Source organism: Yersinia artesiana (assembly GCF_902726545.1).
GTDB classification, from domain to species: Bacteria; Pseudomonadota; Gammaproteobacteria; order Enterobacterales; family Enterobacteriaceae; genus Yersinia; species Yersinia artesiana.
The window spans coordinates 57,672-108,386 of sequence record NZ_CACVAD010000007.1; the positions used below are offsets into that span (position 1 = coordinate 57,672).

A 50,715-nucleotide genomic window follows, 5' to 3' on the forward strand; every position below is an offset into this window, starting at 1 on the left:
GAAGTTTTTTGATATCTGGCGTGGTTTGCCGGAAGGCGCAGAAATTACCGTCGCACTCGATGGTGACCGTCTGCTGGTGCGTTCTGGCCGCAGTCGCTTCTCGCTGTCTACGCTACCCGCAGCAGATTTCCCGAATTTGGATGATTGGCAAAGTGAAGTCGAATTCACCTTACCGCAAGCCACATTGAAGCGTCTGATTGAGTCCACTCAGTTCTCGATGGCTCATCAGGATGTGCGCTACTACTTGAACGGTATGCTGTTTGAAACTGAAGGCGAAGAGTTGCGCACTGTCGCAACTGACGGCCATCGTCTGGCCGTTTGTGCTATGCCCATCGGTCAGACATTACCGTCACATTCGGTGATCGTGCCGCGTAAAGGCGTGATGGAGTTGGTCAGGCTACTGGATGGCGGTGATACGCCGTTGCGCCTGCAAATTGGTAGCAACAATATCCGTGCACATGTGGGTGATTTTATTTTCACCTCCAAGCTGGTTGATGGGCGCTTCCCGGATTATCGTCGCGTATTACCGAAGAATCCGGACAAAACATTGGAAGCGAGTTGTGATTTGTTGAAACAGGCTTTTGCTCGTGCGGCAATCCTATCTAATGAGAAGTTTCGTGGCGTGCGGCTCTATGTAAGTCACAATCAGCTTAAAATTACCGCTAACAACCCTGAACAAGAAGAAGCAGAAGAGATCCTCGATGTTAGCTACGAGGGAGCGGAAATGGAGATCGGTTTCAACGTCAGCTATGTGCTTGATGTGCTGAATGCGCTCAAGTGCGAAGAGGTGAAATTATTACTCACCGACTCGGTTTCCAGTGTGCAGATTGAAGATGGTGCCAGCCAGGCTGCGGCTTATGTTGTCATGCCTATGCGTCTGTAAGCATGGCTCTAACGCGTTTATTAATTAAAGATTTTCGCAATATCGAATCGGCAGACTTGGCACTGGCGTCGGGGTTTAATTTTTTAGTCGGCCCCAACGGTAGTGGCAAAACCAGTGTGTTGGAGGCGATTTATACCCTGGGTCATGGCCGCGCTTTTCGTAGTTTGCAGGCAGGCCGCGTGATTCGTCACGAATGTGCCGAATTTGTGTTGCATGGTCGAGTTGATGCGAATGAGCGTGAATCATCTGTAGGGCTGAGTAAAAGCCGGCAAGGTGATACCAAAGTGCGCATTGATGGCACTGATGGTCATAAAGTGGCTGAATTGGCGCAACTGCTGCCGATGCAACTGATTACCCCTGAAGGGTTTACTTTATTGAATGGCGGGCCAAAATTTCGGCGTGCCTTTTTAGACTGGGGTTGCTTTCATAATGAACCCGGTTTTTTTATGGCCTGGAGCAATCTGAAAAGATTACTTAAGCAGCGCAACGCCGCGCTGCGCCAGGTGAGTCGCTATGCGCAAATCCGGGCCTGGGATCAGGAAATTATCCCGCTGGCTGAGCGCATTAGTGAGTGGCGGGCGGCATACAGTGACGCAATTGCGGCAGATATTTCAGCCACATGTGCCCTGTTCCTGCCAGAGTTCGCCCTGAGTTTCTCTTTCCAGCGCGGCTGGGATAAAGAGAGTGACTATGGTGAGTTGCTGGAACGCCAGTTTGAGCGTGACAGAGCGCTAACTTATACCGCTGTCGGGCCACATAAAGCGGATTTTCGCATTCGGGCCGATGGTACGCCGGTAGAAGATTTGCTATCGCGTGGTCAGCTAAAGTTGCTGATGTGTGCACTGCGGTTAGCGCAGGGTGAGTTTCTCACCCGACAGAGCGGGCGGCGTTGCCTGTATCTGCTTGACGATTTTGCTTCCGAATTAGACACCGGCCGTCGTCGTTTATTGGCCGAGCGTTTAAAAGCTACCCAGGCACAGGTTTTTGTCAGCGCAGTGAGTGCTGAACAAGTGGCTGACATGGTAGGCGAAAAGGGCAAGATGTTCCGCGTGGAACATGGCAAAATAGAGGTTCAACCACAGGATTAAAAATGAGCGAGAAACGTTGATGTCGAATACTTATGACTCCTCAAGTATCAAGGTATTAAAAGGGCTGGATGCGGTTCGTAAGCGTCCGGGCATGTATATCGGTGATACTGATGACGGTACCGGTCTGCACCACATGGTATTCGAGGTTGTGGACAACGCTATCGACGAAGCCCTCGCTGGCCACTGTAAAGAGATTATCGTCACCATCCATTCGGATAACTCTGTTTCCGTACAGGATGATGGCCGTGGTATCCCAACCGGTATGCATGACGAGGAAGGGGTATCAGCCGCAGAGGTCATCATGACTGTGTTGCATGCTGGCGGTAAATTTGACGATAACTCGTACAAAGTTTCCGGTGGCTTGCACGGCGTAGGTGTATCCGTTGTTAACGCCCTGTCTGAAAAACTGGAGCTGGTGATTCGCCGTGAAGGTAAAGTTCACGAGCAAACTTACAAGATGGGTGTGCCACAGGCACCATTGAAAGTGGTGGGCGAAACCGATCAAACCGGGACAACCGTGCGTTTCTGGCCGAGCTTCCAGACGTTCACCAATAACACCGAATTCCAATATGAAATCCTGGCAAAACGTCTGCGTGAGCTGTCGTTCCTGAACTCCGGGGTTTCCATCAAACTGAGAGACAAACGTAACGACAAAGAAGACCACTTCCATTATGAAGGCGGTATCAAAGCGTTCGTTGAGTATCTGAACAAAAATAAAAACCCGATCCACCCGAAAGTGTTCTATTTCTCCACCGTGAAAGATGATATCGGCGTGGAAGTGGCATTGCAGTGGAACGACGGTTTCCAGGAAAATATTTATTGTTTTACCAACAACATTCCACAGCGCGATGGGGGGACTCACTTAGTCGGGTTCCGTACGGCGATGACTCGCACCCTGAACAGCTATATGGATAAAGAAGGTTACAGTAAAAAAGCGAAAATCAGTGCGACCGGTGATGATGCCCGTGAAGGCTTGATTGCTGTGGTTTCCGTGAAAGTGCCAGACCCTAAATTCTCCTCACAGACCAAAGATAAACTGGTTTCTTCTGAGGTAAAAACTGCGGTCGAAACGCTGATGAACGAGAAGCTGGTTGAGTATTTGCTGGAAAACCCAACCGACGCCAAAATCGTGGTTGGCAAGATTATTGATGCGGCCCGTGCTCGTGAAGCTGCACGTAAAGCTCGTGAAATGACACGCCGTAAAGGTGCGCTGGATTTGGCTGGCTTACCAGGCAAACTGGCTGACTGTCAGGAACGTGACCCAGCATTGTCCGAACTCTACTTAGTGGAAGGGGACTCTGCGGGCGGCTCTGCTAAACAAGGCCGTAACCGTAAAAATCAGGCCATTTTGCCGCTGAAAGGTAAAATTCTGAACGTCGAGAAAGCGCGCTTTGACAAAATGCTTTCTTCTCAGGAAGTGGCAACACTGATTACCGCATTGGGTTGTGGTATTGGACGGGATGAATATAACCCGGACAAATTGCGTTACCACAATATCATTATCATGACCGATGCCGACGTGGATGGTTCTCACATCCGTACGTTATTGTTGACCTTCTTCTATCGTCAGATGCCGGAAATTATTGAGCGTGGTCATGTGTTTATCGCTCAGCCGCCACTGTATAAAGTGAAAAAAGGTAAACAAGAACAATACATCAAAGATGATGACGCGATGGAGCAGTATCAGATGACTCTGGCACTGGATGGCGCGGCTCTGCATATCAATCCAGATGCTCCACCACTGGTGGGTGAGCATCTGGAGAAACTGGTTGCCGAGCACTATAGCGTCCAGAAAACTATCGCTCGTATGGAACGTCGTTATCCGCGTGCTTTACTGAATAACCTGATTTATCAGCCAACCTTGAAAGAAGAGGATTTGAGCGATAAAGAGGTGGTAACGCAATGGATTGATTCGCTGGTGGTCATGCTAAATGAGAAAGAACAGCATGGCAGCAGCTACAGTTCAGTGGTGCGCGAAAACCGTGAACGTCAGCTGTTCGAACCGGTATTGCGTATTCGTACTCACGGGGTTGATACCGATTATGATCTGGACTTCGATTTCATCCACGGTGGTGAGTATCGCAAGATCTGTCTGTTGGGCGACAAGTTGCGCGGCTTAATCGAAGAAGGTGCTTTTGTTGAACGTGGCGAGCGTCGAGTGCCGGTTTCCAGCTTCGAAGAAGCACTGGATTGGTTAGTTAAAGAGTCACGTCGTGGCCTGGCTATCCAGCGCTATAAAGGTTTGGGTGAAATGAACCCAGAGCAACTGTGGGAAACCACTATGGACCCAACCAGCCGCCGTATGCTGCGGGTGATGGTGAAAGATGCCATTGCAGCAGACCAGCTATTTACCACTCTGATGGGTGATGCGGTTGAACCTCGTCGTGCCTTTATCGAAGAGAATGCGTTGCGAGCAGCAAATATCGATATCTAATTGATCAGATAACTTATTGATTAGATTGAAAAGCCCAGTGCGGGAAACTGCTACTGGGCTTTTTTTTGTCTGATAACGGCGGATAGCATTTGTGCAGTAAACGGACTTACTAGCATTTGAGCGCTGAATCGCGTTAGCATTAGCTATTCGCTATAAAAATGTGAGGACCTATGGCTATTGAATTAATTGCTATCGATATGGACGGCACGTTGCTGAATACGCAACATGAAATCACCCCACGGGTAAAACAGGCTATTGATGCTGCCCGGGAGAAAGGGGTCTGCGTGGTATTGGCTACGGGGCGGCCTTATATCGGGGTCCAGCGTTATTTACGCGAACTGAATATGGAAAATAGTGGCGATTATTGCATCAGCAATAACGGCGCGTTAGTACAAAAAGCGGCTACGGGTGAGTGTATTTTGCAGGAAACCCTCAGTTTCGAGGATTATCTTTATTTCGAAGCTTTGGCGCGAGAAATGGGGGTCAGTTTCCAGGCTTTTGATTTTGATACTTTATATACCGCTAACAAAGACATTAGCAAATACACCCTGCATGAGGTGATGCTGACTGGTATTCCATTGAAATACCGTGCGGTAGAAGAGATGGATCCCACCTTGCGTTTCCCGAAAGTAATGATGATTGATGAGCCAGAAAAGCTGGATCGCGCCTTAGCGATGATGCCAGCGGAAGCTTTTGAGCGTTTCACTATCATGAAAAGCGCCCCGTTTTACCTGGAAATTTTGAGTAAACGGGTCGATAAGGGGACTGGAGTGAAAATGTTGGCTGAGCATTTAGGTATCCCACAGGAAAATATTATGGCTCTGGGCGATCAGGGTAATGATATCGCAATGGTTAATTACGCCGGTGTCGGTGTTGCGATGGGCAATGCTATCCCTGAACTGAAAGAGATAGCGCAGTTTGTGACCGGTACCAATAGTGAAGATGGTGTGGCAATGGCTATTGAGAAGTATGTGCTCTGAGTTTTGACGGTGGCCAGTTTCGCTGTAACAGCCAATTTAAGGCCCATATTGTGGGCCTTTTATGATGGTTATTCCGATCTGTAAACCAATATTCTTAATGGTGACTAGTCAATATTATGGGACTTGGTGAGTTTGATGAAAATGATACACAGCGCCTAATATTCCTGAGTTATTCTTATGAGTTGTCGTATCAATAACAGTATCTTTGATATCAAACCAATTCAGCTGGCTATTTAATTCATCGAGGAATGTCTCTCTTTCGGTAATTCCGCCGCCAATAAAAATGTTTGTCGGATCAAAAAGATAAACCAGGTTATATATACCGGCACAAATGTCATTATAAAAAGCATCTACCAGACGTCGGCAAATGGGGCAGCCATTATCATAGCCACTGAATATCTCTTCGCCAGTGACTGATTCAACCGGGCGATTTATTTTTTCGGCATAACGTTTACGTAATACCAGTAAGGTAGAGGTTTCGTTCATTGTATAGCTGCCAGGGCGTTCCGCTCCAGGCCGTGAGCTAAACATATAACCAAATTCACCAGCGCGGAAATGTCCGCCACGAACCAGGTTGCCATTAGAGAAAATTCCACCGCCAATACCGGTGCCGATGGTCAAACAGAGAAAGTCATTTAGCTGACGCGCTTTACCCAGCCATTTTTCTGCCAGTAATGCACAATTAGCATCATTTTCGATGCTTACAGGTAAGTTACACTGCTGTTCTAGCCAAATCTTCAGATTAAAGTGATCAAATCTGCGAATTGACCCGCCATTGGTAATCAAACCAGTGAATGGATTGACGTACCCAGGGACGCTGATGGCAATGCCTTCGTAACCGTGTTGCAGGTCGAGCCAGCGTAGTATTTCGGCCAGTATTTGGTCACCATCACTATTCTGTATCGCCGCTTTATCCTGTACCAGAATTTTTCCTTCGGATGAAACAATGCCCATTTTCAGCGAAGTTCCGCCAATATCGAATGCAGCTATTTTCATTGTGCTTTCTCCTGATATTTTCGCGATCATGCATGCTCTACGTTTTTTCATCAGCCCTGGCGTAATATCAATCAGGTTATTCCAGAATTCCTTTCACTATTTGCACATCCTGAATCCCTAATCCGGTTAAATCCGCTAAGGTAATCTGCTGATCATTATCTCTGAAAGGCACGCCCTGAGCTAAAACTGTACCCATCTCGATTATAGTGTGATGTGCTAATAGCCGCTGTTGAAATGCGGATGAAATTTCACCAAATTCAGTGCATTGCGCCCATGAATCTACCAAAATTTTGTCAGCTTTTGCCACCAGCTCCGGGGCCAGTTCATGTTTACCTGCGCCATCAGCTCCGACGGCGGTAATGTGTGTCCCAGGCTGGATATCAGCAGCGTGCAAAATAGCCTCTCGGCTAGGGGTGGTGGTGACAATAAACTGGCAGTGACGGCCTAACTCCGCAGCATCCAAGGTGGTATTGACTTCAAAACCCTCTGTCTGTGCGTATTGGCGGTACTCTTCTAATGCGGTTTCACTGCGGCCCCATACCCATAGCTGGCGACACGAAATCACGCTTTTCAGGTACATCAGTTGCAACCGCGCTTGCATACCTGTGCCGACGATGCCGATGGCGCGGATATGTTGTGGCGCACACAGTTCGGCCACAATGCGCCCGGCCAATGCGGTGCGCAGGGCGGTTAGCCAGCCCTCATCGAGTAATAGCGCCTGAGGTTCACCGGTCTGGGCAGAAAACGCCATCATTAACCCCTGATTACTGGCCAGTCCTTGAGCTGGGTTATGATAAAAACCGCTTGAGACCTTCACTACAAATTGGCTATCGCCCTGCAAATAGCCACTTTTAATACAACAATCCCCCTCAGCTTGTTCAAACAGCAAATGCTGCACCGGTGGCATTTGTACCTGTTTTTGGCTAAACGCGATAAACCCTGCTTTAAGCAGTAACGTGACGGTATCAGCATCGAACTTGTCGAGAATCTGTTGCTTATTCAGAATAATCATGCGCTGACCGCTCCCAGGTATTTTTCCAGCACAATATTCTTGCCGCACAGCACTACGGCTACCTTTTTGCCTTGCCAGCGCGGTGCCAGCTTTAGTGCTGCCGCCAGGGCTACACCGGCGGCACCTTCAATCATCCAGCGGTCAGTGCGGGCAATGAGCCGCATGGCATCTTTGATTTCCTGTTCACTCACCAGCACTTTCTGGTCAATTAATTGCTGGCAAAGTGCGAAGGTTATTGCTCCCGGTTCTACGCCACCGGCGGTACCATCAGATAGTGTTTCTTGCTCCGCCACTTCTTGAATTTGGCCGTTTTCCAGGCTGGTATACATACTGGTGGCGTTGGCTGGCCAACACCCAATAATCTGAGTTTTATCTGAGAGTTTCTTCAGCACCGTGGCAATACCGGAAATCAATCCACCGCCGCCGACTGCCACAAATACCGCATCCAGATCGGGCTGTTGTTCAACCATTTCCATACCACAAGTCCCTTGTCCGGCAATAATCTGCCTGTCGTTATAAGGGGAGATATAGATTTTACCCTGTTGCTGTGCGGCACTATCCGCCGCCAGTTCTGCATTTAATGCATCACCAGGAATCAGAACCACATCCCCGCCCAGTGCGCGAATGGCTTCTAATTTGATTGCTGCTGCCTGCTCTGGTGCGTAAATGGTGGCCTTCACCCCGGCCAATTTTCCTGCCAGCGCCATGGCTTGCCCGTGATTACCGGTAGACGCGGTGATCACGCCGCGTTGGCGTTGCTGGTCAGTTAATAAACGCAGCTTGTTACTGGCTCCGCGAAATTTAAAAGAACCGGTGTGCTGTAGATGCTCACATTTGAGATAGATGTCACAACCACTGTGTTGGGACAGCAATGGACTATATTCCAGTGGTGTCACCCTCACCTGTGGGCGTAATGTCTGGTGGGCCTCTTTGATAGCATCGAATAAGGTGTTCATATCGGTTCCTTTATATTTTTATTTTTCAATAGATTGCTTGCAACAAACTGCGGGCAGCCCTCAGACAATCTGTATGCCATAATGACATACAGATTTAGCAAAAAAACGTTATTTGCAACCTAACATAAAAGAGTTGATAGCATGAACATGCAAAAATGCGATTCCACACCGGAACAGCAACTCACCTTTGATCCTCGAGGTCATCAGCTCACCAATATCAACGTTTGGACGCCGGATAGCCAATGGCTGGCATATGATGTACGCCCTAATGGCAGTACGTTTAGTGGCTTAACCATTGAGCGGGTTAATTGCATAACCGGTGAGATTGAGGTTATTTATCGCGCTCAGCATGGCGCGCATGTTGGCGTGGTGACCGTTAGCCCTGATATGCCAGCGCGCTATGTGTTTATTCATGGCCCGGAACATCCGGATAGTCACTGGCATTATGATTTCCATCACCGGCGAGGGGTAATTGTCACTGAGCCGGACAGAGAACTGGCGGTCACATTGGATGCCATGGATATCACGCCCCCCTTTACTCCTGGCGCGCTGCGCGGAGGCAGCCATGTGCATGTTTTCAGCCCTGACGGCAGCCGCCTGAGTTTTACCTACAACGACCATGTGCTACACGAGCAAGACCCTGCTCTGGATTGCCGCAACGTGGGCGTGGCCTTGCCTTTGCATGGAGTCAATCCACCTAAGCAACACCCGCGTGAATATGATGGCAGCCATTTCTGTGTGTTAGTGACTCGAACTACCCCCACGCCCCTGGCGGGTAGTGACCAAATAAACCGCGCTTATGAAGAGGGTTGGATTGGCTCGCAGGGTTATCTGAAAACGGACGGTACTCGCCAGCGCTGGGCATTGGCATTTATTGGTGACACGCTTTCGGCGCAGGGCGAAAAAATTCCGGAAATCTTTATTGCTGATTTACCAGAGCATGACCGGGATTATGCTCGTGCGGGCGAAGAGCCATTAGAGGGAACTCAAACCACCATGCCAGCTCCACCCGCAGGTGTCAGGCAACGGCGGTTAACCTTTACGGCTGAGCGGCGTTTCCCAGGGCTGGCGATCAGCCCACGGCATTGGCTGCGAACCTCACCCGATGGCAGTGCCATTGCTTGTTTAATGAAAGATGATGAGGGGGGGGTGCAGTTGTGGCTGGTTTCACCCAATGGTGGTGAACCACGACAACTGACATTTACGGAGGGGGGGATTCAGTCGGCATTCAGTTGGCATCCACAAGGGCACAGCCTGGCATTTGTGTGTGATAACAGTGTGATGCAGTGTGATAGTACAACCGGTCAGTTGCGGCGATTGACCGCGCGGAGTGCTGTTGCACCCATGACTGACGCGGTGGTATTTTCGCCCGATGGCACTAAAGTTGCTTTTATGCGGGAAATTGACGGATTGGCGCAAATCTTTACCGTCAATGTAGGCTAAATCATTGTACGGGCGTGCCGGCGGGGTGAGCTGCTGACTGATTCTGCGCTTCGGACTGATGGATGCGCTCGCGTGGGGAGCTGGCCATTTTATCTTCGTTGCCAGATCGCATGTAATCATAGGGCAGAAGCAGAGTGTCCATCACCGCTGAGAACGGCAAATCTACTGCGAGCAGGGGCCGCAGCGCCCAACCGGTATTATCATCTTTGAGCATCGCCACATTGGCTTCAGTACCGGAGTAATAACCCTGACTGCTACTGGTGTGCGTCATAATACTGGAACAGCCGCCGGACAAAAGCAGCGAACAGCCGGTAACAAAAGGGATAACTGTATTTTTCATTGTTTTTTTCAGCTCTCATCATACCGGGGAGTTACAGGTTACAAGGTTCAACCCACTATTAATGCCAGGTTTTGACATGATTTTTACACCACCTTACAGACAGTTCCTATGGTGAAAGATTCAGTCTTGTGACGTAACTTTATCTAAGTGTAAGTTATAACAGCGCATTTATCGAATAATGAGATTAATAAACTTCTTATTAAGATTTTTCTTGTGAAATTTTTTTTGATTTTGCTCTTGAAAAGAAGATTGTCGACCTCATTTTATTATCAGGTCAGAGAGAATACGCCGACAGGGTATTCAGACCAACAGCCTGTCCAGAGTGGAAGGCTTAATACAAAATATGACAACATCCTTGCTAATATATTTAGGAGGCAGTTTTTATGCGTAATTCCGAGCTTGCACCACTGTATCGTTCAGCTATCGGTTTCGACCGGTTATTTAATCTATTAGAGTCCGGCCAGAATCAAAGTAATGGCGGTTATCCTCCTTATAACGTCGAATTGGTCGATGAAAATAACTATCGCATCGCGATCGCGGTAGCAGGCTTTGCAGAACAAGAACTGGAAATTGTCACTCAGGATAACCTGTTGATTGTTCGCGGTTCTCATGCCAATGAACCAGCGCAACGAACTTATTTATATCAAGGTATCGCTGAGCGCAACTTTGAACGTAAATTCCAGTTGGCTGAGCACATTAAAATTAAAGGTGCCAATTTAGTCAATGGTTTGTTGTATATCGATCTGGAGCGTTTAGTACCAGAAAGTTTAAAACCACGTCGTATTGAAATTAAATAATAGGTTTAGTAAATAGTTTTTCAATAATGTGACTAATTCACATTATTCATAACTGAGCCAAGTCTGCCGTAATCGGGGACTGATCGGCTTTCTATTATCTCGCTTCAAAGAAGGAGTTATATATATGCGTAATTATGATTTGTCACCTTTACTTCGTCAGTGGATTGGTTTTGATAAATTAGCCAGTTCAATGCAGGGCGGTCAGGATTCTCAGGGGTTCCCTCCCTATAATATTGAGAAAACTGACGATAACCACTATCGCATCTCACTGGCATTGGCCGGTTTTAAACAGAGCGAACTGGATATTGAAGTAGAAGGCCCGCGTTTGACTGTGCGCGGTAAGCCAACACCGGCTGAAAAACAGGTTGAATACCTGCATCAAGGTCTGGTGCGTAAAGAGTTCTCATTGACCTTTACTTTGGCAGAGCATCTGAATGTTGATAATGCTCAATTTGAAAATGGCCTGCTGCACATTGATCTGTTGCGCCAGGTACCAGAAGCACTGCAACCACAGCGTATCAGCATTGGCAGTGCCGCTCCTCAAGAGCATCAGGTGTTAGATAATCCAGTTGCAACTGAGCAATCAGAACAGCAGTAATTATGATGACCGGCACCTCTGCCTGAGGTGCCGGTGACGAATACCCCTCTCCTTGTATTGTCCTTTTAGTATTAAACTTTTCCGTGTTTGTTTTTTCACCGGAGAGATTCCCCGCTCTCCGGTGCATTTTGTGGTGCATCCCACATTCACTAGTCCCCCCTTCTGACAGAATCCTTACTAACTATAAGAATTTAAGGCCATGTATGACCAAATAACATTCCACGTGGCCGACCAGTTTTTAAACTTAGGCAAGGAAGTGATTTATGAGTGCTATCGCCCTTACCGTCAGTATGTTGGCGCTGGTCGCCGTATTGGGGTTATGGATCGGTAATTGGAAAGTCTATGGTGTGGGGTTAGGTATCGGTGGGGTGCTATTTGGCGGCATTATCGTGGGCCATTTTGCACAAACTTACGAACTGGTTCTTAATGGAGACATGCTGCATTTCATTCAGGAATTTGGCCTGATTCTGTTTGTTTATACCATCGGTATTCAGGTGGGGCCGGGGTTCTTCTCCTCACTGCGAGTCTCGGGGTTGCGGCTTAATTGCTTTGCTATCCTGATGGTTGTTGTCGGTGGGTTAGTGACTGCAATTATCCATAAATTGTTTGCTGTACCGCTGCCTATCATTCTGGGGGTATTTTCAGGTGCGGTCACTAACACCCCGGCTCTGGGGGCAGCACAGCAAATCCTCACTGATTTAGGCTCGCCACCCCAATTGGTCAGCCAAATGGGTATGGGTTATGCCATGGCCTATCCATTCGGCATTTGCGGTATTTTGCTGGTGATGTGGCTGATCCGTTTATTCTTTAAAATCAACGTTGATCGTGAAGCAAAAGAGTTTGATAGCAGCCATGGGCAGAACCGTGAATTGCTGCAAACCATGAACGTGGCGGTACGCAACCCCAATCTGCATGGTCTATCAATGCAGGATGTGCCGTTACTGAACAGTGATGAGGTGGTCTGTTCCCGCTTGAAGCGCGGTGATTTGTTGATGGTTCCGTTGTCAGGCACCGTCATTGAGCTGGGTGACTATCTGCATTTGGTCGGGCAGCGCGAGGCTTTGGAGAAAGTGCGACTGGTGGTCGGGGAAGAGGTAGATGTCACCTTGTCTACGGCCAGCACGGTGTTGCAGACCGCCCGTGTGGTGGTGACCAATGAGGCTGTTTTAGGTAAGAAAATTCGCGACTTAAACCTGAAACAGAAATATGACGTGGCAATCACGCGATTAAACCGTGCCGGGATTGAGTTAGTTGCCAGTAACAATGCCAGTCTGCAATTTGGTGACATTCTTAATTTGGTGGGGCGACCGGAAGCGATTGAGGCCGTTTCTGCTGTTGTGGGTAATGCGCAACAAAAACTGCAACAAGTTCAAATGCTTCCAGTCTTTATTGGTGTCGGTCTGGGGGTGTTATTAGGGTCAATCCCACTGTTTATTCCGGGGTTTCCGGCGGCGCTGCGTTTGGGGCTGGCGGGTGGCCCGCTAGTGGTCGCACTTATCCTTGGGCGTATTGGCAGCATCGGCAAGCTATATTGGTTTATGCCGCCGAGTGCCAACCTGGCCTTGCGTGAACTGGGAATTGTGCTGTTCTTGTCGGTGGTTGGATTGAAGTCTGGCGGTGATTTCATCAATACGTTGGTCAATGGTGATGGGCTGGCGTGGATTGGCTACGGGGCGATGATCACCGGGATACCGCTACTGACCGTGGGCATTCTGGCGCGCATGCTGGCTAAGATGAACTATCTGACACTGTGTGGCATGTTAGCCGGTTCAATGACTGATCCACCGGCATTGGCCTTTGCCAATGGTTTGCACCCCACCAGCGGTGCAGCAGCACTGTCTTATGCCACTGTTTATCCGTTGGCGATGTTTTTACGAATCATGTCGCCGCAGATACTCGCTGTGCTGTTCTGGACACTATAGCGGGTAGTTTGGTCGGCAGCTATGGTGATGACTAAGTGGAAAGGATAGGCCGAAGAGTAAAGCGTCCGCGCCAGGGAAGGCGCGGCTCGAGCCCCCAGGGATGGGTTTACGGCGTCTTTACGATCGGCCTGTTCTCTCCACTCTTACTCTGTTATTGAAGCTAAGAATGGCTGTTTTACTTTGCTTCCTGATACGCCAACTCAATTTCTTCGGCCAGAATCGCCACACCCTTTTCGATATCTTCCGGTGCAGGGACATAATTCATCCGCATGCACTGATGAGTATGCGGCCAGTCATATTCCAGACCGGGGAAGAAGTAGTGGCCAGGCACCATCAACACACCGCGTTTTTTCAGGCGTTGATACAACAGCTCGGTGCTGATCGGCAAATCTTTGAACCATAGCCAGAGGAATATCGCCCCTTCCGGTTTATGGATCAGGCAGCGTTCCGGCGGTAAGTATTTGCGTAGGATAGCAATAGTTTGCTGTACCCGTTCAAAATAGAATGGTCGGATGACCTCGTTGGATAAACGCAACAAATCACCACGCTCAATCATTTCGGCGGCAATCGCCGGCCCCAAACTCCCCGGCGACAAACTGATAATGCCATTCATATTAGTGATGGCTGAAATGACTTTCTCATCGGCAATCACTATCCCGCAGCGCGAACCGGGTAGGCCCAGCTTCGACAAGCTCATGCACAGAATGATATTCGGGTTCCACAGCGGTGTGGCATCGGAAAAGATAATGCCGGGGAAGGGCACGCCATAAGCATTATCAATCAATAACGGAATACCACGTTGCTGGGCAATAGCATCCAGACGAATCAACTCTTCGTCAGTAATGACATTACCCGTCGGGTTGGTGGGGCGCGAGACACATATCAGGCCGATATCATCGGTAATATTAAGGTGTTCAAAATCGACGTGATATTTGAATTGCCCTTCTGGCAATAGCTCAATATTGGGTTTGGCAGAGACAAACAAATCTTCGTCGAGGCCTGCATCGGCATAACCGAGATACTCCGGTGCCAGCGGGAATAATACCCGTCGACGGTTGCCATCGGCATAGCGGCCAGCGAATAAATTAAATAAGTAGAAAAACGCGCTTTGACTGCCATTTGTCAGTGCAATATTCTGTGGCTCAATTTGCCAACCCAGCTCATCGCGCAGCATTTTGGCCAGTGCTTTTAGCAGCAGATCTTTCCCTTGTGGCCCGTCATAATTGCATAACGCTTCGGTCAATTGGCCGCGTTCCAGCATGTCCTGACAAAGTTGTTGGAAATAAGCATCCATCTCGGGAATATGCGCCGGATTACCCCCGCCAAGCATGATAGAACCGGGGGTTCTCAGGCCGTCGTTGAGGTCGTCCATCAGTCTGGTGATACCCGCGTAGCGGGTGAATTTGTCGCCGAAAAGTGAAAACTTCATAAATGAAAATTTATTGTTATCCGTAAGTGAACAGCTACCATACTCGCAGATAAAAGCGGACGCAATGCGGAAAGAATTCTTCCTGCCGAGTGAAAATATCGGCAGGAAGTGTTATTGCAAAATAATAAACTGCTTTACTCTTTTTTATCTCCGACCCAAACCACCAATACTTTATCACCCTGGTGTTGGCGACTAAAAGCATAGTAATCAGCGGTTTGTTGTGACTGCTGCACACCTGCACCAATCGCTGGATGGCGGGCGCGGAACTGACTGACTTTTTGCCAGTGCGCCAACAGCACGCCTTTTTCTCCGGTCAGTTCATGCCAGTTCATATCCGAGCGGGTGCCTTGCAAGGGATCAGATCCGGTAGGGCCGAACTCTCGTCCACTTTCATCGCCATAGAAGATTTGCACCGCCCCTGGAGCCAGCAGCAGCAGATCACCCGCACGTTGCTGTTTCACCAAGGATTGTTGTGCGTCATCTTTAAAAAACAGCCGGGTATCATGGGATGAAATATAACTCAACACATTGAAACCTTGCAGTTTATCTGCCATTTGTTGATAAGTGCCGTCAATGGATGAGAAGCAGGTCAGTGCTTGTTTGGCTTGATCCTGAAAATCAAAATTAATCATGGCATCAAAGCCGTTCTGGTAATAATCACTCTTCATCACACCGTGGCCCCAAGCCTCTCCGGTCATCCAGAAGGGTAAGTTGTCCAGCGCCTGATCCGGGTGAGCCGCTTTCCACTCGGCCAGAGCCGCAGTGCTTTGCTGCTTAAGTTGTTGCCAGGCGGGTTTCTCGACATGCTTGGCGGTATCAACACGAAAACCGTCGATACCATAATCGCGAACCCATTGACTCAACCAATGCGTGAGGTAATCACGCGGCGTGGCTCCGGCAATTTCTCGCGCTGCGGTATCGGGTTTATGGCGATAAAACACCGGCAAACCACTGGGTTGGGTAGACTCGGTTTTGATGTCCGGCAGGAAAGCCAGCGACATGGTAAGATCGTCATAGCCGGGAGAGTCATAATCACCAATATCGGTGCGGATCCATTTCTTACCCCACCAATTATCCCATGCGGCTTTATCACTAAAGTTGATGTAATCATTAAAACTATGCCAGGTTTGCCCCTTGCCAGGTGTCCAGTCCGTCCAGTTTTTACCCAGTGTTTTTTCCAGTTGATCACCTTGCAAATACAGCGCGCCGAACTGGTAGCTCTGCATATCTGCCAGAGTGGCATATCCCACATGATTCATAACTACATCAAATAGAATGCGGATACCGCGCTTATGGGCCTGCTCCACCAGTTTATGCAAATCCTGTTCGGTGCCCATATTGGCATCCAGACGAGACCAATCCAGGCCGTAATAACCATGATAGGCGTAATGCGGGAAGTCACCTTTGGTACCGCCCCCGACCCAGCCGTGAATTTGCTCCAGTGGGGAAGTTATCCACAACGCATTGACCCCAAGCTGTTGCAGATAATCAAGTTTTTCGGTTAGGCCAGCCAGGTCACCACCATGGAAAGTGCCGATTTCCTGCATGCCATCACTGTGGCGGCCATAGCTGTGGTCGTTGTCCGGATTACCGTTTTTAAAACGATCCGTCAGCGCAAAATAAACCGTGGCGTTTTGCCAGCTAAAAGGAGCCGCATGCTCGGTCTGTGCTGACTCTAGCAGCAATAATCCGCCACTCTCAGGGCTGGGTTGCAGTGTGATTTTACCGAGAGAAACTTTTGTTGTTTGACCAGAGTAGAAATCCCGCACCATCTCACCTTCAGTGAAGGTCTTGCTGACATCAATCGTCACCGGCTTTCCATCCCAGCGCTGACAACTGTGAGCCACGACTTTGACGGCTTCCGCCACCGGCTCTTTGATGTTCAAGGTGAATGTAGGCGTACCGCTGCGGGTATCAATACGCACCTGATATTGACCATCGCGGAACAGCTTCCACTGGATATCAGCCTGATTCTGGCAGGGTTGCAGCGAAAATGTCTGATTCAGTTTCACCGGCCCGGTTGGCTGCCAGCACTGTTTATCTTGATAAAACTTAAGGGGATATTCACCTTTGGTGAGTGCGCTGCTACTCAGAAAAACGCCGCTATCTTGTTCAGTAAACGCCGGGAAATGCTGAAGTGACCAGCTCGCCATGGCTGCTGGCGACAGGATTAGCAGCAAAGGGAGCGTGAGATGTTTCATAACGCGTCTTCCTTGGGTCTGAGAAACGTATAAAGTTTTATAAATATCAGAGTGCCAGACGGCGAAGAAATAGCCTCATCCCTGAGCAGTTTTTATAGGGATGAGGGCAGCGGATGAGGGGGGATTTGGCCTGCGAACAGGCCAGTAGAATAATTTATGCTTGCTGCAATACCTGCGGGTTGACGCAGTTTTCTGTGACGGTGCCAGTCAGTGCCGCAATCAGGTTATCTACCGCGCAGGCCGCCATGTTGTAGCGGGTTTCATGGGTGGCGGAACCAATATGTGGCACAGCAACCACATTCGGTAATTTGAGTAATGGCGAATCCACTGGTAGTGGCTCTTGTTCAAAAACATCCAGCCCGGCAGCATGAATAGTGCCATCTTGCAGCGCAGCAATCAGTGCCTGCTCATCCACCACCGGCCCACGACCCGCATTGATCAAGATGGCGCTGGATTTCATTTTAGCCAGTTGCTCGCGGCCAATCATATGGTAAGTCTGTTCGGTCATCGGCAAAGTGATACAGAGGAAATCCACCTCGGCTAGCAAGGTATCGAGTGAGCAGCGGCGAGCACCAAAGCGCTTTTCAGCTTCTTCATGTGGGCGGCGGCTGGTGTACAGCACCGGCATGCTGAAACCAAAATGTGCCCGTTGAGCCAGCGCCATACCAATCCGGCCCATGCCGAGAATACCGATGGTTTTGTGGTGAACATCGATACCAAACCAATCATCACCGATGCTGTCTTGCCACTCTCCGGCTTTCACGCGTTCAGCCAGTTCTACCACCCGCCGCGCACTGGATAGCACCAGTGCCATCATAGTATCTGCCACGGTTTCGGTCAGAACGGTAGGGGTGTGCATTAAGGCTATTCCGCGCTGGCTCAGCGCATCGACATCAAAATTATCATAACCAACAGAGATGGTTGAAGCAGCTCGCAGTTTCGGTGCACGTTCCAAGAAAGCCTGATCAATTTTACCGCCAGAACCGATAAGCCCTTCTGCTTGTTGCAACACATCATCTGGAACCGGTGCTAAACCATCAAAACTGTTCACAGTAAAATATTGCTCTAAACGCTGATGCAGATCGGCAGGAATACTTTTGTACAGCACGATAGATGGCTTCATCACAACCTCAATGACTTTGGGTAAATAGGATTAAGATTTAAAGCCAGAATAACAGCAACTACCGGTGCGGGATCAAGCGCTAATCAGCCTCATAATGTTACGGCTAATTAAAGTGCCAACCCGAGTGAGCAGGTTGGCACATCTGATTTTATAGCACTTCGTGGCTGGCAACGCTGTTAACCGGCAGGGTTTGGGGGCGAATGGCCGCGCAACGTAGCGCAGTAATGATCGCCAGTGCCGGGGCAATTGTATACAGAGTAAATAGCCAGTGAGCGGTGTTTTCGGCACCCGCGACACCGCCGGGAGCATTAAGGCCGGAAAGGTTCGCCACCATACCCGCTATTGCTGCCCCGACGGCGGTGGCAAACATCTGTACCGTGGTAATCGAGGCCCCGGCGATATCTTTATCTTCTTCCGCCGCCACTTGTAGAATGCGGGTCAGCAAGTGTGGCCAGCCAAAGCCGATACCAAAGCCCACTAATGTTAGCGCGATGGCGATGGGGCCCATCTGCTGCCAACCGCCCAATGAACTTACCGGCATTAGGATGGCGAGTGCAATGATTCCCACCAGCACAATAATTGGGCCGCTAATAATCGCCCAACGAATACCTGACTTTTTCCAGCCAGCACTCATCACCTCAGAAATTGTCCAACCCGCAGCCATAGTGGCGGCGATATAGCCAGAAATCAGCGGCGACTGTCCGTGTATGGTTTGTAGGAAGTAAGGAACAAAAATCTCACAAGTAATGCCGATCGCCAGTAAAGAGATGGTGATATAGAGTGCGGCCAAGGGTGAGCTAAGGCGCAGCGCCCCTTTCGGCAGTAAACGCGAGGTGGCTCGGGATTCTATCCGCAATAGCAGTGCTAACAGTAATACTGCCAACATGATACCCACCAGATTTATCAGGCCACTGCTGGCAATGCTGCTGGCGGAAATGGTCAAAACAATTGCGGTTAATAGCACCAGTTGGATGACCGGCAGTGTTGAGGTGACAGCAGTGCTGGATCTTCCTTTCGGCAGGATGCGCCAGGTAAAAATGGCATAAATCAGAGTCACCGGCAGCAATGTCCAGAAAGCAAAACGCCAGGCGTTCATTTCTGCAAATATCCCGCCAATTGCCGGGCCAATCAGTGTCGCCACCCCCCACATTCCTGAAATGAGCGCCATCGCCCTTGGCCACAATGATTGCGGAAACACCAGATTAATCATGGCGTAAGAGAGTGCGAACAGAAAACCGCCCCCTAAACCTTGCACGGTTCGACCAACCAGCATCAGCGGCATATTCGGTGCCATGGCGCATAAGGCACTGCCTAGCATAAAGGTCAGTGAGGCAAACAAATAGGCGCTGCGCGCACCATAACCACTGAGCAAACGGGCAGATAATGCGGAACCGAGGATCGACGCGGTGACAAACAGGGTGGTATTCCAGGCGTATAAATTCAGGCCATTAATCTCCAGCACTACGGACGGTAAAATAGTGGTGGCGATATAGATATTAATAGCATGTAACACCACCCCACCCGACAGCGCTATGGCAAAAGCCGCATTTTTGCCGGAGAACAAATCACTCCATCGGCTTGCATCATTCATTATCACGTTATTCATCCTGCCAGAAGTCTGGTTATTGAGTTGAGCGGGTTGTTACGATAAAGTTAAACAAGTAAATTCTTGGAATAAAGTAGGCCAGTGACTAACAATAAGTCAAGCATATGCTTGTAAAATGTTATGCTGATAATCATCAGAAAGTTAAATGTACCAGCGATGTTGGGGAAGAGATGGATATCGACTATTCGACCTGCCAGCCGCAGTCTGTTGCTGAACGCCTACTGTTGTTGCTGAAGACGCGTGGCCCCATGCAGGCCAGTGATGCGGGTAACATCCTCGGCACGACAGGGGAAGCTGCTCGCCAACAATTCGTAAAATTGGCTAAAGATGGCTTGGTTGTGGCGGTGGCCCAGGCAAAAGGTGTCGGGCGACCTATCCAGCTTTGGCAACTCACCGAGGCAGGTAATGCCCGTTTTCCTGATGCTCATAGTGAGCTAACGGTTCAATTATTACGCATGGTACGCACAAAATTAGGCGAAGAAGCGCTTAATTTACTGATAGATACTCGTGAGCAAGAAACACGCGATCTGTATTGCCAGGCGATGGAGGGCGCGCATAATATTGATGAACGGGTGGAGCGGCTGGTGGCTATTCGCTCTCAGGAAGGGTACATGGCGGAATGCCAGACTCAGGCCGATGGCTCAATATTACTGATTGAAAATCATTGCCCGATTTGCGCCGCCGCTGCCAGTTGTCAGGGATTTTGTCGGGCAGAATTATCGGTATTTCAGCAAGCTCTGGGAGTACCGGTTGAGCGGGTGGAGCATATTCTATCCGGCTCCCGGCGCTGTACTTATCGTATCAAGCTGGAATAATTATGATGACCGGATGGCGACGACAGAGAAAGCGCGGATAAAGCACGAGGCGCTATCCGCAAGAAAATAATAACAATTACAGTGGGCTTAAGGTGATTTCAACCCGACGGTTCTGCGCCTTACCGGCGGCGGTGCTGTTGCTGGCAACCGGATTATCCGGCCCTGCACCACTAGTGCGGATGCGATTAGCCGCCACACCCTGCACAATCAGTGCGCTTCCTACACTGTCGGCGCGTTGTTGTGAAAGCGTCATGTTATGCGCTCTGGCACCAGTGCTGTCGGTGTAGCCGGTCACATTGACGGCGGTTTTATCATACTCTTTCAATACCATAGCAACGCCGGTCAAGGTATTGGCTCCAGCCGGTTTCAGGTTGCTGCTATCCGTATCAAAAGTGACATTATTGGGCATATTCAACACGATATTGTCGCCCTGACGGGTCACGCTAACACCTGTGCCATTCATTTTTTCGCGTAGTTTGGCTTCCTGCACATCCATGTAGTAGCCCGCACCGCCACCCAATGCGGCTCCCGCAGCGGCACCAATTAATGCGCCTTTGCCCCGATCATGTTTGGATGATGACAACATACCAATCCCAGCACCTAACACCGCTCCGATGCCTGCCCCATAACCTGATTTACCCGCTTGTGATTCGCCGGTATAGGGATTGGTGGTACAAGCAGAAAGTGTCAGCGCGACAGAAACGGCGGCCACCGTGGCCAGAATGCGTTTATTCATTGAATTTCCCTTAAATGGCATTCTATTTTGGCGAAAAATAGATAACGTCGCCCAATAGCTGATTTAACAAATCATCTGCCAGCGTTAAATAAAGTTGCTGGCATTTATCTGCCATCGTTATCCGGTAATTTATGGGTGAATACCATTGAGAAAACTCTCATAGTGTTATGTGGTTAGCCTGAATGCTGCGTTTATCGACGAAAAAGCACAGAACAGTGCTTTTCGACGGGCGCTTTCGCAGCCCGTACCTGTGGGGGATTAAAACTCATCATGGTGAAAGCCGAATTTTGTACTGACTCGCGCCGCGGGCTGAGAAATGACACGAGAACGTATCACTTTCACCCCGCGTTGTTGTAGATAATGCGCCAGCCCATGTAATGCTGCTGTTCCTGCGCCGCGCACGCTACCTTCACCCTCAGGGTCCAGCACATAGTTCGGATCAGTAACAAAAAACTCAATGCGGTAGTTTTCATGACTATTTTCAAAAGACTCATCTTTTCTGGCCGCCAGAATGCTGACAATATCCCCTCTTAGCCGCACTGCTATGTAGATATAGTTATCCTCAGGCGCGAGCAATTCGCTATAAAGTGAGTAACTGTGCATTTGTCCTGCATCAAGTGTTCTGTCAGATTCCGACCAGTACTCGTTAGTGATGTGATAATGGATAGGAGTCGCTCTGTAAATATCGGACCAGGCGGCGAGTGCTGCTCGGGCATCGTCCATCAAAGGCTCATCAACTCCTGGCTGACCTGGGATAGTAGTATCAAGGATATCGACATCAAAATATAAATCGGGGTGAGTCACCCACTCGCCGTTTTCACGTACCCGTGCGGCAAGTGGCTCGGTGGGGTAATGATAAGATGCTAATGCGAGTGAATAGGTTCCCAGAGGCAAGCGCTGGGCAGCAGCAGGAGAAGCCGTCGCACTGGGGTTATGCACCAGATAACGGGCGTAATTTAAACGTGCATAATCAAATGCCCGGATGATTTGATGAATGGCTTCTTCCTGCCCCAGATTGCGTATAACCTCTCTAACCTCATTCACCAGACGACTTTCAGTTGCCGGATCGCTAGTTGCAAAGCCTGTCGTATCATTCTCATCGATTTGTGTTAACACTCGACGCAGAACATCCAGAGTCCAGTCGCGCATTGAATCACCAAATAGCAAGGTAAAGTCCGCCAATACGCGGGACATCCGCAGGGAGCAGCGCATATCTGTATCACGGGGATAGCGGGCTGAGAGGATATTATCCATCGAAGTCTTACAAAACTGAGCGGTGGCCGGTAGCGTGATTGCTTGATTATGGAGCTGAGTTTCAATTTTAGTTAAGGTCAGTGCTGCGCGGCTATTATCAGGCGAATGAGGCTGTGGTTTAAGTAACGATGAATCACCTGCGACTAATACCGCTTTATCTTTATTTTCATCAGTAAACCATTGTTTGACCTTATGCCATAGTTCATCGCCCTGATTGCAACGGCTGTGAGTGACGTAATTATAAATCGCCAATGCGGGAATAAATGCGCAACCTAATGTTCCGGAGGTATCCCGTTCGCCTCTGTGATGTGCGGACTGAATACTTTCAGCGCTTGCTGCCATCACGATTTGGTCGATGACCAGCGGATGTTCGCTGGTGTTATTAATGATGATGGCTGAGGTTTCTACCAGGCGAGCAAAAGGGGCACTTGCAACCGTGATAGTGGGGGATAAAGCGATTTGTTCCGTATCACGGCTTTCCATATAATCTACGGCAATATTATTGCTGTTGAGATGAAATAACAGGGAAAATTGATTAGCATCTGGGTGAAGGCGAAACTCCAGTGGTTCATTATCATACGAATTAAAAATGAACACATTTCTTTTAGAAAACCAAACGATGGGGCCTAATGTTAATTCCACCATAAAATCACTTTGGTTATTAATATCAAAACTCAGTAAAACCTGCTTGTTGGGGTAGTTGGGGTCATCCCAATTTTGAGCAAAAATATCAGATAACAGTAGTTGCATTCGTTTCAGAATAACACAACGCTCACTGCATCCTTCGATGGGTGAATAAGCAACACTGACACTGCTAATTTGATCATCCATGTTCAAATCAGCCAGGTCGTGCTGCCCGATAGATTCCATTAAATTTAAATAAGGCGAATTATAATTGTCATTTTTATATATAGTGGCAAACATTCCGTCAGGAATAGATATAGAGGAAATACTGTCGTTCTGTATTACCTCATCATCTCTATCGAGGAAGTCAATATTTTCTCCTGGGGCGAAACACATCGATTTACCAGATAACTCATCATCATTATATAAACATACGGCTTGATTATTTTTGGGGGTTAAATACTCTTTATTAATCTGCGGGCTGATTCTATGTGTAGTGCAGTCTTTATCCATTTCTTTAGCGATTATTATACTGGGTAATATTAAAAATAATATAGCGATATGAATTAAAATCTTTGACTTCATAATATAACCTCTATTACTTTTTTCTTTATAAAATAGGAAAGGCTAACGATTAAAGCTCATCATGTTTGAAACCGAGTTTGGTTTTTACTCTGGCTGAAGGCTGAGAAATAACATTAGAGCGTAATTTTTTCATACCTTTTTGTTTCAAATAACGGGCTAACTCATGTGCTGCCGCAGTGCCCGCTCCGCGTATATTTCCTTCCGCGTTTGGCGTCAGAACATTGCGCGGTTCGCTCACGGAAACATCTATATAGTACTCTTTTCTCGCCTCACTACCCTCGGCTGCGCCCAGTACACTGACTATTTCTCCATTCAGTCTAACGACCACAAACAGATAGCCACTGCGATTGCTTTCTAATTCGAGTAATAATGACGTGCTGGTTGTCCGTGCGGCGCTAGTGGTGCGATCAAGATCAGTCAGAGGGTTACCGTGTTGGTCTGTTTTTAAGGGGGCGAACAGGTAAGTATTAAACCAATGGCCCATGACGGCATGAGTCAGGGTGATAAGAGTCCGCTCTGTTGTGCTGCTCTCAATGATTTCTACCTCAAAATGTAAATCGGGCCTTACCACCCACTCATTATTCTCACGAATACGTACCACGTGTGGCTCGGTGGGGTATTGATAAGACTCTAAAGAGAGCGAATATTCCCCTAATGGCAGACTTTGCGCGGCTATAGGGGAGGCCGAGGCTCCAGGGTTATGCTCAAGATAATTAGCATAATTCAAGCGGGAATAAATTAATGCGCGGGTGATTTTTCTGATAGTTTCAGCTAATCCCAACTGCTGGATAATCGCGCGGATTCCATTAACCAGATGATCTTCAGTGGCTACATCGCTGCCTGCATAGCCAGTCACATGTTGTGCATCAATTCTGGTGATAACATCCTGAAGTTGCTCGGGCGTCCAGTCACGTACTGAATGGCCGAATAACGTCGTAAAGTCAGCTAATACACGCGATACCCATTGTGGGCAGTTATCATCGGGGCTACGGGGATAGCGGGCCGCGAGGATATTATCAATCGAGGTTCTGCAAATTTTAGCCGTGGCTGGTAAGGTCAGCGCCTGATGATGTAATTGCGTATTGATTTTATTTAATATCAACGTGAGTGGGGCGGCCTGATTATTTTTATGCGCGGGGTGAGCGGGTTGCGGTTTAAGTAATGGGGTGCTACCGACTATCAATATCGCCTTATCTTTATTATCATCTGAAAACCAATGTGATATCTGACTCCATAATTTATCCGCCTGATCACACCGGCTATGAGTAATGTAATTATAAATTGCCAATGCAGGTATAAAGGTACAACCTAATATTCCTACAGTGTCTCGCTCAAATCTGCTATATTCAATATTTTCCGTATTGTGAATTACCTCTATTTCACTTTGATATTTATCTTCAGGATATAAGTAAACTTTTTTACTTTTAATTTCATTAGCAAAGATAGATGGTGAAATAATAATTAAAAAAAACAGCGATTTTTTATTGAGAAATATCCTTATCATAATACCCCCTTGTTGATACCAGTTGATAAATTGGTACCGGGATAGGGTAATACTATTGTTCTCCAGCGAGGTTTATTAAAATTTATCAGATGCTGGGGGATAAAATAAGGAGCTAATTAAATAGGTGTTGCCAGTGCAGAGTTAAAATAGTGCTTTTGGTCTCAGCGTTATACGTTTTCCCTATCTGGGTAAAACCCTGTTTACGGTAGAAGTGGCAGGCGCGTTGATTTTGCTGATAGACCTCCAGCGTCAGGGCGCGGTAATGCTGTTGAACATGTTCCATCAATGCCTTACCGATACCCTGCCCGTGAAAAGGTTGGGCGACAAACAATGCCCCCACCAGTTGTTCTGCCAGAATACTGATAAATCCTGTAATCGGATTTTCATCGCCAGTGGTTTTTGGGGGTAAATATACCCAAGTTTGTGCTGTTGGCAGGTATGTGTTCCTTACCAACGGGGCGCTCTCATGCCAATATTGTTCGGCAATAAAAGGATGCGCCGCAATCGTGCTGGTAAGCCACAATTGCATCACGGCATCAAGATCGTCGGGTTGATACGCTCTAATCATTTTGCTGCATTATCCGGGTGGCAGAAACAGCTCGCCAGATGATCGTTCACCAGTCCACTGGCTTGCATAAAGGCATAGCAAATAGTGGAACCGATAAACTTAAAGCCACGTTTTTTGAGTGCCTTAGACATTGCATCTGAGATCGGGGTTGTTGCCGGGCATTCAGCCAAACACCACCAATGGTTAACTTTTGGCTCACCATCGACGAAATCCCAGATAAAACGCGAAAAATCTTCGCCGTTGGCTTCCATTGCCAGATAGGCCTGCGCATTGGTAATAATCGCCTGAATTTTACCGCGATGGCGGATGATGCCGCTGTCCAGCACCAGCTTTTCAACCTCTTCCGGCCCCATTCTCGCTACACGCACCGGATCAAAATTATGGAAGCATTTGCGATAGTGTTCGCGTTTTTTCAGCACGGTTATCCATGAAAGCCCGGCTTGTTGACCTTCGAGACACAGCATTTCGAATAATGCCTGGCTGTCGGTACGTGGAATTCCCCATTCAGTATCGTGATAAGTGAGATACAGAGGATCAGTGGTCACCCAACCGCAGCGTTGTAGGCTCATTATTCGTCTTCCTTTATTGCCGATTTTAACAGGGGATGATCGCTGTTCGTTGACTGATTAGCAACCTATCGACAGATTCTTTACCTTGGTGGGTATTGCGCAAAATTATCCGTTGGAATCCAATTAAAGGCTCATTTTATCGACAAATCTGCTTTGATTGTTGCATCTTACCGGATTCTGGCTGTATATCTTACGGTCAACGGGTATACTGACCCATTCCATTTTAATCCACTTGTATCGCGTGCGAATCCAACATGCAAAAGTTTGATACCAAGACCTTTCAGGGCCTGATCCTGACGTTACAGGACTATTGGGCGCGCCAAGGCTGCACCATTGTTCAACCACTGGACATGGAAGTCGGCGCGGGTACCTCCCACCCAATGACCTGTCTGCGCGCACTTGGCCCAGAGCCAATCGCTGCCGCTTATGTACAACCTTCACGCCGCCCGACCGATGGTCGCTACGGTGAGAACCCCAATCGCCTGCAACACTATTACCAGTTCCAGGTCATTATCAAACCTTCACCAGACAACATTCAGGAACTCTATTTAGGTTCATTGAAAGAGCTGGGTCTGGACCCGTTGATTCACGACATTCGCTTTGTCGAAGACAACTGGGAGAACCCAACGCTGGGTGCCTGGGGTCTGGGCTGGGAAGTGTGGCTGAACGGCATGGAAGTGACGCAGTTCACTTACTTCCAGCAAGTGGGCGGTTTGGAATGTAAACCGGTCACTGGCGAAATAACTTATGGTCTGGAACGTTTGGCAATGTACATCCAGGGCGTAGATAGCGTTTATGACCTGATTTGGTGTGACGGCCCACTGGGTACAACCACCTATGGCGATATTTATCATCAAAATGAAGTGGAGCAATCCACCTATAACTTTGAATACGCCGATGTGGACTTCCTGTTCTCCTGCTTCGAGCAATATGAGAAAGAAGCCCAGTCACTGCTGGCGCTGGAAGTCCCGCTGCCACTGCCGGCTTATGAACGTATTCTCAAAGCTGGCCACACGTTTAACCTGCTCGACGCCCGTAAAGCCATCTCGGTGACTGAGCGTCAGCGCTATATTCTGCGCATACGTACGCTGACCAAAGCTGTCGCCGAGGCTTATTATGCTTCCCGCGAGGCATTGGGCTTCCCTATGTGCAAAAAGAATCAGAACTAAGAGGCTGTCATGACTCAACAGACTTTCCTGGTGGAAATCGGCACGGAAGAGTTGCCGCCGAAGGCTCTTCGTTCTCTGGCCGAATCTTTTGCCGCCAATTTTACGGCTGAACTCGATAACGCCAACTTGCCTTACGGTGAGGTTATTTGGTATGCCGCACCGCGCCGTTTGGCGTTAAAAGTCATTAACTTAAGTGCTGCTCAGGCTGATCGTGAAGTTGAAAAACGTGGCCCGGCGATCGCGCAAGCATTTGATGCCGAAGGCAAACCAAGCAAAGCGGCTGAGGGTTGGGCGCGTGGCTGTGGTATTACTGTCGATCAGGCAGAGCGTTTGGTTACCGATAAAGGCGAATGGCTGCTGTATCGCGCGCATGTCAAAGGGCAATCAGCGCAGTTGCTGCTGGCGGGGATGGTCAATACCGCATTGAGCAAACTGCCTATTCCTAAACTGATGCGTTGGGGTGATAAAGACACCCAATTCGTTCGCCCGGTTCATACCGTGACCATGCTGTTAGGTTCTGAAGTCATTCCTGGCACGGTATTAGGTATCGATTCAGATCGTATTATTCGTGGTCACCGCTTTATGGGTGAATCCGAGTTCACTCTCGATAATGCCGATCAATATCCGCAAGTCTTGCTGGAACGCGGTAAAGTCATTGCTGATTATGAATTACGCAAAGCTATCATTAAGCGTGATGCGGAATTAGCGGCACAGAAGATCGGCGGTGTTGCTGATCTGAGTGAAAGCTTGCTGGAAGAAGTGGCGTCGCTGGTTGAATGGCCGGTGGTGCTGACCGCCAAATTTGAAGAGAAATTCCTGGCAGTTCCTGCGGAAGCACTGGTGTATACCATGAAGGGTGACCAGAAGTATTTCCCGGTTTACGACACTGCGGGTAACTTGCTGCCAAACTTCATTTTTGTTGCCAACATTGAATCGAAAGATCCCCAGCAGATTATTTCAGGTAACGAGAAAGTGGTGCGCCCACGTCTGGCGGATGCCGAGTTCTTCTTTAATACTGACCGCAAAAAGCGCCTGGAAGACAATCTACCGCGTCTGGAAACCGTGCTGTTCCAACAGCAACTGGGTACCTTGCGTGATAAAACGGATCGTATTCAAGCGCTGGCCGGTTGGGTTGCCGCACAGATTGGTGCCGATGTTAACCACGCTACTCGCGCCGGTTTGCTGTCCAAGTGCGATCTGATGACCAATATGGTATTCGAATTCACCGATACCCAAGGTGTGATGGGGATGCACTATGCTCGTCACGACGGTGAAGCTGAAGACGTTGCGGTCGCACTGAATGAGCAATATCAGCCACGTTTTGCCGGTGATGATTTACCGTCAAATCCGGTGGCTTGCGCATTGGCTATTGCCGATAAAATGGACACGCTGGCGGGTATTTTCGGTATCGGTCAACATCCGAAAGGCGATAAAGACCCATTTGCTCTGCGCCGCGCCGCATTAGGTGTATTGCGTATTATCGTTGAGAAGAATTTGTCGCTGGATCTGCAAACGCTGACCGAAGAAGCGGTGCGCCTGTATGGCAGCAAGCTGACCAACACCAAAGTGGTCGATGAAGTGATTGAATTCATGCTGGGCCGCTTCCGTGCCTGGTATCAGGATGAAGGTCATAGCGTTGATACCATTCAGGCGGTTCTGGCGCGTCGTCCAACCCGTCCGGCTGATTTTGATGCTCGGGTGAAAGCAGTAACTTATTTCCGCACATTGGACGCGGCTGCAGCACTGGCTGCGGCGAACAAACGTGTGTCGAATATTCTGGCGAAATCCACTGATAAGTTGAATGACCATGTACGTGCTTCTGTGCTGAAAGAGCCAGCAGAGCTGAAGTTGGCCACACATCTGGTGGTGTTGCGCGATAAGCTCGAACCGGTGTTTGCGGCAGGTCAATACCAGGAAGCACTGGTTGAACTGGCGGCGCTGCGAGAAACGGTTGATGAGTTCTTTGAAAGCGTAATGGTGATGGCTGAAGATGATGCCGTGCGGGTGAACCGACTGACATTATTGAGTAAACTGCGCGAGTTGTTCTTACAGGTTGCTGATATTTCTCTGTTGCAGTAATCCTGTTCTTGCCTGGCAATAGGGGAGCGCATATCGCTCCCCTTATCTATTCTTAATACTGGAGTTGGGTGATAAGAATAGAATGTTGTGAAAATAAGTACTTATCATAGGAGTAGTTTCACATGACTTTTGCACTGAATACGGCCCGATATTCACGTTGGTTAGCGCCATTGTTGGCGTTACTGGTGGTGTTCCAATTAACTGCCTGCGGGGATAAAGAGCCAGAACAACGTAAGGCTTTTATTGATTATCTGCAAAACACGGTGATGCGCAGTGGGATGAAACTGCCAACGCTGAGTGAAGATCAAAAGCAGAAGTTTGGCCCTTATGTCAGCGATTACGCGATCTTAGTCACTTTTTCCCAGCAACTGAGTAAGTCTGTGGATGCCAGCCTGACGCCCGCTATTGCACAAATTAATGAGATTCGTGTCGCGCAGGATTACCTCAATAAACGTGATGCATTACAGCAGTCAGCGGGTGCTTTAAATCTGTTAGTGCAGCAAATTCGCACAGCCAAAACACAGGCAGACAGCGCTGTGGCAGCATTGAAGCAGCCAGATGACCTGAAGGTGGTCTTTAATAAAGTCTTTGATAATGTGGTCACTCAGCCGACCAATGTGTTGATTCCGGCGGTTCCAGTAGTTTCTGCCTTTGTGCAGGATCTGGCACAGGTTGGGGATTTCCTGCAACAGCAGGGGACTCAAGTCACCTTCAATAATGGTGGCGTTCAATTCCAAACTGCACAGCAAGCGGCACAATACAACGCGATGATGGCTAATTTGGTCGCCAAGTACCCGGCGATGATGGCAGCTCAGAAGAGTGTCATGAGTGTCATGCAGTGATTTTTTAATTGGTTGATGGGTTAATTGGTTCGGTGATTGGGTGATCCGGTTCGGTTGATGGTGACTCGATGATCAGTTCGGTTGTTATGGCTTCATGGTTCACCTAACCTTCGATGAACCAACCGCCAAAGGGGTTACAAGCGCGTAACCCCCTTGGATCCCCTGCGCTAGCGCACGTATCGCTAGCCTGCTTCGCAGGTACCCTCGATTCATCATTACGCTGACGGGACGGCTTTACGCGGGTCCTTCCGCGTGACGCCTAAATCCGCCGTCCATGGCGGATTTCCCTTGCTCCACTCTTCACTCGGCGGCTCAAATGTGCTTTTAATTTCTAGGTCAAAACAATGGTTTTGATTTTCTCTTTTGACCTTGAGCGCAATCAGGAATATTACCGACAAAGACGATGGCCCGAGTGAGCCGCCATGGACGGCGGCGAAAAGCGCGCTGGAGCAGGAAGCGACTCGCGCTGGCTCGATAAGGCCAACGGCTGCCGGAGGGGACTGCGAATAGCAGTAATATTTCGCGCAAGCCGCAGGTGCAGGAGGGCCGGCCTGCCCTCCTGCTCGGTTGAGGCGGCAAAGCCAGCAATGAAAACAAATCGAATATCAACCGAAATCAGATCCGGCCGTGAGCAATGATGAACTCATATCAACCAAAACCCGATCCAATCGTGTGCCTCCTTCCTCCTGTTGTTTTATTACATATTTATCAGTCAGTGGTTCAATATCGATGTATTGGGTGGGCGAATGTCTCATCCTGCTTCTGCGAGCAAAAATAACTTGTGATTAACATCACATTTTCAAAACAAATGACCATCATAAAAGTGTGATGCGAGTCACTATAATGGTCGTTTTTAGCTTAAAAATTATCCCCCGTGGCTTTCTTACACCCTAATAGTGTGATCTTAATCACTAAATCAACCCCTGTAGAGGGTGCTTTGGTGTGATTTATGTCACATAAAATAGGTGAGCTACGCGTGAGCAAAAGAGCATGCTAGAGTTTGTTTTGCATACAGTGTGTTTGTATTCGATAACACCGGCGGGTTTTGCAGAACTGCCTCAACAAAACAATTATATCGCGCTCTTATTGTTAGCGCGTACCAATAGGGGTGTTTTATGTTTTCACCAGACGCAAAGGTCAGAATTCAAAATTTTGGCCGATTCCTCAGTAATATGGTTATGCCCAACATCGGCGCATTTATCGCCTGGGGTATTATCACCGCACTGTTTATTCCAACGGGTTGGTTGCCGAATGAGACGCTAGCCAAACTGGTTGGCCCGATGATCACCTACCTGCTGCCATTGCTGATCGGTTTTACCGGCGGCCGTTTGGTGGGTGGCGATCGTGGTGGTGTGGTTGGTGCTATTACTACCATGGGGGTTATCGTTGGTGCGGATATGCCAATGTTCCTCGGTGCAATGATTGTCGGCCCACTGGGTGGCTGGGCAATCAAACACTTTGACCGCTGGGTTGAAGGTAAAATCAAAAGCGGCTTTGAGATGCTGGTTAACAACTTCTCAGCCGGTATCATCGGTATGCTGTTGGCTATCTTGGCCTTCATGGCAATTGGCCCATTGGTAGAAGTATTATCCCAAGTGTTGGCGAAAGGCGTGCATATCATGGTGCAGCTTAACCTGCTGCCACTAACGTCTATCTTCGTCGAACCGGCCAAAATCCTGTTCCTGAATAATGCGATTAACCACGGTATCTTCTCTCCTTTGGGTATCCAACAGGCGACTGAAACCGGTAAGTCTATCTTCTTCCTGATCGAAGCTAACCCAGGCCCAGGTATGGGTGTGTTGATGGCGTACATGTTCTTCGGCAGAGGTAACGCGAAGCAATCTGCTGGCGGCGCGGCTATCATCCACTTCTTCGGTGGTATCCACGAAATCTATTTCCCATACGTTCTGATGAACCCACGCTTATTGCTGGCGGTTATTCTGGGCGGTATGACAGGTGTGTTCACTCTGACTGTGTTGAACGGTGGCCTGGTATCACCTGCTTCTCCTGGTTCTATCCTGGCGGTATTGGCAATGACACCTAAAGGTGCTTACTTTGCCAATATTGCAGCAGTTGCAGCCGCATTTGCCGTGTCCTTCGTGGTCTCCGCCATCCTGCTGAAAACCTCTAAAGTCAAAGACGACGAAGAAGACAGCCTGGAAGATGCCACTCGTCGTATGCAAGACATGAAAGCACAATCTAAAGGGGCACAAGCAGCCAATGCAGCCGCTGCTGCGGGGGACTTGAGCACTGTGCGTAAAATCATCGTTGCTTGTGATGCCGGTATGGGTTCCAGTGCGATGGGGGCCGGTGTATTGCGTAAGAAAGTATTGGATGCTGGTTTGAAGCACATCTCTGTGACCAACTGCGCCATTAACAATTTGCCGGAAGATGTTGATTTGGTTATCACTCACCGTGATTTGACCGAGCGCGCCATGCGTCATGCGCCGCAGGCTCAGCATATTTCGTTGACCAACTTCCTCGACAGCCAGTTGTATAGCAACCTGACGGCTCGTCTGGTTGAGGCCAGCAGCAGTGCAGTCACCGTCCAGAAAGTGATTGAAAAACTGGATGATAGCTTTGAGCCATCAGAGGCCAATCTCTTCAAACTGGGCGCGGAGAATGTTTTCCTGAACCAACATGCAGCGACCAAAGAGCAGGCTATCCGCTTTGCCGGTGAGCAGTTGGTGAAGGGCGGTTATGTAGAGCCTGAATATGTTGAAGCGATGCTGGAACGTGAGAAACTGACTTCCACTTATCTGGGCGAATCTATCGCCGTGCCGCATGGCACCATTGAAGCTAAAGATCGTGTACTGAAGACGGGTGTGGTGTTCTGCCAATACCCTGAAGGTGTGCGCTTTGGCGATGAAGAAGACGAAGTGGCTCGCTTGGTGATTGGTATTGCTGCTCGTAACAATGAGCACATTCACGTCATTACCAGCCTGACCAACGCGCTGGACGATGACTCTGTCATTGAGCGCTTAAGCAAAACCACTAGCGTACAAGAAGTGTTGGATTTATTGGGCGGTAAAAAGTAACCAAGTGGTAAAAATAGCCCAGTAATAACTAAATATACTCTAAATAATTCGAGTTGCAGGAAGGCGGCAAGCGAGTAAATCCCGATGAGTTGGCGCGAGTCAATGATTCGGGTGCAAGAGAAAAGCCAACGCACATGCAGCTTGCAGTATGACGAGTATAGGGCCGTGGGGAGTACGCGGCCCTTTCACAGCCACACAGTTAAAGGTAACAAATATGAAAGCATTACATTTTGGCGCAGGTAATATTGGCCGAGGCTTCATTGGTAAACTGCTTGCTGATGCTGGTGCACAACTCACTTTCGCAGATGTTAATCAGCCGCTATTGGATGAGCTGAATAAGCGTAAGAGTTATCAGGTTAATGTGGTGGGTGAGCAAGCGCGAGTCGAAGAAGTGAAGAATGTTAGCGCCGTCAACAGCGGTAGCCCGGAAGTGGTGGAGCTGATTGCACAAGCTGATATTGTCACCACCGCGGTTGGCCCACAAATTCTGGCCCGCATCGCAGGTACCGTGGCGCAAGGTTTGGTGGCCCGTCATCAGCAAGGTAACACCCGTCCGCTGAATATTATTGCCTGTGAGAATATGGTGCGTGGCACCAGCCAGTTGAAACAGCATGTTTTTGCTGCCTTGCCAGAAAGTGAGCAGGAATGGGTTGAACAACATGTTGGGTTTGTTGATTCTGCGGTAGACCGTATTGTGCCGCCATCAGAAGCCGGCAGTACCGATATTCTGGCCGTGACAGTAGAAACCTTTAGCGAGTGGATTGTTGATGGCACCCAATTTAAAGGGCAGCCACCGCAAATAGCAGGTATGGAACTGACTGACAATCTGATGGCCTTTGTGGAGCGCAAACTCTTCACTTTGAACACCGGGCATGCCATTACCGCTTATTTGGGCCAGCTTGCCGGTCACCAAACCATTCGTGATGCCATTCTTGATCCCGCGGTACGTCAGACAGTGAAAGGTGCGATGGAAGAGAGTGGCGCGGTGCTAATTAAGCGCTATGCGTTTGATCCGCAGAAACACGCCGCTTATATTGAAAAAATTCTCTCGCGTTTTGAAAACCCTTATCTGCATGATGATGTTGAGCGTGTTGGCCGTCAGCCACTGCGAAAACTGAGTGCCGGTGACCGTTTGATCAAGCCACTGTTGGGAACGTTGGAATATCAGTTGCCACATAATCACCTGGTGACCGGCATTGCTGCCGCGATGAGTTATCGCAGTGAGCAAGACCCGCAAGCGCAGGAACTGGTTGAATTACTGGCTAAATTAGGGCCGAAAGCCACGCTGGCTCAAATTTCCGGTCTGCCAGCTGATAGCGAGGTTGTGGAACAGGCGGTGAGTGTGTATAACGCCATGCAGGATAAACTTGCATAAGCACCAAGCCAGTTGACGGGGATAAATGCCGTGTCGGATTGCGCGGTATTTATCCTTTCGTAGCCTGATAAACTGAAACCACCCCAGTGACCAACAATGATTGAAAAAACACAGGCATTTGAGAATCGGGTACTTGAACATCTGAACGCGGGGAAGACCGTTCGGAGTTTCTTGATGGCTGCTGTCGAATTATTGGCAGAGGCGTTAAACATTCTCGTGGTGCAGGTTTTTCGTAAAGATGACTATGCGGTGAAATATGCTGTGGAGCCATTGCTGGTCGGGGATGGGCCGTTGGGTGAGTTATCCGTACGATTGAAGTTGGTTTATGCTTTGGGCGTTATAACCCGGCATGAATATGAAGATGCAGAACTATTAATGGCACTGCGTGAAGAGCTAAACCATGATGGCACCGAGTATCGCTTTACCGATGACGAAATCCTCGGGCCATTTGGTGAATTGCATTGTGTTGCTGAGCTGCCACCAGTACCAACATTCTTACGCCCAGATGAAGCCGATGCTTCGCTGATTGCCATGCAACGCCAGCGTTATCAGCAGATGGTGCGTTCCACCATGGTGCTATCGATTACTGAATTACTCTCCCGTATCAGTCAAAAACAAGTCTCCAAACTCTCGCCGCTTGGCCATGTTTAATGATTCAAAACACTGAGCCATTCTTCGACCAACAGCCATAATGCTGTTATTGCCATCAAGCCGCCCATCACGCCGTTAAATAACCGCAGCTTCCAATTGATGCGCAGCGCATGACGCAATTGATCCCCCATCACTGCCCAAACCGCGACGCAGGGCAGGTTTAACAATGCAAAGCCGCTCATAATCAGCAGGGTATGGTTGAGCGTCGCCCCTTCGCGTGGGGTGAATAAGATGGCGACATTCATTGCCATCAACCAGGCTTTTGGATTTATTGCCTGAAATAATGCCCCCTGAATAAAACCCATAGGTTGCTCACTATCCCTGGCATCGGGGGTGCCGGAATTAAAAATCTTCCACGAGAGCCACAGTAAATAGCCACCGCCTAATGTCACCAAAGGCAGACGGACAACTCCAACCCAACTGAGGATAAATGCCAATAGCGTGGTCATTAATGCGCATTGCAGTGCGCAACCAAAGGTAATCCCCAACATCATCGGGAAAGTTCGGCGTAAGCCAAAATGGACACCAGAAGCGGCTAACAACAGATTATTCGGGCCTGGGGTTATCGACATCACGGTGACGTAACTGATGAAAGCACTGTCCAACATGGGGGAGATCCTATTAATGTTATCAAGAGATTCAGCATAAAGATCAATCCGTGATGGCGTCAGAAGCAGAAGTTATCTATTGTAATGGGTACAGTTTGCATGGCGCTAAACTGTACCCATTGATCCTGTGGAGAACTGTCACCATGTCCCTTGTTATGAACGAAATTCGCTACTTACAAGTGGCTGACAATTTGGCGCAAGCCATTAAAAACGGCAGTCTCCTGGCCGGTAGCCGGCTGCCCTCGGTGCGGGGTTACGCGCAGAGCCATCAGGTCAGTATCAATACGGTCGTGGCTGCGTATCGTACGTTGGAAGACCGCGGCCTGATTGAAGCCCGCCCGCAGTCGGGTTTTTATGTCTGTAGCCCGTCAACCGCTGTGGTGCCAACGGCCACGGTGGGGAAACCGGTGGACGAAGTGCTGGATTTGATTGATACCGTTTTTGCCGCCCAGCAAAATCCGCGTTTTACCAATATCTCACTGGCCTGCCCGCAGACAGGTGATTTTTATCCCAGCGCCAAGTTGGGCCGCATCATGGCTTCCTTATTACGCCGCGAGCCGCAATTAATCAGTCAATACTCTTTGCCACCCGGCAGCCAGCGCCTGCGACAGCAAATCGCTCGCCGCGCCATGACCTTGGGGATGTTGGCTGATCCGGCTGATATCACCATTACCCATGGGTGCATGGAAGCGCTGCAATTGGCGCTACGGGTGACTACCAAACCGGGGGATTGTGTTGGGCTGGAATCACCGACCTATTTCTATCTGATGCCATTGCTGGCAAGTCTTGGGTTGAAAGCGGTGGAGATTCCAACCGATCCACAGCAAGGTATCTCATTGGATGTACTGGAGTTATTGCTTGAAGAAGGGCGGCTGAATGCGCTGATTGCTATGCCGACGGTGCAGAATCCTTTGGGTTATACCATGCCGCTCGCCGCCAAAAAACGCTTGGCACAGCTGATGAACGATCATCAAGTGCCATTAATTGAAGATGGTTTGTATGCTGAAATTCAATTTGGCTCGACGTTATCTCCGGCAGTTAAAGCCTTTGATCGTGATGGCTGGGTGCTGTTTTGCTCCAGTTTTACCAAAACGCTGGCACCGGATTTCCGTATCGGCTGGATTGATGGCGGGCGTTTCACCGAAGCACTGCACAAACTAAAAGCAGTGTCGTCGATGGCCGAGCCAATGTTGTTGTCGGAAACACTGGCACTGTTCCTTGAGTCTGGCGGCTATGATCACCATCTGCGTAGCTTGCGCCGCCGTTATGCGCAGCAAGTACAGCAAGCCCAACAACTGATAACCCGCTACTTCCCGCGCGGAACTACAGTGACACAGCCGGCTGGCGGATTTGTCTTTTGGGTCGAATTCCCTGATAGCGTCGATACCGTCGCGCTGTTCCATCAATTGCTGCAAGAGCAGATTTGCCTGACGCCGGGGACACTTTATTCACCCAGCGGCCGCTATCGTCATGCATTTCGCCTATCCTGCTGTTATCCATTTAATAGCCGTTATACCGGGGCGTTGGAGCGATTGGGGGCGGTTGCATGTGAAATGAGTGGTTTACCGGCTGGAATGCAGTGGCAGCCGGTACAGGAGGCTGCTGCTGAAAGAGACGCATCCTGATACACTATCCATCTTGATGCACAATCAGTGCTATTCTATCTCCAACTTTAGCGAAATATCGTGCCCATTAGCGGCATGTACGGGCCAATACTATGAAAGAACATGCAGAAATCAAACGTCTAAGCGATATGCTGGATGCGCTGAATCACAAAGATCCCACTGTTATTCAGCAGGGTAATGTGGATTTAATCGCACAGCATATGAAAGAAAAAGAGAAACTGGCGGCTGAAATCCAGCGCTTGAAAGAAGTCAGGGTTAAAAACCTGAGTGCTGAAGCCCAGAAGCTGGCTAAACTGCCCTTCAGCCGTGCCATCACCAAAAAAGAACAGGCCGATATGGGCACTTTGAAGAAAGCAGTGCGCGGTATTGTGGTGGTGCATCCAATGACCGCATTAGGCCGCGAGATGGGCCTGAAAGAAGTGACTGGTTACGCCAAAAAAGCGTTCTGATTACGACTTTCGAAATAATCGGGTGTGTGGCATGACCGCCGCCCGGTTTGTTTTATATAAATATTATCAATCAAACAGTTCTGAGTGTGTCCCTGCGCGGACAAAAACAATCTCACCTATTTTACTGCTGCCACTTAATTTGTAGATGAGTAAAAAATCTCCACCAATATGGCATTCACGGAAATTTTCCCAGTCACCTTTAAGCGGATGATCCAACCATTCGGCATCTAGCGGTGTGTCATTTGCGATAAGTAGCAACATGACCTGTTTGAGTCGATGCATGTCATAACGACCGCTGCGGGACAGCTTTTCCCAGTCTTTAAGAAAACCGTTGGTATAATCTGCCGTCCTTGGCACTGTCGTTCGTTTACTTACTGTTGTCTTTTTCAAGTTCAATAAATAACTCATCAGAAGTTGTAAAACGTGCGCTATGAGTTTGAACGATCTCTTCTGCTTCCTGCATCGCCGCACGTGTTTGGGGATTAGGTATTTTCAATTCAAATGGAATTGCTTGATCAGCGACGACGCGATTTAAAAACAAACGCACAGCATCGGAAACTGAAAGACCCATTGCATTGAGTGCTGCCGTTGCCTGTTTTTTGACGTCATCATCAATACGGACATGCAACATTGTGGTGTGTGTAGCCATTTTAACCTCCTCATCAATAAACAGAGTTTGTATCTCAATTGAGATACAGTCAAGTTTGTTGATAAAATCGGCATGTTTGTTATGCAATAACCCTGTCGTTAATTCTTCCCTAGCAACCGCCGATTAAAGTCTTCTATCTTTCCCTGGGAAAGACGGGTCAGCATGGTTTTGCTCCAACTGGCGGATAATCCAGATACCGATAACAAGCGGCGATATTGTTCTTCGTCGAATGGCATATGCCAGGCAATAGCAATGGCCTCCGAGACACTGACATCACTGGTGCGCGCTAATAGCTCCAGCGGATGGCCGTCGCTGACTTTGCCGGGTGAAATCACGCGATACAACCAGCCGCAGTAGCCAGTTTGCTGCATCAGCACCGACATATCTTCGATAGCAAAATGAAAATTGAGTTTGTAGCAAGGGGAGCGCGGTTGTGTTACCTGAATGAGTGCCTCACCCCAGCGATAGATATCCCCCATGAACACGTTCTTCTCGGTCATGCCGAGGGTTGATATGTTCTCGCCGTAAGCCGGAGCGGAGAAAAGCTCAGCCTGTTCAGGGAATTGCTGCGCCCAGTAAGCATAATGCTCGCGTGGGTAGTGGCATAACGCCCGATCCGGGCCGCCGTGGAAGCGAGTTTCGGCTTGTTCATCCCCTTCCAATCCCAGAGATGTAAGCATAATGCTGCCCTGCACCTGACGTTTGCCAATGGCACTTGGGGAACTGCCGCTGTAAGGCTCGATTTTACCGATATAAACCTGTGGATATTTCACCTGCTCTCCTTGTCTGCGTTCAGAAGGGAGACTCAGAATACCCTGCCTGACGGCAGGGCTCCATGGTTTAACGCAGAATCAGAAGGTTTCCCAGTTATCCTGCTGCTGGCTGCGGTTTGTCTCTGGTGCTGGGCGTGGTGGGGTTGCCCGTGGAGCGGTAGTTTCACTGTGAACAGACTCAGTTTCTGTTTCGGACAGGCGGAATACGGCAACAGCTTGCGCCAGTAAGATAGCTTGTTCTGCCAGTGAATCAGCGGCCGCGGCAGACTCTTCCACCAATGCGGCGTTTTGTTGGGTGGTGCTATCCATTTCCGAGATAGCCTGACTGACCTGGGTAATGCCCCGGCTTTGCTCATCAGAGGCTGAGGCAATTTCCGCCATGATATCGCGCACATGGGTCACTGAGCGGACAATATCTTCCATAGTTTGACCCGCATTTTGTACCAACGATGTACCGGCATTGACTTGAGACACCGACTCTCCAATCAACCCTTCAATTTCTTTTGCTGCTTGTGCGCTGCGTTGCGCCAGATTACGCACCTCGCTCGCGACCACAGCAAAACCACGGCCTTGCTCACCAGCGCGCGCCGCTTCAACGGCGGCATTCAGCGCCAGAATGTTGGTTTGGAAAGCAATACTGTTAATTACCGAAGTGATTTCAGAAATGCGTTTAGAGCTGCCAGAAATATCGTTCATGGTGCGCACTACATCGTTAACCAGCTTGCCGCCTTGTTGCGCGGTTTGTGATGCTTCCGTTGCTAGCTGATTAGCATGGTGGGCATTATCAGCATTCTGCTTAACCGTGGCATTCAACTGCTCCATACTGGCGGCAGTTTCTTCTACCGCAGCGGCTTGTTGCTCGGTGCGGGATGATAAATCAGTATTGCCTGCGGCAATCTCGCCAGAAGCGTGCGATACCTGACTGACGCCAATGCGAATTTCGTCAATCATGGCACGCAGGTTTTCATTCATTCGGGCGACGGCATTCATCAGCAGGCCCAGTTCATCAGTACGATTAGAGGTGGTCGCTGCGGTTAAATCACCGGTGGCAATGCGCTCGGCCATCGCCAACGTGGTGCGTAGTGGCACAGTAATCTGGCGGGTCATGCGCCATGAAATCAGTAAACCCAATATCAGGGCCGCAATAGCTGCTATAGCTAGCTGCAATTGCGCATTATTGATTTCATCATGAGTGCCTTGCAGTTCTTGAGTGAACAAATGCGTTGCCAACTTATTGAGTTCATTGGCATTCTCTTCCATCACTTTACCCACTTCCAGCTCTTGCTGATACGCAGGTAAATAGGCTAATACGTTTTCTTTATAGGCACTGAGACTGGAAATGACCGGAGCTAATAGTTTTTGCTGATCGGCTGATAGCACTGGCATGAAAGCATTTGCCGCGCTGTTGGCAATATTGATTGAGGTAATCAATGAAGACTCTGCATCCTGGTTGCGATCCAGTAATAAACCTCGCGCGTTATAGCGCACGGTCATTAACTTTTGGTTCATTTCCGCCAGCAGAATCTGGGTGTTGGTATCAGCACCCTCATTAAGAAAGCTTTGCTGTAACTCATTGAGATTCTTCTGGGTTTCAGAGATATTCCAACTTTTGCGTACATCGTCCTTATGAGCCACCGCATTAACAAAATTGCTTTGTTGTTGCAGATATTCATCTACCACATCGGCAATGCTACTGATTGTTTTGCGGTTATCTTCCGACCAGCTAAGGTTCTCACTTTGGGTTAATAGGTTTTTTATATTATTGATATGTTCAGAGTTTTCTTTGATGTATTTCAGGTCATAGGTACGTTCATATAACGCACGGTTATATTTCGCCTGATTAGCCTCATCATTAATTTTGTAACTCAAATCGACTTTATAAGCATGTTCTTCAATGACGGAGAAATGATATGCGGTGGTACCAGCGATGACCCCAACCAACAACAACATCAGGAAAAAGCTTAATCCCAGCTTTTTACCGACTTTCACGTTTTCAAAGTTACCAAAAACTTTGTTAAATGCTGCCATGTTCTTCTCCGTTATGCGGTGTTTTTGCTGCAAATCAATCAGCGTAGGTGAGTTTGGGGAGGTCTAATTATTAGAGGATTTCGGGGAACTGGCGGTATGTGGGGCAGCCTTGGCAAGAGTGCTTTTCCCAAACGTAATGACTTCTACATTCATAGATTTCTTCCATGAATACCAGTGACCTTCTTGTACATTCTATCGGCAGGAATTGGCTAAACTTTAACAATAAAAATGCCAGCAAATAGCAATAAAAAATGCCAGCAAGAGAACCTTGCTGGCATATATCTTTCGAACTTAAAGCTATGGGGTATAGCTGCTTTCGTTACTTAGCCTGAGCGAAACGTGCGGCTGCTTCCTCCCAGTTAACCACGTTCCAGAATGCTTTGATGTAGTCTGGGCGACGGTTTTGGAATTTCAGGTAGTAAGCATGTTCCCACACATCCAGGCCCACAATCGGGAAACCTGATGCGCCAGAAACAGCTTCACCCATCAGCGGGCTGTCTTGGTTAGCAGTCGAAACAACAGCCAGTTTGCCGTCGTCTTTCAGTACCAGCCAGGCCCAGCCTGAACCGAAACGCGTTGCCGCAGCTTGTTCAAATTTTTCTTTGAAGCTGTCAACGCTGCCGAAGTCGCGTTCGATAGCGGCTTTCAGGTCACCGGTCAGCGTGGTGCCCAGTTTCAGGCCTTTCCAGAACAGGCTGTGGTTAGCGTGGCCGCCGGCGTTATTACGCATAAAGGTGCGTTTTTCTGCAGGAACTTTGTCCAGATCTTTGATCAGATCTTCAACACTGAATTTAGCCAGCTCAGGGAAGCTCTCCAACACCGTGTTTGCATTGTTAACATAGGTTTGGTGGTGTTTGGTGTGATGGATTTCCATCGTCTGCTTATCGAAGTGTGGTTCCAGGGCGTCATAAGCATAAGGCAGGGATGGCAGTGAGTAACTCATAATCATCGTCTCCGTAGGTGTAGGGCGGCACAAAAAAAGTAAGCACCGCGTAAGCATTCGGATCATTATAGTTAATTAAATGATATTGAAAATGATTATCAATGCCGTACTTATTGTGTGGTCTTTTTATGCCTGAATCCGATTTGGGTGGGTATACACCGTTGCCCGGCCGGGTTTACTGAAGCCAACCAAGGTGAGATTGCAGCGCTCGGCGACTTCAACTGCTAAGGTTGTTGCAGCTGAAACAGCAAATAAAATCTCGGCTCCACACATAGCCGTTTTCTGCACCATCTCATAACTGGCACGGCTGGAAACCAGCACTGCGCCTTGCTGCCACGGCTGTTTAGCTCGAATCCCAAGCAGCTTATCCAGCGCCACATGACGACCCACATCTTCACAGCCACCTAATAATTCGCCTTGAGGATTAATCCAGGCGGCAGCATGGGTACAACCGGTCAGTTGACCCACTGTTTGCACTTGTTTGAGCTGTGTGAGTGCGCGGTCTAGGTGGTTAAGGTCAAAGGTTTGTGTGAATGGCAGGGGGGTGATTGGGCGGAAAATATCGTCCAGTTGTTCGATACCACAGACTCCACACCCAGTGCGGCCAGCCATAGCACGGCGGCGTTCTTTTAAACCGGCAAAACGGCGGCTGGAGAGTTCAATGTTAACTTCTATACCATTACAACTGGGCGTGACATCAATGGCATAGATTTCTTGTGGCGCGGTAATAATGCCTTCTGACAACGAAAACCCCAGCGCGAAAGCCTCTAAATCCTTAGGGGTCGCCATCATCACCACATGAGAAATGCCGTTGTATACCAGAGCTACCGGCACTTCTTCTGCCAGCCAATCCAATTGCGGCTCCGCCATGTGATGGCGCTGTAGCACGTTAAGTTGCCTGGCACCGCAAATTTCGGTGGAGAGGTCAATATCTGAAGGTTTGATCTGGCTCACTATGCGGCCCTGAAAGTTATAACCCATAATCACAATGTGGTAACATTCACATTAAGAATGGTATGGGTATAATTCAATTTATAAAGAAATGTATCCCACACCGATAAAGGTGATATCGCGTCAGCGATTTTAGCGCTTCTGGTTTTGTTGAGGGAAGCGAGAACTGAATTTTAAATTCATCCAATGTGACAATGAATGAAGGAGAGACCCATGCAGGTCAGCAGAAGGCAGTTCTTTAAGATCTGCGCTGGCGGTATGGCAGGAACCACGGTCGCGGCACTCGGCTTTACGCCGTCGGTGGCGCTGGCGGAAACGCGCAATTATAAGTTGCTGCGCGCCCGTGAAACGCGGAATACCTGCACATATTGTTCCGTCGGTTGCGGGCTTTTGATGTATAGCCTCGGCGACGGTGCTAAAAACGCCAAAGAGAGTATTTTCCACATTGAAGGGGATCCGGATCATCCGGTAAACCGTGGTGCGCTGTGCCCTAAAGGTGCGGGGCTGGTGGATTTTATTCACAGCGAAAGCCGCTTGAAATACCCAGAATACCGCGCGCCAGGTTCAGACAAATGGCAGCGAATCACTTGGAATGATGCATTTGACCGCATTGCCAAGCTGATGAAAGAAGACCGGGACGCTAACTTCATTAAGACCAACGATGCGGGCGTGACCGTCAACCGTTGGCTGAGTACCGGTATGCTGTGTGCTTCTGCATCCAGCAATGAGACGGGTTATCTGACCCAGAAATTTAGTCGCGCTCTCGGCATGCTTGCCGTAGACAACCAAGCACGTGTCTGACACGGACCAACGGTAGCAAGTCTTGCTCCAACATTTGGTCGCGGTGCGATGACCAACCACTGGGTTGACATCAAGAACGCAGACTTAATTATCGTCATGGGCGGTAATGCGGCAGAAGCGCATCCGGTGGGGTTCCGCTGGGCGATGGAAGCCAAAATCCACAACAATGCCAAGTTGCTGGTAATAGACCCACGCTTTACCCGTACTGCTTCGGTGGCTGATTTCTATACGCCAATCCGCTCCGGTACTGATATTGCGTTCCTGTCCGGCGTGTTGTTGTACCTGATGACCAACAACAAAATTAACCGCGAATACGTCGAAGCTTATACCAACGCCAGCCTGCTGGTGCGGGAAGACTATACCTTCGATGATGGCCTGTTCAGTGGTTATGATGCCGAAAATCGCAAATACGATAAAACCACCTGGAACTACCAGTTGGATGAAAACGGCTTTGCCAAACGCGATGTCACATTACAAGACCCGCGCTGTGTGTGGAACTTGCTGAAAGAACACGTCAGCCGTTACACGCCAGAGGTGGTTTCCAACATCTGCGGTACGCCAAAAGAAGATTTCTTGCAGGTTTGCGAATATCTCGCCGAAACCAGTGCGTCCAATAAAACCGCCTCGTTCCTGTATGCGCTGGGCTGGACACAACACTCGGTTGGCGCGCAAAACATCCGTACCATGGCGATGATCCAGTTGCTGCTGGGCAATATGGGGATGGCAGGGGGCGGTATTAACGCCTTGCGCGGTCACTCTAATATTCAGGGCTTAACTGACCTGGGCTTGCTGTCACAAAGTTTGCCTGGCTACCTGAACTTGCCGTCAGAAAAGCAACCGGATATTGATACGTACCTGAAGGCCAATACCCCGAAAACCCTGTTGCCGGGCCAGGTTAACTACTGGAGCAATTACCCGAAATTCTTCGTCAGCCTGATGAAAAGTTTCTACGGTGATAAAGCTCAGAAAGAGAACGGCTGGGGCTACGACTGGTTGCCGAAGTGGGATAAAGGCTACGACGTTTTGCAATATTTCGAGATGATGTCGCAGGGTAAAGTGAATGGCTATATTTGCCAGGGCTTTAACCCGGTCGCGTCGTTCCCGAACAAAAACAAAGTAGTGGCATCACTGTCGAAACTGAAATTCTTGGTGACTATTGACCCGCTCAATACTGAAACCGCGAATTTCTGGCAAAACCACGGTGAATTTAATGATGTCGATCCATCGAAAATTCAAACCGAGGTATTCCGCTTGCCATCCAGTTGTTTCGCTGAAGAAAACGGTTCTATCGTTAACTCCAGCCGCTGGCTGCAATGGCACTGGAAAGGTGCTGATGCGCCGGGCGAAGCATTGAACGATGGCGCTATTTTGGCCGGTATCTTTAGTCGTCTGCGTGATATGTACCGCCGCGAAGGTGGTGCCGTGCCAGAACAGGTGCTCAATATGACCTGGGATTATTTGACGCCAGACAATCCAGAGCCAGAAGAAGTGGCACAGGAAAGCAATGGTAAAGCGCTGGCCGATATTACCGATGCCGATGGCAAAGTTCTGGTCAAAAAAGGCGAGCAGCTCAGCACCTTTGCTCACCTGCGCGATGACGGCACCACCGCCAGTGGCTGTTGGATCTTTGCCGGTAGCTGGACACCCGCCGGTAACCAGATGGCACGGCGTGATAATGCTGATCCATCAGGTCTTGGCAATACGCTGGGCTGGGCATGGGCATGGCCGCTTAACCGCCGCATTCTGTACAACCGCGCGTCCGCTGATCCACAGGGTAAACCTTGGGATCCGAAACGCCAGTTACTGGAGTGGGATGGTGCCAAATGGGGCGGCGTCGATATTCCAGATTACAGCGCTGCTGCACCGGGCAGTGATGTCGGGCCGTTCATTATGCAGCCTGAGGGCATGGGACGTCTGTTTGCCATCGACAAAATGGCAGAAGGGCCATTCCCGGAACACTATGAGCCATTCGAAACGCCGCTGGGCACCAACCCGCTGCATCCGAATGTGATATCCAACCCAGCCGCGCGCGTCTTTAAAGATGATCTGGCTGCCATGGGTTCTCATGAGCAGTTCCCGTATGTCGGCACCACTTATCGTCTGACAGAACATTTCCACTACTGGACTAAGCATGCGCTGCTCAATGCTATCGCTCAGCCAGAACAGTTTGTGGAAATTGGCGAAAAACTGGCGGCGAAAAAGGGCATTAAGCAGGGCGATACCGTGAAAGTCAGCTCCAACCGCGGCTATATCAAAGCCAAGGCAGTGGTGACCAAACGTATTCGTACGCTGAATGTTCATGGGCAGGAAGTTGACACTATTGGTATCCCGATCCACTGGGGTTACGAAGGGGTGGCGAAAAAAGGCTTTATTGCCAATACCCTGACACCGTTTGTCGGTGATGCTAATACACAAACGCCAGAGTTTAAGGCGTTCCTGGTCAACGTGGAAAAGGTGTAACGGAGAGAACCTATGTCACTGCAAACTCAAGACATTATCCGGCGCTCCGGCACCAATTCCCTTACGCCGCCGCCACAGGATCGTAACCACCAGCAAGAGGTGGCCAAGCTTATCGACGTCACCACCTGTATCGGCTGCAAAGCCTGTCAGGTGGCCTGTTCGGAGTGGAACGACATTCGTGATGAAGTGGGCCATAACGTCGGGGTGTACGATAACCCCGCCGATTTGACCGCCAAGTCATGGACGGTAATGCGTTTTTCTGAAGTTGAAGACGAAGAGAGCGGCAAGCTGGAGTGGCTGATCCGTAAGGATGGCTGCATGCATTGTGCTGATCCGGGCTGTTTGAAAGCCTGCCCGTCAGAAGGCGCTATCATTCAGTATGCGAATGGTATTGTCGACTTCCAGTCAGAGCATTGTATCGGTTGTGGTTACTGCATCGCTGGTTGCCCGTTTGATGTCCCGCGCATGAACAAAGACGACAATCGGGTATACAAATGTACTCTGTGCGTCGATCGCGTCGGTGTGGGTCAGGAACCTGCCTGTGTGAAAACCTGCCCGACCGGGGCGATTCACTTTGGTACTAAAGAAGCGATGAAAGAAGTGGCCGCAGGCCGGGTTAGCGAACTGAAAACGCGCGGCTTTGATAACGCCGGGTTATATGACCCAGCAGGTGTTGGGGGCACCCACGTGATGTATGTGCTGCATCATGCGGATAAACCTCAGCTTTATCATGGTTTGCCGGAGAACCCGACCATCAGCCCGACGGTCACTTTCTGGAAAGGCATCTGGAAACCACTGGCCGCGATTGGCTTTGCCGCGACCTTTGCCGCCAGTATCTTCCACTACGTGGGTGTCGGCCCGAATCGGGTTGAAGAAGAAGAGGAGGAAGACGATAAACCGGATTCCGCATCTTCCGATACCGCATCCAAGGCTCCTGAGCCTACCACCGCTGAACACTCAGACGACGGGGAGACGCGGAAATGAGAAAAGAAAAGCGTATCCAGCGCTACAGTGCGCCGGAGCGAATCAACCATTGGATAGTGGCTTTTTGTTTTATATTAGCTGCCATCAGTGGGCTTGGGTTCTTCTTCCCATCATTTAACTGGCTGATGAATATTTTTGGTACGCCGCAGTTGGCGCGCATCCTTCACCCCTTCGCCGGGGTGATTATGTTCGCCGCCTTCCTCATCATGTTCTTCCGTTACTGGAAACATAACCTGATCAACAAGGAAGACCTGGAGTGGGCTAAAAATATCCATAAAATTGCCATGAATGAGGAAGTGGGTGATACGGGGCGCTATAATTTTGGTCAGAAATGCGTATTCTGGGCTGCTATTATCAGCCTGGTGTTATTGCTGGCCAGTGGCGTGGTGATTTGGCGGCCTTACTTTGCGCCCTCTTTCCCGATCCCACTGATTCGTCTGGCGCTGTTGGTGCATTCATTGGCCGCGGTAGGATTGATTATCGTGATTATGGTGCATATTTATGCCGCCCTATGGGTGAAAGGCACCATTACCGCGATGGTAGAAGGTTGGGTACCCGCAGCATGGGCTAAAAAGCACCATCCGCGTTGGTATCGCGAGGTCAATGCCAAAAGGCAGCTTCAGAACAAACAGGAAGAGAAACCCTGATGAGTATTCGCATTGTCCCTAAAGATCAATTAGGTAAACAGAGCGAAAAAGGTACAACGGCGGGGAATATCCCGCCGTTACTTTTCGCGAATTTAAAAAGCCTGTATACCCGGCGCACCGAACGTTTACAGCAGTTAGCGCTGGATAATCCACTGGCTGACTATCTGGATTTCGCCGCCAAAATTACCCAGGCGCAGCAAAAAGCGCTGCATGACCACCCGCTGGTGTTGGATATGCAGACTGAGTTGGCACAATCTGCGGCCAGTGGTAAACCGCCGCTAGATTTGAGTGTTTTTCCGCGCACCGATCACTGGCGCAAGCTGTTATCAGCACTGATTGCCGAGTTACGCCATGATGCCCCCGACCATATCGTGGCGGTGCTGGATAATCTGGATAAGGCATCAGTACATGAGCTGGAATTGTACGCAGATGCACTGTTAAACCGCGAATTTGCAGATATTGGCAGCGAAAAAGCGCCCTTTATCTGGGCTGCGCTATCCTTGTATTGGGCGCAGATGGCGAGCCAAATTCCTGGCAAAGCGCGGGCCGAATATGGTGAACATCGCCAATTCTGCCCGGTGTGCGGCAGTATTCCTGTTTCCAGTGTGGTACATATCGGTACGCAAAACGGTTTACGTTATTTGCACTGCAACTTGTGTGAAAGCGAGTGGCATGTGGTGCGGATTAAATGCAGTAATTGCGAGCAGACCCGTGATTTGAACTACTGGTCGCTAGACACCGAATTAGCCGCCGTGAAAGCGGAAAGTTGTGGTGATTGTGGCACTTACCTGAAAATCTTATATCAGGAAAAAGACCCGCTGGTAGAAGCGGTGGCAGATGATTTGGCTTCGCTGATTCTTGATGCCAAGATGGAAGGCGAAGGGTTTGCCCGTAGCAGTATTAATCCCTTTTTGTTTCCCGGGGAATAAATAGGTCTACAGGTGAGTAAGTTATCGGTTACGAATCTCCCCCATTAATATTTATTGTGCTGAAGATAAAAGTATCATTCAGCACAATAAAATAACCGAAAGTTAGTTGTCACCAAACAAGTCACGGGTATAAACTTTATCTTTTACATCATTTAATATATCAATCATCCGGTTACTTATGATTATATCGGACTCTTTCTTAAATTTATCTAAGTCAGTCAATACTCGAGAGTTAAAAAACTCAGATTCTTTTAGTGTAGGTTCATAGATAATAACTTCAATACCTTTCGCTTTAATACGTTTCATGATCCCTTGAATACTAGATGCTCGGAAGTTATCAGATCCGCTTTTCATTATGAGACGATAGACACCAACAATCTTTGGTTTATGTTGCAGGATTTCTGCTGCTATAAAATCTTTTCGTGTTGTATTGGACTCTACGATAGCATTAATAATGTTTTGTGGGACATGGCGATAATTTGCCAGGAGTTGCTTAGTATCCTTAGGTAAGCAATAGCCACCGTAGCCAAACGATGGATTGTTATAGTGTGTCCCAATTCTAGGGTCCAGACATACCCCATCGATAATTTGACGTGTATTTAAACCATGGGAGGCCGCATAAGTATCAAGTTCATTAAAGTAGGAAACCCGCATAGCTAAATAGGTATTTGCAAAGAGTTTTATCGCCTCAGCTTCAGTGGAATCAGTAAACAGAGTTGATATATTTTCTTTAATTGCGCCCTCTTTTAATAAGTTAGCAAATACTTCAGCGCGCTGGGAACGTTCACCCACAACAATACGGGAAGGGTGCAAGTTATCATAGAGAGCGCTCCCTTCTCGTAAGAATTCAGGCGAGAAAATAAGATTATCACAACCAAGATTTTTTTTTGTTTTTGTCGTATAACCTACTGGCACAGTTGATTTTATAATCATAACAGCATCAGGATTAATAGTCATAACATCCTGAATGACGGCTTCAATAGATGTAGTATTAAAATAATTAGTTTCAGGATCGTAGTCGGTAGGGGTAGCAATAATAATATAACTTGCTCCCTCATAAGCTTCATGCTTATCTAGCGTGGCTCGAAAATTAAGCGATTTATTTTTTAAAAAATCTTGTAACTCAGAATCAACAATTACAGATTCTTTGCGATTAAGCATCGAAACTTTTTCTGGAATAATATCTAACGCTACGACTTCATGATATTGCGAAAGTAAAATACCATTAGATAAACCTACATAACCTATACC

General features: G+C 48.9%; 42 protein-coding genes (1 of these 42 cut by a window edge). 21 read left to right on the forward strand and 21 right to left on the reverse strand.

Annotated features, from left to right (window positions below; genetic code table 11):
* The 4 genes from dnaN to yidA form a co-directional block, all read left to right on the forward strand.
* Positions 1–883 carry the 3' portion of a DNA polymerase III subunit beta gene (dnaN, locus tag HU019_RS03650; protein ID WP_050078746.1) on the forward strand. It extends 218 nt beyond the left edge of the window, so 883 of the gene's 1,101 nt are visible here — the last part of the coding sequence; its start codon lies beyond the left edge, outside the window; the stop codon is at positions 881–883.
* Positions 884–885: 2 nt separating this feature from the next.
* Entirely contained in the window at positions 886–1,971 is a 1,086-nt protein-coding gene (gene recF, locus HU019_RS03655) for a DNA replication/repair protein RecF (protein WP_019081463.1), read from the forward strand.
* A gap of 19 nt (positions 1,972–1,990) precedes the next feature.
* Positions 1,991–4,405 (forward strand): DNA topoisomerase (ATP-hydrolyzing) subunit B, encoded by a 2,415-nt coding sequence (gene gyrB, locus HU019_RS03660; RefSeq protein WP_174848283.1) that lies wholly within the window; start codon positions 1,991–1,993, stop codon positions 4,403–4,405.
* A 170-nt stretch (positions 4,406–4,575) separates the two neighbouring features.
* On the forward strand, positions 4,576–5,385 hold the full coding sequence (gene yidA, locus HU019_RS03665; protein ID WP_174848284.1) for a sugar-phosphatase: 810 nt from the start codon (positions 4,576–4,578) through the stop codon (positions 5,383–5,385).
* Between the two features lie 114 nt (positions 5,386–5,499).
* Here the strand turns inward: yidA and HU019_RS03670 are convergent, their stop codons facing one another.
* The 3 genes from HU019_RS03670 to HU019_RS03680 all read right to left on the reverse strand — a co-directional run bounded on the left by HU019_RS03670 (position 5,500) and on the right by HU019_RS03680 (position 8,349).
* The gene (locus HU019_RS03670) at positions 5,500–6,381 is read right to left on the reverse strand and encodes an ROK family protein (protein WP_174848285.1); all 882 of its coding nucleotides are present in this window, start codon (positions 6,379–6,381) and stop codon (positions 5,500–5,502) included.
* Positions 6,382–6,457: 76 nt separating this feature from the next.
* Positions 6,458–7,393, reverse strand: a complete 936-nt coding sequence (locus HU019_RS03675; RefSeq protein ID WP_174848286.1) for an ornithine cyclodeaminase family protein — start codon at positions 7,391–7,393, stop codon at positions 6,458–6,460.
* Positions 7,390–8,349, reverse strand: a complete 960-nt coding sequence (locus tag HU019_RS03680) for a threonine/serine dehydratase (RefSeq protein WP_174848287.1) — start codon at positions 8,347–8,349, stop codon at positions 7,390–7,392. Before HU019_RS03680 ends, HU019_RS03675 begins: the two co-directional genes overlap by 4 nt.
* 141 nt (positions 8,350–8,490) lie before the next feature.
* Here HU019_RS03680 and HU019_RS03685 point away from each other — a divergent pair, with 141 nt between their 5' ends.
* Complete coding sequence (locus HU019_RS03685; RefSeq protein WP_174848288.1) at positions 8,491–9,792, forward strand: DUF3748 domain-containing protein; 1,302 nt, start codon at positions 8,491–8,493, stop codon at positions 9,790–9,792.
* A 1-nt stretch (position 9,793) separates the two neighbouring features.
* Here HU019_RS03685 and HU019_RS03690 read toward each other — a convergent pair whose 3' ends face one another.
* Complete coding sequence (locus HU019_RS03690) at positions 9,794–10,132, reverse strand: YceK/YidQ family lipoprotein (RefSeq protein ID WP_174848289.1); 339 nt, start codon at positions 10,130–10,132, stop codon at positions 9,794–9,796.
* 383 nt (positions 10,133–10,515) lie between these two features.
* Here HU019_RS03690 and ibpA point away from each other — a divergent pair, with 383 nt between their 5' ends.
* The 3 genes from ibpA to HU019_RS03705 all read left to right on the forward strand — a co-directional run bounded on the left by ibpA (position 10,516) and on the right by HU019_RS03705 (position 13,449).
* Entirely contained in the window at positions 10,516–10,929 is a 414-nt protein-coding gene (ibpA, locus tag HU019_RS03695) for a small heat shock chaperone IbpA (protein WP_046694351.1), read from the forward strand.
* A 124-nt stretch (positions 10,930–11,053) separates the two neighbouring features.
* A complete protein-coding gene (gene ibpB, locus HU019_RS03700; protein ID WP_005161076.1) occupies positions 11,054–11,527 on the forward strand; it encodes a small heat shock chaperone IbpB in 474 nt (157 codons plus the stop codon).
* 263 nt (positions 11,528–11,790) lie between these two features.
* Positions 11,791–13,449, forward strand: a complete 1,659-nt coding sequence (locus HU019_RS03705; protein WP_174848290.1) for a putative transporter — start codon at positions 11,791–11,793, stop codon at positions 13,447–13,449.
* Positions 13,450–13,624: 175 nt separating this feature from the next.
* On the opposite strand, the gene HU019_RS03710 is transcribed toward HU019_RS03705, so the two are convergent.
* The 4 genes from HU019_RS03710 to HU019_RS03725 all read right to left on the reverse strand — a co-directional run bounded on the left by HU019_RS03710 (position 13,625) and on the right by HU019_RS03725 (position 19,793).
* Entirely contained in the window at positions 13,625–14,878 is a 1,254-nt protein-coding gene (locus tag HU019_RS03710) for a valine--pyruvate transaminase (RefSeq protein WP_174848291.1), read from the reverse strand.
* Positions 14,879–15,012: 134 nt separating this feature from the next.
* On the reverse strand, positions 15,013–17,079 hold the full coding sequence (locus HU019_RS03715) for an alpha-amylase (protein WP_174848292.1): 2,067 nt from the start codon (positions 17,077–17,079) through the stop codon (positions 15,013–15,015).
* 154 nt (positions 17,080–17,233) lie between these two features.
* Positions 17,234–18,202: a glyoxylate/hydroxypyruvate reductase GhrB gene (ghrB, locus tag HU019_RS03720; protein WP_174848293.1), complete on the reverse strand. Its 969-nt coding sequence runs from the start codon at positions 18,200–18,202 to the stop codon at positions 17,234–17,236.
* A gap of 148 nt (positions 18,203–18,350) precedes the next feature.
* Positions 18,351–19,793 carry an MFS transporter gene (locus tag HU019_RS03725; protein ID WP_174848294.1) on the reverse strand — a complete coding sequence of 481 codons (1,443 nt, stop codon included), beginning with the start codon at positions 19,791–19,793 and terminating at the stop codon, positions 18,351–18,353.
* 185 nt (positions 19,794–19,978) lie between these two features.
* Between HU019_RS03725 and HU019_RS03730 the strand changes: the two genes are divergently transcribed.
* A complete protein-coding gene (locus tag HU019_RS03730; protein WP_174848317.1) occupies positions 19,979–20,623 on the forward strand; it encodes a helix-turn-helix transcriptional regulator in 645 nt (214 codons plus the stop codon).
* 76 nt (positions 20,624–20,699) lie between these two features.
* On the opposite strand, the gene HU019_RS03735 is transcribed toward HU019_RS03730, so the two are convergent.
* The 5 genes from HU019_RS03735 to HU019_RS03755 form a co-directional block, all read right to left on the reverse strand.
* Positions 20,700–21,359, reverse strand: coding sequence for an OmpA family lipoprotein (locus HU019_RS03735; protein WP_174848295.1), 660 nt, complete (start codon positions 21,357–21,359; stop codon positions 20,700–20,702).
* Between the two features lie 258 nt (positions 21,360–21,617).
* Positions 21,618–23,633, reverse strand: coding sequence for a GNAT family N-acetyltransferase (locus HU019_RS03740; protein ID WP_174848296.1), 2,016 nt, complete (start codon positions 23,631–23,633; stop codon positions 21,618–21,620).
* A 238-nt stretch (positions 23,634–23,871) separates the two neighbouring features.
* The gene (locus HU019_RS03745; RefSeq protein WP_227739228.1) at positions 23,872–25,005 is read right to left on the reverse strand and encodes a GNAT family N-acetyltransferase; all 1,134 of its coding nucleotides are present in this window, start codon (positions 25,003–25,005) and stop codon (positions 23,872–23,874) included.
* Between the two features lie 433 nt (positions 25,006–25,438).
* Positions 25,439–25,894 (reverse strand): N-acetyltransferase, encoded by a 456-nt coding sequence (locus HU019_RS03750; protein ID WP_174848298.1) that lies wholly within the window; start codon positions 25,892–25,894, stop codon positions 25,439–25,441.
* Positions 25,891–26,463 (reverse strand): DNA-3-methyladenine glycosylase I, encoded by a 573-nt coding sequence (locus HU019_RS03755; protein ID WP_174848299.1) that lies wholly within the window; start codon positions 26,461–26,463, stop codon positions 25,891–25,893. Before HU019_RS03755 ends, HU019_RS03750 begins: the two co-directional genes overlap by 4 nt.
* Before the next feature lie 254 nt (positions 26,464–26,717).
* Here HU019_RS03755 and glyQ point away from each other — a divergent pair, with 254 nt between their 5' ends.
* The 6 genes from glyQ to HU019_RS03785 all read left to right on the forward strand — a co-directional run bounded on the left by glyQ (position 26,718) and on the right by HU019_RS03785 (position 35,617).
* A complete protein-coding gene (gene glyQ, locus HU019_RS03760) occupies positions 26,718–27,632 on the forward strand; it encodes a glycine--tRNA ligase subunit alpha (protein WP_005175094.1) in 915 nt (304 codons plus the stop codon).
* 9 nt (positions 27,633–27,641) lie between these two features.
* Positions 27,642–29,711, forward strand: a complete 2,070-nt coding sequence (gene glyS / locus HU019_RS03765) for a glycine--tRNA ligase subunit beta (protein ID WP_174848300.1) — start codon at positions 27,642–27,644, stop codon at positions 29,709–29,711.
* Positions 29,712–29,833: 122 nt separating this feature from the next.
* Positions 29,834–30,553: a DUF3053 domain-containing protein gene (locus HU019_RS03770; protein ID WP_005175086.1), complete on the forward strand. Its 720-nt coding sequence runs from the start codon at positions 29,834–29,836 to the stop codon at positions 30,551–30,553.
* A gap of 1,115 nt (positions 30,554–31,668) precedes the next feature.
* Positions 31,669–33,591 carry a PTS mannitol transporter subunit IICBA gene (locus tag HU019_RS03775; RefSeq protein ID WP_174848301.1) on the forward strand — a complete coding sequence of 641 codons (1,923 nt, stop codon included), beginning with the start codon at positions 31,669–31,671 and terminating at the stop codon, positions 33,589–33,591.
* A 214-nt stretch (positions 33,592–33,805) separates the two neighbouring features.
* Positions 33,806–34,966, forward strand: a complete 1,161-nt coding sequence (locus HU019_RS03780) for a mannitol-1-phosphate 5-dehydrogenase (protein WP_174848302.1) — start codon at positions 33,806–33,808, stop codon at positions 34,964–34,966.
* Between the two features lie 96 nt (positions 34,967–35,062).
* On the forward strand, positions 35,063–35,617 hold the full coding sequence (locus HU019_RS03785) for an MltR family transcriptional regulator (RefSeq protein WP_005161972.1): 555 nt from the start codon (positions 35,063–35,065) through the stop codon (positions 35,615–35,617).
* On the opposite strand, the gene HU019_RS03790 is transcribed toward HU019_RS03785, so the two are convergent.
* Entirely contained in the window at positions 35,614–36,225 is a 612-nt protein-coding gene (locus HU019_RS03790) for a LysE family translocator (RefSeq protein ID WP_174848303.1), read from the reverse strand. The genes HU019_RS03785 and HU019_RS03790 overlap by 4 nt on opposite strands.
* A gap of 143 nt (positions 36,226–36,368) precedes the next feature.
* On the opposite strand from HU019_RS03790, the gene HU019_RS03795 reads away from it, so the two are divergent.
* Positions 36,369–37,850, forward strand: a complete 1,482-nt coding sequence (locus HU019_RS03795) for an aminotransferase-like domain-containing protein (protein ID WP_174848304.1) — start codon at positions 36,369–36,371, stop codon at positions 37,848–37,850.
* A gap of 92 nt (positions 37,851–37,942) precedes the next feature.
* Entirely contained in the window at positions 37,943–38,299 is a 357-nt protein-coding gene (locus HU019_RS03800) for a YibL family ribosome-associated protein (RefSeq protein WP_005161962.1), read from the forward strand.
* 66 nt (positions 38,300–38,365) lie between these two features.
* Here the strand turns inward: HU019_RS03800 and HU019_RS03805 are convergent, their stop codons facing one another.
* The 6 genes from HU019_RS03805 to fdhD form a co-directional block, all read right to left on the reverse strand.
* Positions 38,366–38,656: a type II toxin-antitoxin system YafQ family toxin gene (locus HU019_RS03805; RefSeq protein ID WP_227739227.1), complete on the reverse strand. Its 291-nt coding sequence runs from the start codon at positions 38,654–38,656 to the stop codon at positions 38,366–38,368.
* A 10-nt stretch (positions 38,657–38,666) separates the two neighbouring features.
* Positions 38,667–38,948: a type II toxin-antitoxin system RelB/DinJ family antitoxin gene (locus HU019_RS03810; RefSeq protein ID WP_174848306.1), complete on the reverse strand. Its 282-nt coding sequence runs from the start codon at positions 38,946–38,948 to the stop codon at positions 38,667–38,669.
* Positions 38,949–39,046: 98 nt separating this feature from the next.
* Positions 39,047–39,721 carry a 6-hydroxyaminopurine reductase gene (yiiM, locus tag HU019_RS03815; RefSeq protein WP_174848307.1) on the reverse strand — a complete coding sequence of 225 codons (675 nt, stop codon included), beginning with the start codon at positions 39,719–39,721 and terminating at the stop codon, positions 39,047–39,049.
* Positions 39,722–39,799: 78 nt separating this feature from the next.
* Positions 39,800–41,749, reverse strand: a complete 1,950-nt coding sequence (locus tag HU019_RS03820) for a methyl-accepting chemotaxis protein (RefSeq protein ID WP_174848308.1) — start codon at positions 41,747–41,749, stop codon at positions 39,800–39,802.
* Positions 41,750–42,068: 319 nt separating this feature from the next.
* Positions 42,069–42,692 carry a superoxide dismutase [Mn] gene (sodA, locus tag HU019_RS03825; protein WP_174848309.1) on the reverse strand — a complete coding sequence of 208 codons (624 nt, stop codon included), beginning with the start codon at positions 42,690–42,692 and terminating at the stop codon, positions 42,069–42,071.
* A 126-nt stretch (positions 42,693–42,818) separates the two neighbouring features.
* Positions 42,819–43,673, reverse strand: coding sequence for a formate dehydrogenase accessory sulfurtransferase FdhD (gene fdhD, locus HU019_RS03830; protein ID WP_174848310.1), 855 nt, complete (start codon positions 43,671–43,673; stop codon positions 42,819–42,821).
* A gap of 183 nt (positions 43,674–43,856) precedes the next feature.
* On the opposite strand from fdhD, the gene fdnG reads away from it, so the two are divergent.
* Genes fdnG through fdhE form a run of 4 tightly spaced genes read left to right on the forward strand, consistent with a single transcriptional unit; the run spans position 43,857 to position 49,464 of the window.
* Complete coding sequence (gene fdnG, locus HU019_RS03835; RefSeq protein WP_174848311.1) at positions 43,857–46,904, forward strand: formate dehydrogenase-N subunit alpha; 3,048 nt, start codon at positions 43,857–43,859, stop codon at positions 46,902–46,904.
* 12 nt (positions 46,905–46,916) lie between these two features.
* Complete coding sequence (fdxH, locus tag HU019_RS03840; protein WP_174848312.1) at positions 46,917–47,888, forward strand: formate dehydrogenase subunit beta; 972 nt, start codon at positions 46,917–46,919, stop codon at positions 47,886–47,888.
* Complete coding sequence (fdoI, locus tag HU019_RS03845; RefSeq protein ID WP_005161937.1) at positions 47,885–48,535, forward strand: formate dehydrogenase cytochrome b556 subunit; 651 nt, start codon at positions 47,885–47,887, stop codon at positions 48,533–48,535. The genes fdxH and fdoI overlap by 4 nt, the downstream gene beginning before the upstream one ends.
* A complete protein-coding gene (gene fdhE, locus HU019_RS03850; protein ID WP_174848313.1) occupies positions 48,535–49,464 on the forward strand; it encodes a formate dehydrogenase accessory protein FdhE in 930 nt (309 codons plus the stop codon). Before fdoI ends, fdhE begins: the two co-directional genes overlap by 1 nt.
* 102 nt (positions 49,465–49,566) lie before the next feature.
* On the opposite strand, the gene HU019_RS03855 is transcribed toward fdhE, so the two are convergent.
* Positions 49,567–50,715, reverse strand: a 1,149-nt coding sequence (locus tag HU019_RS03855) for a nucleotide sugar dehydrogenase (protein ID WP_235921476.1), incomplete at its 5' end; no start/stop codon positions are given.

Bases quoted from the DNA above. Each gene is read 5' to 3' on its own strand.
- HU019_RS03685 (WP_174848288.1), top strand. From the start codon at position 8,491: ATGAACATGCAAAAATGCGATTCCACACCGGAACAGCAACTCACCTTT.
- HU019_RS03675 (WP_174848286.1), bottom strand. From the start codon at position 7,393: ATGATTATTCTGAATAAGCAACAGATTCTCGACAAGTTCGATGCTGAT.
- ibpA (WP_046694351.1), top strand. From the start codon at position 10,516: ATGCGTAATTCCGAGCTTGCACCACTGTATCGTTCAGCTATCGGTTTC.
- fdhE (WP_174848313.1), top strand. From the start codon at position 48,535: ATGAGTATTCGCATTGTCCCTAAAGATCAATTAGGTAAACAGAGCGAA.
- HU019_RS03740 (WP_174848296.1), bottom strand. From the start codon at position 23,633: ATGTGTTTCGCCCCAGGAGAAAATATTGACTTCCTCGATAGAGATGAT.
- HU019_RS03820 (WP_174848308.1), bottom strand. From the start codon at position 41,749: ATGGCAGCATTTAACAAAGTTTTTGGTAACTTTGAAAACGTGAAAGTC.
- HU019_RS03710 (WP_174848291.1), bottom strand. From the start codon at position 14,878: ATGAAGTTTTCACTTTTCGGCGACAAATTCACCCGCTACGCGGGTATC.
- glyS (WP_174848300.1), top strand. From the start codon at position 27,642: ATGACTCAACAGACTTTCCTGGTGGAAATCGGCACGGAAGAGTTGCCG.
- glyQ (WP_005175094.1), top strand. From the start codon at position 26,718: ATGCAAAAGTTTGATACCAAGACCTTTCAGGGCCTGATCCTGACGTTA.
- HU019_RS03730 (WP_174848317.1), top strand. From the start codon at position 19,979: ATGGATATCGACTATTCGACCTGCCAGCCGCAGTCTGTTGCTGAACGC.
- HU019_RS03800 (WP_005161962.1), top strand. From the start codon at position 37,943: ATGAAAGAACATGCAGAAATCAAACGTCTAAGCGATATGCTGGATGCG.
- HU019_RS03810 (WP_174848306.1), bottom strand. From the start codon at position 38,948: ATGGCTACACACACCACAATGTTGCATGTCCGTATTGATGATGACGTC.
- HU019_RS03670 (WP_174848285.1), bottom strand. From the start codon at position 6,381: ATGAAAATAGCTGCATTCGATATTGGCGGAACTTCGCTGAAAATGGGC.
- HU019_RS03755 (WP_174848299.1), bottom strand. From the start codon at position 26,463: ATGAGCCTACAACGCTGCGGTTGGGTGACCACTGATCCTCTGTATCTC.
- HU019_RS03735 (WP_174848295.1), bottom strand. From the start codon at position 21,359: ATGAATAAACGCATTCTGGCCACGGTGGCCGCCGTTTCTGTCGCGCTG.
- HU019_RS03705 (WP_174848290.1), top strand. From the start codon at position 11,791: ATGAGTGCTATCGCCCTTACCGTCAGTATGTTGGCGCTGGTCGCCGTA.
- fdhD (WP_174848310.1), bottom strand. From the start codon at position 43,673: ATGGGTTATAACTTTCAGGGCCGCATAGTGAGCCAGATCAAACCTTCA.
- HU019_RS03770 (WP_005175086.1), top strand. From the start codon at position 29,834: ATGACTTTTGCACTGAATACGGCCCGATATTCACGTTGGTTAGCGCCA.
- fdoI (WP_005161937.1), top strand. From the start codon at position 47,885: ATGAGAAAAGAAAAGCGTATCCAGCGCTACAGTGCGCCGGAGCGAATC.
- HU019_RS03780 (WP_174848302.1), top strand. From the start codon at position 33,806: ATGAAAGCATTACATTTTGGCGCAGGTAATATTGGCCGAGGCTTCATT.
- HU019_RS03690 (WP_174848289.1), bottom strand. From the start codon at position 10,132: ATGAAAAATACAGTTATCCCTTTTGTTACCGGCTGTTCGCTGCTTTTG.
- HU019_RS03775 (WP_174848301.1), top strand. From the start codon at position 31,669: ATGTTTTCACCAGACGCAAAGGTCAGAATTCAAAATTTTGGCCGATTC.
- HU019_RS03725 (WP_174848294.1), bottom strand. From the start codon at position 19,793: ATGAATGATGCAAGCCGATGGAGTGATTTGTTCTCCGGCAAAAATGCG.
- HU019_RS03790 (WP_174848303.1), bottom strand. From the start codon at position 36,225: ATGTTGGACAGTGCTTTCATCAGTTACGTCACCGTGATGTCGATAACC.
- recF (WP_019081463.1), top strand. From the start codon at position 886: ATGGCTCTAACGCGTTTATTAATTAAAGATTTTCGCAATATCGAATCG.
- gyrB (WP_174848283.1), top strand. From the start codon at position 1,991: ATGTCGAATACTTATGACTCCTCAAGTATCAAGGTATTAAAAGGGCTG.
- ghrB (WP_174848293.1), bottom strand. From the start codon at position 18,202: ATGAAGCCATCTATCGTGCTGTACAAAAGTATTCCTGCCGATCTGCAT.
- fdxH (WP_174848312.1), top strand. From the start codon at position 46,917: ATGTCACTGCAAACTCAAGACATTATCCGGCGCTCCGGCACCAATTCC.
- HU019_RS03680 (WP_174848287.1), bottom strand. From the start codon at position 8,349: ATGAACACCTTATTCGATGCTATCAAAGAGGCCCACCAGACATTACGC.
- HU019_RS03785 (WP_005161972.1), top strand. From the start codon at position 35,063: ATGATTGAAAAAACACAGGCATTTGAGAATCGGGTACTTGAACATCTG.
- HU019_RS03715 (WP_174848292.1), bottom strand. From the start codon at position 17,079: ATGAAACATCTCACGCTCCCTTTGCTGCTAATCCTGTCGCCAGCAGCC.
- HU019_RS03795 (WP_174848304.1), top strand. From the start codon at position 36,369: ATGTCCCTTGTTATGAACGAAATTCGCTACTTACAAGTGGCTGACAAT.
- yidA (WP_174848284.1), top strand. From the start codon at position 4,576: ATGGCTATTGAATTAATTGCTATCGATATGGACGGCACGTTGCTGAAT.
- sodA (WP_174848309.1), bottom strand. From the start codon at position 42,692: ATGAGTTACTCACTGCCATCCCTGCCTTATGCTTATGACGCCCTGGAA.
- ibpB (WP_005161076.1), top strand. From the start codon at position 11,054: ATGCGTAATTATGATTTGTCACCTTTACTTCGTCAGTGGATTGGTTTT.
- HU019_RS03750 (WP_174848298.1), bottom strand. From the start codon at position 25,894: ATGATTAGAGCGTATCAACCCGACGATCTTGATGCCGTGATGCAATTG.